The sequence below is a fragment of the Acidovorax sp. genome (assembly GCF_046291265.1).
GTDB lineage: Bacteria > Pseudomonadota > Gammaproteobacteria > Burkholderiales > Burkholderiaceae_C > Acidovorax.
Genome location: NZ_JBKBTV010000031.1, coordinates 1 through 54,791, shown reverse-complemented (window position 1 = coordinate 54,791; position 54,791 = coordinate 1). Strand labels below are relative to the sequence as shown.

Annotated in this window: 51 protein-coding genes; 31 read left to right on the top strand and 20 right to left on the bottom strand. The window is 62.8% G+C overall.

The window, feature by feature from the left end:
- Positions 1-169 precede the first annotated feature (169 nt).
- The 8 genes from ACK41V_RS13380 to ACK41V_RS13345 all read left to right on the top strand — a co-directional run bounded on the left by ACK41V_RS13380 (position 170) and on the right by ACK41V_RS13345 (position 7,730).
- The gene (locus ACK41V_RS13380; RefSeq protein WP_409783088.1) at positions 170-1,336 is read left to right on the top strand and encodes an acyl-CoA dehydrogenase family protein; all 1,167 of its coding nucleotides are present in this window, start codon (positions 170-172) and stop codon (positions 1,334-1,336) included.
- A gap of 71 nt (positions 1,337-1,407) precedes the next feature.
- On the top strand, positions 1,408-1,881 hold the full coding sequence (locus tag ACK41V_RS13375; RefSeq protein ID WP_409783087.1) for a TfoX/Sxy family protein: 474 nt from the start codon (positions 1,408-1,410) through the stop codon (positions 1,879-1,881).
- A 37-nt stretch (positions 1,882-1,918) separates the two neighbouring features.
- On the top strand, positions 1,919-2,308 hold the full coding sequence (locus tag ACK41V_RS13370) for a DUF488 domain-containing protein (RefSeq protein ID WP_409783086.1): 390 nt from the start codon (positions 1,919-1,921) through the stop codon (positions 2,306-2,308).
- Positions 2,309-2,408: 100 nt separating this feature from the next.
- Positions 2,409-3,314, top strand: coding sequence for a 3-hydroxyisobutyrate dehydrogenase (mmsB, locus tag ACK41V_RS13365; protein WP_409783089.1), 906 nt, complete (start codon positions 2,409-2,411; stop codon positions 3,312-3,314).
- A 199-nt stretch (positions 3,315-3,513) separates the two neighbouring features.
- Positions 3,514-4,104, top strand: coding sequence for a hypothetical protein (locus ACK41V_RS13360; protein ID WP_409783085.1), 591 nt, complete (start codon positions 3,514-3,516; stop codon positions 4,102-4,104).
- A gap of 92 nt (positions 4,105-4,196) precedes the next feature.
- Entirely contained in the window at positions 4,197-4,697 is a 501-nt protein-coding gene (locus tag ACK41V_RS13355) for a GIY-YIG nuclease family protein (protein ID WP_409783084.1), read from the top strand.
- Between the two features lie 128 nt (positions 4,698-4,825).
- Positions 4,826-6,817 (top strand): ATP-binding protein, encoded by a 1,992-nt coding sequence (locus tag ACK41V_RS13350; RefSeq protein WP_409783083.1) that lies wholly within the window; start codon positions 4,826-4,828, stop codon positions 6,815-6,817.
- Positions 6,818-6,983: 166 nt separating this feature from the next.
- A complete protein-coding gene (locus ACK41V_RS13345) occupies positions 6,984-7,730 on the top strand; it encodes a glutamine amidotransferase (RefSeq protein ID WP_409783082.1) in 747 nt (248 codons plus the stop codon).
- A gap of 317 nt (positions 7,731-8,047) precedes the next feature.
- Here ACK41V_RS13345 and ACK41V_RS13340 read toward each other — a convergent pair whose 3' ends face one another.
- From ACK41V_RS13340 to ACK41V_RS13325, 4 genes are all read right to left on the bottom strand, one after another.
- Positions 8,048-8,587: a TIGR02281 family clan AA aspartic protease gene (locus tag ACK41V_RS13340; protein WP_409783081.1), complete on the bottom strand. Its 540-nt coding sequence runs from the start codon at positions 8,585-8,587 to the stop codon at positions 8,048-8,050.
- 140 nt (positions 8,588-8,727) lie between these two features.
- Positions 8,728-12,366 (bottom strand): EAL domain-containing protein, encoded by a 3,639-nt coding sequence (locus tag ACK41V_RS13335; RefSeq protein ID WP_409783080.1) that lies wholly within the window; start codon positions 12,364-12,366, stop codon positions 8,728-8,730.
- A 39-nt stretch (positions 12,367-12,405) separates the two neighbouring features.
- Positions 12,406-12,804: a response regulator gene (locus ACK41V_RS13330; RefSeq protein WP_409783079.1), complete on the bottom strand. Its 399-nt coding sequence runs from the start codon at positions 12,802-12,804 to the stop codon at positions 12,406-12,408.
- On the bottom strand, positions 12,801-14,654 hold the full coding sequence (locus ACK41V_RS13325) for a PAS domain S-box protein (RefSeq protein WP_409783078.1): 1,854 nt from the start codon (positions 14,652-14,654) through the stop codon (positions 12,801-12,803). The genes ACK41V_RS13330 and ACK41V_RS13325 overlap by 4 nt, the downstream gene beginning before the upstream one ends.
- 623 nt (positions 14,655-15,277) lie before the next feature.
- Between ACK41V_RS13325 and ACK41V_RS13320 the strand changes: the two genes are divergently transcribed.
- Positions 15,278-16,081: an IPTL-CTERM sorting domain-containing protein gene (locus tag ACK41V_RS13320; RefSeq protein ID WP_409783077.1), complete on the top strand. Its 804-nt coding sequence runs from the start codon at positions 15,278-15,280 to the stop codon at positions 16,079-16,081.
- 189 nt (positions 16,082-16,270) lie between these two features.
- On the opposite strand, the gene icd is transcribed toward ACK41V_RS13320, so the two are convergent.
- Positions 16,271-17,530, bottom strand: a complete 1,260-nt coding sequence (gene icd / locus ACK41V_RS13315; RefSeq protein ID WP_409783076.1) for an NADP-dependent isocitrate dehydrogenase — start codon at positions 17,528-17,530, stop codon at positions 16,271-16,273.
- A gap of 250 nt (positions 17,531-17,780) precedes the next feature.
- Here icd and ACK41V_RS13310 point away from each other — a divergent pair, with 250 nt between their 5' ends.
- On the top strand, positions 17,781-18,305 hold the full coding sequence (locus ACK41V_RS13310) for a DUF192 domain-containing protein (RefSeq protein ID WP_409783075.1): 525 nt from the start codon (positions 17,781-17,783) through the stop codon (positions 18,303-18,305).
- A 326-nt stretch (positions 18,306-18,631) separates the two neighbouring features.
- Here the strand turns inward: ACK41V_RS13310 and ACK41V_RS13305 are convergent, their stop codons facing one another.
- Both ACK41V_RS13305 and xseA read right to left on the bottom strand, forming a co-directional pair.
- Positions 18,632-19,213: a superoxide dismutase gene (locus ACK41V_RS13305; RefSeq protein ID WP_409783074.1), complete on the bottom strand. Its 582-nt coding sequence runs from the start codon at positions 19,211-19,213 to the stop codon at positions 18,632-18,634.
- A gap of 234 nt (positions 19,214-19,447) precedes the next feature.
- Positions 19,448-20,773 carry an exodeoxyribonuclease VII large subunit gene (gene xseA / locus ACK41V_RS13300; RefSeq protein ID WP_409783073.1) on the bottom strand — a complete coding sequence of 442 codons (1,326 nt, stop codon included), beginning with the start codon at positions 20,771-20,773 and terminating at the stop codon, positions 19,448-19,450.
- A 77-nt stretch (positions 20,774-20,850) separates the two neighbouring features.
- Between xseA and ACK41V_RS13295 the strand changes: the two genes are divergently transcribed.
- The 7 genes from ACK41V_RS13295 (at position 20,851) to adk (ending at position 25,495) form a co-directional block, all read left to right on the top strand.
- Entirely contained in the window at positions 20,851-20,979 is a 129-nt protein-coding gene (locus tag ACK41V_RS13295) for a hypothetical protein (RefSeq protein ID WP_409783071.1), read from the top strand.
- A 146-nt stretch (positions 20,980-21,125) separates the two neighbouring features.
- Positions 21,126-21,773, top strand: coding sequence for a MotA/TolQ/ExbB proton channel family protein (locus ACK41V_RS13290; RefSeq protein ID WP_409783069.1), 648 nt, complete (start codon positions 21,126-21,128; stop codon positions 21,771-21,773).
- Positions 21,774-21,828: 55 nt separating this feature from the next.
- Entirely contained in the window at positions 21,829-22,263 is a 435-nt protein-coding gene (locus ACK41V_RS13285) for an ExbD/TolR family protein (RefSeq protein ID WP_409783067.1), read from the top strand.
- 5 nt (positions 22,264-22,268) lie between these two features.
- Positions 22,269-23,423: a tetraacyldisaccharide 4'-kinase gene (lpxK, locus tag ACK41V_RS13280; RefSeq protein WP_409783065.1), complete on the top strand. Its 1,155-nt coding sequence runs from the start codon at positions 22,269-22,271 to the stop codon at positions 23,421-23,423.
- A 27-nt stretch (positions 23,424-23,450) separates the two neighbouring features.
- Complete coding sequence (locus ACK41V_RS13275) at positions 23,451-23,633, top strand: Trm112 family protein (RefSeq protein ID WP_409783063.1); 183 nt, start codon at positions 23,451-23,453, stop codon at positions 23,631-23,633.
- Positions 23,630-24,463: a 3-deoxy-manno-octulosonate cytidylyltransferase gene (kdsB, locus tag ACK41V_RS13270; RefSeq protein WP_409783061.1), complete on the top strand. Its 834-nt coding sequence runs from the start codon at positions 23,630-23,632 to the stop codon at positions 24,461-24,463. The genes ACK41V_RS13275 and kdsB overlap by 4 nt, the downstream gene beginning before the upstream one ends.
- A 375-nt stretch (positions 24,464-24,838) precedes the next feature.
- Positions 24,839-25,495 (top strand): adenylate kinase, encoded by a 657-nt coding sequence (gene adk, locus ACK41V_RS13265; RefSeq protein ID WP_409783059.1) that lies wholly within the window; start codon positions 24,839-24,841, stop codon positions 25,493-25,495.
- 118 nt (positions 25,496-25,613) lie between these two features.
- Here adk and ACK41V_RS13260 read toward each other — a convergent pair whose 3' ends face one another.
- From ACK41V_RS13260 to ACK41V_RS13250, 3 genes are read right to left on the bottom strand one after another with little or no spacing between them, the layout of a single operon-like run.
- The gene (locus tag ACK41V_RS13260; RefSeq protein ID WP_409783057.1) at positions 25,614-26,084 is read right to left on the bottom strand and encodes a DUF6152 family protein; all 471 of its coding nucleotides are present in this window, start codon (positions 26,082-26,084) and stop codon (positions 25,614-25,616) included.
- Between the two features lie 21 nt (positions 26,085-26,105).
- Positions 26,106-26,525: a hypothetical protein gene (locus ACK41V_RS13255; protein ID WP_409783055.1), complete on the bottom strand. Its 420-nt coding sequence runs from the start codon at positions 26,523-26,525 to the stop codon at positions 26,106-26,108.
- A 15-nt stretch (positions 26,526-26,540) separates the two neighbouring features.
- On the bottom strand, positions 26,541-27,485 hold the full coding sequence (locus ACK41V_RS13250) for an asparaginase (RefSeq protein WP_409783053.1): 945 nt from the start codon (positions 27,483-27,485) through the stop codon (positions 26,541-26,543).
- Between the two features lie 89 nt (positions 27,486-27,574).
- On the opposite strand from ACK41V_RS13250, the gene lexA reads away from it, so the two are divergent.
- Together lexA and ACK41V_RS13240 are read left to right on the top strand one after the other, a co-directional pair.
- Complete coding sequence (gene lexA, locus ACK41V_RS13245) at positions 27,575-28,249, top strand: transcriptional repressor LexA (protein WP_409783051.1); 675 nt, start codon at positions 27,575-27,577, stop codon at positions 28,247-28,249.
- A 930-nt stretch (positions 28,250-29,179) separates the two neighbouring features.
- A complete protein-coding gene (locus ACK41V_RS13240) occupies positions 29,180-30,187 on the top strand; it encodes a D-2-hydroxyacid dehydrogenase family protein (protein WP_409783049.1) in 1,008 nt (335 codons plus the stop codon).
- Positions 30,188-30,353: 166 nt separating this feature from the next.
- Here ACK41V_RS13240 and ACK41V_RS13235 read toward each other — a convergent pair whose 3' ends face one another.
- From ACK41V_RS13235 to ACK41V_RS13220, 4 genes are all read right to left on the bottom strand, one after another.
- The gene (locus ACK41V_RS13235) at positions 30,354-31,481 is read right to left on the bottom strand and encodes a branched-chain amino acid ABC transporter substrate-binding protein (protein WP_409783047.1); all 1,128 of its coding nucleotides are present in this window, start codon (positions 31,479-31,481) and stop codon (positions 30,354-30,356) included.
- A gap of 130 nt (positions 31,482-31,611) precedes the next feature.
- Positions 31,612-32,310 (bottom strand): hypothetical protein, encoded by a 699-nt coding sequence (locus tag ACK41V_RS13230; protein WP_409783045.1) that lies wholly within the window; start codon positions 32,308-32,310, stop codon positions 31,612-31,614.
- The gene (locus tag ACK41V_RS13225; RefSeq protein ID WP_409783043.1) at positions 32,310-32,744 is read right to left on the bottom strand and encodes a DNA polymerase III subunit chi; all 435 of its coding nucleotides are present in this window, start codon (positions 32,742-32,744) and stop codon (positions 32,310-32,312) included. The genes ACK41V_RS13230 and ACK41V_RS13225 overlap by 1 nt, the downstream gene beginning before the upstream one ends.
- A 24-nt stretch (positions 32,745-32,768) precedes the next feature.
- Entirely contained in the window at positions 32,769-34,271 is a 1,503-nt protein-coding gene (locus ACK41V_RS13220) for a leucyl aminopeptidase (protein WP_409783041.1), read from the bottom strand.
- 74 nt (positions 34,272-34,345) lie between these two features.
- Between ACK41V_RS13220 and lptF the strand changes: the two genes are divergently transcribed.
- From lptF to ACK41V_RS13195, 5 genes are all read left to right on the top strand, one after another.
- A complete protein-coding gene (lptF, locus tag ACK41V_RS13215) occupies positions 34,346-35,458 on the top strand; it encodes an LPS export ABC transporter permease LptF (protein WP_409783039.1) in 1,113 nt (370 codons plus the stop codon).
- Positions 35,455-36,561 carry an LPS export ABC transporter permease LptG gene (gene lptG, locus ACK41V_RS13210; protein WP_409783037.1) on the top strand — a complete coding sequence of 369 codons (1,107 nt, stop codon included), beginning with the start codon at positions 35,455-35,457 and terminating at the stop codon, positions 36,559-36,561. The genes lptF and lptG overlap by 4 nt, the downstream gene beginning before the upstream one ends.
- Positions 36,562-36,593: 32 nt before the next feature.
- Positions 36,594-36,974: a sirohydrochlorin chelatase gene (locus ACK41V_RS13205; protein WP_409783035.1), complete on the top strand. Its 381-nt coding sequence runs from the start codon at positions 36,594-36,596 to the stop codon at positions 36,972-36,974.
- A 65-nt stretch (positions 36,975-37,039) separates the two neighbouring features.
- Positions 37,040-37,981 carry a CysB family HTH-type transcriptional regulator gene (locus ACK41V_RS13200; RefSeq protein WP_409783033.1) on the top strand — a complete coding sequence of 314 codons (942 nt, stop codon included), beginning with the start codon at positions 37,040-37,042 and terminating at the stop codon, positions 37,979-37,981.
- Between the two features lie 55 nt (positions 37,982-38,036).
- Positions 38,037-39,209: a pyridoxal phosphate-dependent aminotransferase gene (locus ACK41V_RS13195; RefSeq protein ID WP_409783031.1), complete on the top strand. Its 1,173-nt coding sequence runs from the start codon at positions 38,037-38,039 to the stop codon at positions 39,207-39,209.
- Positions 39,210-39,230: 21 nt separating this feature from the next.
- Here the strand turns inward: ACK41V_RS13195 and ACK41V_RS13190 are convergent, their stop codons facing one another.
- A complete protein-coding gene (locus ACK41V_RS13190; RefSeq protein ID WP_409783029.1) occupies positions 39,231-40,133 on the bottom strand; it encodes a DMT family transporter in 903 nt (300 codons plus the stop codon).
- A 504-nt stretch (positions 40,134-40,637) separates the two neighbouring features.
- Between ACK41V_RS13190 and kdpF the strand changes: the two genes are divergently transcribed.
- The 6 genes from kdpF (at position 40,638) to ACK41V_RS13160 (ending at position 49,265) form a co-directional block, all read left to right on the top strand.
- The gene (gene kdpF / locus ACK41V_RS13185; RefSeq protein ID WP_010458774.1) at positions 40,638-40,733 is read left to right on the top strand and encodes a K(+)-transporting ATPase subunit F; all 96 of its coding nucleotides are present in this window, start codon (positions 40,638-40,640) and stop codon (positions 40,731-40,733) included.
- Positions 40,730-42,526 carry a potassium-transporting ATPase subunit KdpA gene (gene kdpA, locus ACK41V_RS13180; protein ID WP_409783027.1) on the top strand — a complete coding sequence of 599 codons (1,797 nt, stop codon included), beginning with the start codon at positions 40,730-40,732 and terminating at the stop codon, positions 42,524-42,526. Before kdpF ends, kdpA begins: the two co-directional genes overlap by 4 nt.
- Positions 42,527-42,805: 279 nt before the next feature.
- The gene (gene kdpB, locus ACK41V_RS13175; protein ID WP_409783025.1) at positions 42,806-44,887 is read left to right on the top strand and encodes a potassium-transporting ATPase subunit KdpB; all 2,082 of its coding nucleotides are present in this window, start codon (positions 42,806-42,808) and stop codon (positions 44,885-44,887) included.
- Between the two features lie 240 nt (positions 44,888-45,127).
- Complete coding sequence (gene kdpC, locus ACK41V_RS13170) at positions 45,128-45,739, top strand: potassium-transporting ATPase subunit KdpC (RefSeq protein ID WP_409783023.1); 612 nt, start codon at positions 45,128-45,130, stop codon at positions 45,737-45,739.
- Positions 45,740-45,806: 67 nt separating this feature from the next.
- Entirely contained in the window at positions 45,807-48,536 is a 2,730-nt protein-coding gene (locus ACK41V_RS13165; protein ID WP_409783021.1) for a DUF4118 domain-containing protein, read from the top strand.
- An 18-nt stretch (positions 48,537-48,554) separates the two neighbouring features.
- Positions 48,555-49,265, top strand: coding sequence for a response regulator (locus ACK41V_RS13160; protein WP_409783019.1), 711 nt, complete (start codon positions 48,555-48,557; stop codon positions 49,263-49,265).
- A gap of 27 nt (positions 49,266-49,292) precedes the next feature.
- Here ACK41V_RS13160 and ACK41V_RS13155 read toward each other — a convergent pair whose 3' ends face one another.
- Positions 49,293-50,246 (bottom strand): helix-turn-helix transcriptional regulator, encoded by a 954-nt coding sequence (locus ACK41V_RS13155; protein ID WP_409783017.1) that lies wholly within the window; start codon positions 50,244-50,246, stop codon positions 49,293-49,295.
- A 93-nt stretch (positions 50,247-50,339) separates the two neighbouring features.
- On the opposite strand from ACK41V_RS13155, the gene ACK41V_RS13150 reads away from it, so the two are divergent.
- Positions 50,340-50,948: a glutathione S-transferase family protein gene (locus ACK41V_RS13150; RefSeq protein WP_409783015.1), complete on the top strand. Its 609-nt coding sequence runs from the start codon at positions 50,340-50,342 to the stop codon at positions 50,946-50,948.
- 38 nt (positions 50,949-50,986) lie between these two features.
- Here ACK41V_RS13150 and rng read toward each other — a convergent pair whose 3' ends face one another.
- From rng to rsfS, 4 genes are all read right to left on the bottom strand, one after another.
- Complete coding sequence (gene rng, locus ACK41V_RS13145; RefSeq protein WP_409783013.1) at positions 50,987-52,474, bottom strand: ribonuclease G; 1,488 nt, start codon at positions 52,472-52,474, stop codon at positions 50,987-50,989.
- Between the two features lie 30 nt (positions 52,475-52,504).
- Positions 52,505-53,119 (bottom strand): Maf family protein, encoded by a 615-nt coding sequence (locus ACK41V_RS13140; RefSeq protein WP_409783011.1) that lies wholly within the window; start codon positions 53,117-53,119, stop codon positions 52,505-52,507.
- A gap of 101 nt (positions 53,120-53,220) precedes the next feature.
- Positions 53,221-53,688, bottom strand: coding sequence for a 23S rRNA (pseudouridine(1915)-N(3))-methyltransferase RlmH (rlmH, locus tag ACK41V_RS13135; RefSeq protein ID WP_409783009.1), 468 nt, complete (start codon positions 53,686-53,688; stop codon positions 53,221-53,223).
- Positions 53,689-53,747: 59 nt separating this feature from the next.
- A complete protein-coding gene (gene rsfS, locus ACK41V_RS13130) occupies positions 53,748-54,635 on the bottom strand; it encodes a ribosome silencing factor (RefSeq protein WP_409783007.1) in 888 nt (295 codons plus the stop codon).
- Positions 54,636-54,791 lie beyond the last annotated feature (156 nt).

Sequence of the window (54,791 nt, the reverse complement as noted above, 5' to 3'; positions counted from 1 at the left end):
GTCGGGTTACGCTGCGCTAACCCGACCTACGCGACTTGAAATACCACATACCCGTTCGGGCTGAGCCTGTCGAAGCCTGGCGCAGCGCTTCGACAAGCTCTGCTTAAACGGTTCATTTGCATAAGCCCAGAAGAAAACGCAACAACAAGCGACACCGAGACAAAACACCATGGACTTTGAGCTCTCCGAAGAACAACGCGCCTTTGCCCAGACGGCCCGCGACTTTGCGCAAGCCGAGTTCGCGCCCCACGCGGCGTTGTGGGACGCAGAAGGCATCTTCCCCAAAGAGGCCATCGCCAAGGCGGGCGAACTGGGCTTTTGTGGCCTGTACGCGCCCGAGGCCGCCGGTGGCCTCGCCCTGCCCCGGCTGGACGCCACGCTCGTCTTCGAGGAAATGGCCGCCATCGACCCCAGCACCACCGCCTTCATCACCATCCACAACATGGCCACCTGGATGCTAGGCACCTGGGCCACACCCGCCGTGCGCGACCACTGGGGGCCGCTGCTGACCACGGGCGAAAAACTCGCGTCCTACTGCCTGACCGAACCCGGTGCAGGGTCGGACGCCGCCTCGCTCAAGACCCGCGCGGAGCTGGTGGGCCACGAATACGTCATCAACGGCAGCAAAGCCTTCATCAGCGGCGCAGGCGCCACCGATGTGCTGGTGCTGATGGCGCGCACCGGTGACGCGGCATCCGGCGCGGGTGGCATCAGTGCCTTTGCCGTACCCGCAGACGCCGCAGGCATCACCTACGGCAAGAAGGAGCACAAGATGGGCTGGAACAGCCAGCCCACGCGCACCATCAGCTTTGACAACGTGCGCATCCCTGCCGACCACCTGCTGGGCCAGGAGGGCGAAGGCTTCAAGATCGCCATGAAAGGCCTGGACGGCGGGCGCATCAACATCGCCACCTGCTCGGTGGGCGCGGCGCAAGGCGCGCTCAACGCCGCGCAGCAATACATGCAGGACCGCAAGCAGTTCGGCAAACCCATCGCCAGCTTTCAGGCCCTGCAGTTCAAGCTGGCCGACATGGCGACCGAGCTGGTCGCCGCCCGCCAGATGGTGCGCCTGGCTGCCAGCAAGCTGGATGCGGGCGCCCGCGATGCATCCACCTATTGCGCCATGGCCAAACGGTTTGCCACCGACGTGGGCTTTACCGTGTGCAACGAGGCCTTGCAGCTGCACGGCGGCTACGGCTACATCCGCGAATACCCGCTGGAGCGCCTGGTGCGTGACTCCCGCGTGCACCAGATCCTGGAAGGCACGAACGAAATCATGCGGGTGATCATTGCGCGGCGGATGCTGGATGGGGATGCCACGGAGGCCATTCGGTAGTAAATACTCCTGTTTTTATAGCTGCTAGCGCTTATCCATCAAGCGCTAGCGGCCAATTTTTCTCAAAACCCATGCCCGCCCGCCCCCTGTCCGATAAAACCCTGCACCTGATCGACGCCGTGCGCACTGCGCTCGCGCACCGCAGCGACGTGGAAGAGCGGACCATGTTCGGCTGCTACTGCTTTTTTGTGGACTGCAAGCTGTGCATTGGCATCAAAGGCGAAGAGCTGCTGGTACGCCTGCCACCCGACCGCCATGGCGAATTGCAGGAGATGCAGAACACGCGTGAGCTGTCGCCCGGCGGCGGCATGAAGGGCTACTTCTGGGTGGAGCCCAACGGCTACACCACGCGTGCGCAGTGGAGCTTCTGGCTGGAAGAAGCACTGGCCTACAACCCGCTGGCCAAGGCTTCGCCGCGCAAGAAGAAGACAACAAAAAACGCCCCGGCTGCGGCCAAGAAAGCGCCCGCCAGCACGAGCACCAGTGCCAAGCCGAAGAAAAAAGCCACCGCCAAAAAGCACAGCATCTTCGAAGCCGACGACTGATCTGCCCTTTCCATCGCCCTCCCCGGAGCCCACCACCATGCCCCTTCGCATCGTCCGCCTTGGCACCCCGCGCGCCGCCGGGGAAGGCACCCGCATCGGCACCGTGCGCCGCCCGCCGCGTGGCGTGCCCAAGGCAGAGTTCGCCAGCCGCGACTACTACGACGTGTGGTACCCACTGCTTGCGCCCACGCAGGAGCTGATGGCCCAAGGCCAGCAGGCCCAGACAGAGAAAGAGTGGGAGTCGTTCGTCAAGCAGTTCCGCAAAGAACTGGCCCAGCCCGAGGCCAGCCGCACGCTGGACCTGCTGGCCGCACTATCGCACCACAGCGCCATGTCGCTCGGCTGCTACTGCGAAGACGAATCGCGCTGTCACCGCTCGGTGCTGCGCGCCGAGCTGGCCAGCCGTGGAGCAGACATCCGCCCCTAGATTTCAAGCCTTTTTGGCCTCTAGCGCTTGATGGATAAGCGCTACCAGCTATCAAATTCATATCAAACCCACACACCTTCCCTTTCACCATCACAACGTCATCCAGGAGCAACACAGCATGAAAATCGCATTCATCGGCCTCGGCAACATGGGCGGCCCCATGGCACACAACCTGCACAAGGCAGGCCACGAAGTGCGCGCGTTCGACCTCTCGCAGCCCGCCCGCGACAAGCTGGCCGCAGACGGCGTGCCCATCGCCACCGACGCCAAGGCGGCCGTGGCAGGCGCCGAAGTCGTCATCAGCATGCTGCCCGCCAGCCAGCATGTGGAAAGCCTGTTTTTGGGCGCGGGCGACCTGCTGGCCCAGCTGCCTGCGGGCACGCTGGTCATCGACTGCTCCACCATCGCAGCCGCCACCTCCCGCAAGGTGGCCGACGCCGCCAAAGCCAAGGGCGTGGCCTTTATCGACGCACCCGTCTCGGGCGGCACCGGTGGCGCCATTGCAGGCACCCTCACCTTCATGGTGGGCGCCGACGCAGCCGACCTGGAACGCGCCCGCCCCGTGCTCGAAAAGATGGGCGCCAACATCTTCCACGCTGGCAGCGTGGGCGCGGGCCAGACGGCCAAGATCTGCAACAACATGCTGCTGGGCATCTTGATGGCAGGCACCAGCGAAGCCATTGCACTGGGCGTAGCCAACGGCCTAGACCCCAAGGTGCTGAGCGAAATCATGCGCCGCAGCTCGGGCGGCAACTGGGCGCTGGAGAAGTACAACCCCTACCCCGGCGTGATGGAAACCGCGCCCGCCAGCAAGGGTTATGCGGGGGGCTTTGGCACCGACTTGATGCTGAAAGACCTGGGCCTGGCGCAAGAAAATGCGGCGGCTGTGAAGGCATCGACTCCCCTGGGCGGCTTGGCCCGCAACCTGTATGCGGCGCACAGCATTGCAGGGCATGGCGCGGAGGATTTCTCCAGCGTGATCAAGATGGTGCAGAAAAAGGCTTGATAGGTAGGGCTACGCCCTTTGCGGATGAGAACGGGCGCTGTAGCATGTCGTTACAGCGCCCGTGTGGTTTTTCATCCGGGGTTTTTAGGTTTGACTAATCGGAGGGTTGGATGAATTTGTCTGGGGGAAGCGATGTCAGAATTTTTTATCCGACCCACGCTGCGGTTGCGGTGTCGTCCATTTCTAGTTAGATCACTCAATGACTATCAATAGCTCAGAGATCGGTATCCGGTTTGCAGCAATCGCGACAGATGCATTCAATTTTTCATTTTCCGACTACTCAAAAAGTAATAATGGCCGAGTTCTTTATGGGTTGCTCATCGATATCGAGCGCAATCGACTAGAGGACCTGTTCGGCAATCCCCCCTTGGCACTCATTGACGCTGTTAATAGCAAACCAATCCTTGATTGCAAGGCTGGCTATAGAGTGGATGTCGGCAAGGTCTTCCCTCAAGCGAACGTCAACGCTGATGTGCTTTTGCTATCTAAAGACGCATTGGCATATCCTGACCGGACGCTAGAAGCTCTGATGTTTCACGAGTGTTGTCATCTGATCATTGATTCAAACAGCATTGGAAAACTAGAACATTTTGACCCTAAGGCGTCTTATCACGGTGAAAAGCTCTACAAGAGAACAGATACTGAAAACGAGCACATCACCAAGCACTCACCTGAGTTTTGCCGTCTGCTGGCTGGCGGCGCAGAACGGTTGTGTTTAGCTCGTCCGGATACTTTCCGTGATCGCTGGGATGTAATCAATGAGGCAATGCGTTTTGATCTGCGCACATGACCTAACAATCGGTTGCAGCCGACAGCCCGCCGTCGGCGGGTCTGCGGCTGAACCTAGGCGTTAGGGTCGTTAGGGCTCTCAGGAACGCCGCCATGCCTGTCTACTTCATCGCCGAAAATGAGAACGACGATCACAGTTCATTGCGCGTAAAGATTGGGCGCACCAAAGATATACAGGTTCGGCTACGCGCCTTGCGAACAGGTAGCCCATACCAGCTCAAGCTAATGGGCTGGATTGAAAGCGACGACGACAAAGAATTAGAGTTCGCACTTCATGGGCGATATGCCGATCAAAGTATTCACCTCGAATGGTTCTATCTCCAGCCTGAAGACGTACTTACCGAACTGAAGTCGCATGGCGTTTGCGCATATATCTCTACCGAAGAAAACACCTTCGAGATCATGTCTCGCGACAAAGATGGAGTACCGGAATACTACGGCCCATGGAAGTGGGCGGATGTCGACGATTCAGAGTTTTGCCCCAAATGCGGATGTAGCTGCGGACTTCAATATAACGAGAACTACGGAACTGAGCGCTGTTTGAAATGCGGGATCATTTATGAATACGAAGAAGAACCGAGAGAAGAGCCCTAACCCTGCGGTCAACACGGCCCTTGCGCATAAGGCCGCGCAATCCCGGTTACCTTCACGTTGGGAGGCTGGGAGACGCACAGCGGCGCACCTCGGATCCGTCCTTAAGATTTATCTTTTCTGATAACCCAATGAGCAACGTCAATATCCGGCGAGCAATCGAGAACATTCGGTCGAGCACCACCGTCTACACGCCAATCGTAGAGACCGTGGTCAACGCCATTGAGGCGATCGAAGCCAAAGATGAGGCAAACGGCACAGTCGAAATCAGAGTCCGGCGCTCACCGCAGTCCGAGGTCGACGATGGCGAGTCTAAGATCCTCGACGTATCAGTGACGGACAACGGCGTCGGATTCACTGACGAGAATCGAAACAGCTTTGACACGCTTTACAGCGACCTCAAAATCAAGCAAGGGGGCAAGGGATTCGGTCGATTTACATGCCTAAAGTACTTTGATGACTTGACAGTTGAAAGCTGCTATTTTGATGAAGCCTTCAAGAAGAGAACCTTTTCTATGGGGAAGGGCCAGGAGATCATCGTCAATGAAAAGGTGGTTGAGAGCGGAACTACGACTACGGGCACAACTGTTACTCTTACTTCAGAGAAGTCTGGCTCTCTTCATCGAAAGTTGTCCACGATGGCGCGTGGACTTGTGGAGATACTGCTTCCGTACTTTATAACCAACGGCTACAAGTGTCCGACGATTTCTTTGTCCGAGGCCGATGGAAGTGAGTCGATTATTCTGAATCAATATCTTGAAAGTGCAGGGGCTGTTATCCAAGAACTCGCGCTTGCAGACAATAATTTTAGCCTTCAAAGCAATGCGGGGCCGCAAACCTTCATTGTCCGAGTATTCAAGTTGCTCTACCCTAGAAATAAAATTAGCAAGGTTAGCCTTGTCGCCCATAAACGAGAGGTGACGGAGACTTCCCTGCAAAGTTACGTGCCGGAGTTTGCGGATGAGTTCGTGGAGAACCGAGATGACGCCGAAGAAAAACGTCGAAACTACATCTTGAAGGCATACGTTTTTAGTGTCTACCTTGATGCGAATGTCTCGCTGGAGCGAGGCGCCTTCGAATTCCAAAAGGAAAACGATCTCAACTACGGGATATCGCAGACAGATATCGAAGCCAAGGCCGCTGAAGTTACGAAGAGCGCAGTTGCAGATCAAGTGATGTCGCGCCAAGAGAAGAAGAAGCAGCGCATTCAGTCCTACGTTGAGGATCAAGCACCTTGGCACAAGTCACTGGTCCGTACTCTAGATGTGACAGCATTCCCCACCAACCCTTCCGACGCTGAACTCGAAGCGTTACTCCAAAAAGAGAAGTTCAAGCAAGAGATAAAAGTCCGAGGTGAGGTGACTGCACTTCTGAGTTCGGCCACCGCAAGCGAACTCTCTGTAAATGTGGCGGCAGTCGCAAGCAAAATATCTGAGTCAAGCAAAAATGATCTTGTGCACTACGTCGCACTTCGAAAGCAAGTCCTCGATATCTTCAAGCGTAGCCTCGAACTAGACATAGAAGGTAAATACTCTTCCGAAACCGCCGTTCACGACATTATTTTTCCCACGAAATCCGATGATCTGCTGACTACATACGAAAATCACAATCTCTGGATACTTGACGAACGTCTTACCTTCACAAGCTACGTAGCGTCCGATCTGCCTCTAAATGGGGGCGTGAGCGAGAGACCTGATCTCCTGGTATTTGACCGGCGCATTGCGTTCCGAGTCGAAAACGAGACAAGCAATCCGGTGATCGTTTTTGAGTTCAAGAAGCCAAACCGAGACGACTTTGTCAACCCTTCTTCAAAAGAAGATCCCGTTGCTCAGATCGTCAGGTACGTGAATAGCATTCGCGAGGGCCGCTACCGCACTCCGCTTGGACGAAAGATCAACGTCGAGACCAATACGCCGTTCTATGGTTATGTGGTGTGCGATTTATCTGCGAAGGTAGAAAAGTGGCTCTTGACGGAAAAGAACTTCACTCCGATGCCAGACAAGCGCGGCTGGTTCAGTTGGATCGGGAACATCAACCTCTATATCGAGGTACTCAGCTGGGACAAGGTCCTGCGTGATGCAGACATGCGCAATCGGGTCTTCTTCCACAAGCTGGGCATTTAGCGGTCGGCGCGCAGACGCGCAAACCCTCCTTCAAGCGTACGCCTGACGACGCCGCTTAAGTTAAACGCTAGTCCGCACCTCTACCAAAGCGCGTTCGGGTCCATGGTCATATTGGCATCTGACGACTACGCCCGATAGAACCTTGGCGCGGATGTACTCTCGCGCCATGCCCCTCTCTCCCACTCCCACGCTCTGGATTCTCAAAACCGGCGATGCCCTGCCGTCGCTGCGGGCCGTGCACGGTGACTTTGAAGACTGGATTGCACACGGGCTGGCTCTGCACAGTAACCTCCCGGCGCTGCCCGTGCGCACCCTGGATGCGCGCACCGACACACCGTGGCCTGCCATGGAGACCGTGGCGGGTGTTGTGGTCACAGGATCGCCCGCCATGGTGACGGACCGCGAACCCTGGAGCGAGCGCGCCGCCGCGTGGCTGGCGCAACTGGTGGCCGCACAGGTGCCGGTGCTGGGCCTCTGCTATGGCCACCAATTGCTGGCCCACGCGCTGGGCGGCGAGGTGGCGCGGCACCCGGGTGGGCTGGAGATTGGCACCGTGGCCATCCGTCAGTTGCCAGCAGCCGCAGGAGATGCCTTGTTTGGCGGCCTGCCTATTGAATTTGCAGCCCATGTGGTGCACGAACAATCGGTGCGCCGCCTGCCGCCCGGGGCGGTGGCCCTGGCGGCCAACGCCCACGAAGCCCACCATGCGTTTCGCGTGGGCCCCAACGCGTGGGGCGTGCAGTTTCATCCGGAATTCAGTGATGCCGTCATGCGCGACTTTGTGCAATGTTTTGCGCCATCACTGCAGAGCGCTGGTGTGGATGTCGACGCCTTGCAGCAGCAAGTGCAGGCCACGCCCCACGCTGCCAGCCTGCTCGCACGCTTTGCGCAGCTGGTGGCGGCAGAGCATTGAAAATATGAGTGAAAAGTGGCTCTAGCGCTTATACATCAAGCGCTAGTAGCTATCAAAACAATAGTTTTGAGTTGGCGAGTTTGAACTTCAAAAACACCCGTTCGGGCTGAGCTTGTCGAAGCCTGGTGGAGCGCTTCGACGGGCTCAGGGTGAACGGCTTCAAGTGGGTTGCCCGAAGTGGATTGCCCACTCAATCACTAAGAGCGGCTAACAAAACTCAGCGAAGCGGTTCTGGCTAGGCGCTGCGTCGCAGGCAGTACGGGCAGTACGACAAGACGCTGCAACGACGCCAGAAGAGTTTTGTTAGCCGCTCTAAATCAGCCACCACGGGGCCGCAGCACCATGCGGTCACGGCCCATTTCCACGTCAAAGTGGCGCAAAAAATTCTGCCCCAGCAGGGCATCGTCGTCGCTGCGGCCCGTGTAGCCGGTGCCCACCCGCAGGCCCGATACCGCGAGCGAGCGCACCGTGACGGAATCTGACGCAATCACCCGCCCCTCGCGCGGGCCGTTGGCGGTCTGGAAGGTGATGGGGTCACCCCCTTGCAAACCGGCCTCGCGGGCCAGCGCCTCGGTCACGCCCACCAGGCTGGCGCCGGTGTCCACCAAAAACATCACGGGCACGCCGTTGACACTGCCCGCCACCCGAAAGTGGCCGTCGTGGTGGCGGGGGATCACCACCGCGCCATCGGCCGTCACGGTGACGCCTTTGGGTTTCATCGCGTACTGCATCGCAAAGTACAGCGCGGCCATGACCACCAGCCAGAACGCCAGAATGCCCAGCGTGCCCATTCGCATCAAGCGGCGCGTGGGCTGGTCGTTGTTGGCGGGCGGTACGGGGTGGGGTTGGTTGCCCATGCGGAGGATGGTGGGTGAAGAAGGGAGAAAGGGCAGAAAAATCGCGGGCGCTCAGCCTGCGGCGAACACGGATGCGCCCAAAGATTACCCAGCCGTGGATCATAGGAGGCGCGCCGGAACACCCTGGCAGGCTGTGGTCTTCACCAGCCTTGGGTGGCGACCAGGCTGTGCAGAAACTGCGCCTCAAACACCGCAGCGGGCACCGGTTTGCTGAGCAAATAGCCCTGGATTTCGTCACACCCGAGCAAAGCCAGCATGCGGGATTGGTCCTCGGTCTCCACCCCTTCGGCCACCACCTTGAGGCCCAGAGAGTGCCCCAGGTTGATGATGGTGGACACCAGCGCCAGCCCCTGTGGCCCGGACGACAGGCCGGTGATGAAGGACCGGTCGATCTTGAGTGTGTCCACCGGCAGCCGTGCCAAGTAGCTCAGTGATGAGAAACCGGTGCCGAAGTCGTCAATGGCAATGGTGATGCCCATGTCGCGCAGCGCATGCAGGCTGAGCGTGCTTTGCTCTACGTCGTCCATCACCATGCTTTCAGTGATCTCCAGCTCCAGCCCCGCGGCCGCGTAGGCATCAGCGGCAATCGCATTGCGCACCTCGGCGATGAAGCCACGGTGCCGCAACTGCAAAAACGACACGTTGACCGCCACGCGCACCGCCAGCAGTCCGGCCTGTCGCCAGCGCTGGTTGTCGGCCAGCGCCTGCCGCAGTGCCCAGCGGCCCACGTCGTAGATCAGCCCCGTTTCTTCGAGGATGGGGATGAACTGGCCTGGTGGCACCAGGCCGCGCTGGGGGTCGTTCCAGCGGATCAGCGCCTCGGCGCCTGCAATGGCGCCGCTGGCCAGATGCTGCTTGGGCTGGTAGTGCAGCACAAACTGGCCTTGCTCCAGCGCCTCACGCAGGCGGCCCTCCAGGCTCAGCGCCTCGGCCACCCGCGTGTTCATCTCGGAGGTGTAGAACAGCAGGCTGTCGGCCGACGCCTTGGCCTTGTACGTGGCCGCCTCTGCATTGCGCAGCAGGGCCTCCGCGTCCATCCCATCCATGGGGTACAGGGCTACACCCGCCTTCGCAGCCATGCGCAACTCGGTGTCGCCCAGTGCAAAAGGCGCGTCAAAGCACATCCGCATCAGGTGGTCCACCGCTAACGCCACCGCACCCGCATCACGGGGGTCGGGCACGGCAATGCCAAAACTGTTAATGCCAATGCGCGCCACGTCGTACGCATCGCCTGCGGCCTGCTGCAGCCGCTGCGCTACCTGCTTGAGCAACTCGTCGCCCATCTGGCGGCCCAGCGTGTCATTGACGATGCGAAACCGGCTGATGTCCATCAACGCAATGCCCAGCACCGCCTTGGCACCCTCGCGCGGCCGCAGGTGCTGGCCACACCGCTCCAGAAACAAGGTGCGGTTGGGCAGGCCGGTAATGTCGTCGTAATAGGCCAGGTAACTGAGCCGCTCTTCCTTGTCGAGGTGGTCCATGGCAAAACCGATGTCGCCCGCCAGCTCAGTCAGCAGCCGCATCTCGGCGTCGTCAAAAAAACCGATCTCGTCGGCAAACAACGCCAGCACACCCACCACCTCGTGGGCCACCAGCAGCGGCAGCACGGCCATCGAGGCTACGCCACGTTCTGACAGCGTCTCGGGCAGCCGGATGCGCGGGTCGCGCAGGATGTCATCGCACACCACAGCCCGCCGCGTGCGCACCACCCCAGCGCTCAGGCTCTCGCCGGGTGTGGGCTCGGGGTGCAGCCCAAGACGGTTCTCCATGTGCGCAAGGAAATCAGCCTGCGCGCCCGCCAGCGCCACGGGCACCACCTTGTTCAACGCGTGGTCCACCCGGCCAATCCAGGCAATCTGAAACTGCCCATGCTCCACCGCCACACGGCAGGACTCGCGGAACAGTTCAGCGCGTTCGTGCACCCGAACAATCAGCGTGTTGATCGCGCTGAGCATGGCGTACACGCGGTTCAGGCGTTTGATCTTGCGCTCGGCCTCGCGGCGCTCGGTAATGTCCTCGCCCAGGCTGGCCACACCGGTCACCTCGCCCCCCACCGAACGCAACACCGTGTTGTTCCAGTGAACCAGACGCCGCTCTCCCGTGCGGGTCAAAATTTCGTTGTCGTAGTGCCAGGCCGAAGGCCGGTCCGCCAGAACATCGGCAAATACGTCGTGTACGTCGGTCACGTCGGGCGGCAGAAACAGCGAAAACCAGTTGTGCCCAAACACTTCGTCGCGTTGCCAGCCGGTCAACCGCAAGAGGTAGTCGTTGCAATAAATGATGCGACCTTCACTGTCCAGCATCAGCGAGATCATCTCGACCTTGTCGAGCATGTCGTTAAAGCGGCGGTCGCTTTCGTGCAGCTCTTGCTCGGCCTGCTTTTGCTGGGTGATGTCCTGAATGGTGTTGAACCAGCGGTGCGGTTCGCCCTGCCCGACCTCGCCCTCCAGGGGCTCCATCACCTGCCGCAGGTGCAAGAGCTGCCCATCCGCACGCAGCAGCCGGTAGGTGAAGTCCAGGCGCGCGCCTTGGTGGGAGGCTTCCAGCGCATGGTGCCGAAACATCGCACGGTCGTCCGGGTGCACCAAGGCCAGCCAGTCACGCGCAGATTGCGGCATGTCTTGGTCAGACAGCCCCAGCATGTCGGGCAGGGTGTCGAGCCAGCTTTCAAACGCTCCATCGGGGCCGCTGATGACGTGGGCAATTTTGGCCAGCGCCTGGGCCCGGCGCAGGCTGGCTTTGCTGGCGCGCAGGGCATCCATGGCGCGTTGCCTCTCCTGCACCTCGACCTGCAACTGCTCGGCGTGGCGTTGCACCTCCTGGTAAAGGCTGCCGTTTTCATAGATACGTCCCACCTGGGCGCCCAGGATGGACAGGATTTTTTCGTCTTCAGCGCTGAAACCGTCGGCTCCGAGCTTGTTGGCCAGGCAGATCCAGCCGTACGAAAAAGACAGCGAGGTGACCGGCACCATCAACGCGGTGAAAAGCGGCGGGTAGCCCTGGGGCAGGCCTATCGCCTCGGGTCGACCGCTGGCGTCTGCCCAGCGCTGGGAGCGTCGCTCGGCCCGCAAGGTGCCCAGCAGGCCGTGTGACACCACAGGGGTTGCCAGCCGCTGGGTGCGCTCTGCGTCCAGCCCGCTGGTGCACACAATGGGGTCGGCGCTGTGTTTGCGCGCAATGCACAGCACCGCATACTGCGCGCCCACCAAGTCACGCGCACCCCGGCACACATTGGCCAGCAACACCTGCGGGTCGCGTTCGGAGGCCAGTTGCAGGTTCAGGTCGGTCAGCGCAGCCAACCGGAAGTTCATGGCCTCCAGTTGCGCCACGTTGCCCGTGAGCTTGTCGGTCATCAAACGCAGGTGCTGCGTCTGAAAACTGTGCTCCAGCACCAGGGGTGACGGCGCAGGTGCCTGTGCCAGCGCCTGGTCGATGGCGTCCAGAATGTCCTGTGGCTCGCAGGGTTTGATCAGCACCTGTGTCACCCCGCAGGCCAGCGCCAGATTGCGCGCCTCCAGCTCGCGGTAGTGGGCGCTGTAGAAAACCACCTGGGTCTGCGCGATGGTGGCATCGGCGCGCAACTGGCGCACAAACTCGTAGCCGTCCATGGTGGGCATCAGGATGTCGGAGATGACCAACTGCGGGCGCTCTGCACGCACCAGCGCCAGCGCCTCGGCGCCGTCAGACGCCTCCAACGCCTGGTGGCCACCGTGACCGATGAGCGTGACCACCAGCGCCCGGTTGGCGGCGAGATCATCTACGACCAGGATCTTTGCCATGCTGTCTTGTGTTACGCCGTTCGGCCACCGCTTGGCCCGTCAACCGACGTGAGGCGTCGGCGCGTAGCCGGTGCCCAGAAACACTTCAATCTGTTGCACAAACGTTTCGGGGGTAATCGGTTTGGACAGGTGATCATCAAAGCCCATTTCCAGCGCCTTCTCCCGGTCGCCGGGCATGGAGAACGCCGTGACCGCGACCAGCGGAACCCGGTGCCACTTGGGGTGAGAGCGCAGGGTTTGTGCCACCTGGTAGCCGTTCATGATGGGCATCTGCAGATCGCACAGGATGAGGTCGTGGGGCTGGGACAGGGCCAGCTCCAGCCCCACGGCCCCGTTTTCGGCAGCACGCACCGTATACCCTGCCGCTTCGAGCAGGTAGGTGACCAGCAGGCGGCTGGCCTCGTCGTCTTCAATCACCAGAATGTTGGCGGCTATCATTCGCGGGGCTCCGGCAGTTCGAGGGTGAAGGTGCTGCCCTGCCCCTCGGTGCTTTCAAAGTGAATGCGCCCACCCAGGGCTTCGGCCAGTTTGCGGCTCAGGTGCAGGCCCAGGCCCGTGCCCTCGTGGTGGCGCCGGTCGGCACTTTCGACGCGCGAGAAGGCTTCAAACAGTCGGGTCTGGTCGTCGCCTGGGATACCCGGCCCCGTGTCTTGCACACACAAAACAACCGTGCGGCCACCGGCACGCACAACATCGTCCTGCAGCGTCAGATGAACGCTGCCCTGTTGCGTGAACTTGATGGCATTGCCCACCAGGTTGATGAGAATCTGACTCATCGCACGCCGGTCGGTCTGCAGCAGCACAGGCACTGGCGGAAGATCTGATGTGAACCCCAGCGCCTTGCGCGTGGCGTCGGGGCTCAGCGTTGCAACCACCTCCTCCACCACCGCGCGGCAGTCCACCATTTCAAGATTCAACGCCACCTTGTTGGCGCCCAGCTTGGCCACGTCCAGCAGATCGTTGATGAGCGACAGCAAATGGCGCGCACCCGTCTGCACGATGCGAAGCTGCTTTTCCTGCTCGGTGTTCAAAGGCCCGGGCAGCTTCATCAACAAGGTGCCTGTAAAGCCGATGATGGCGTTGAGCGGGGTGCGCAGTTCGTGCGACATGCTGGCCAGGAAACGGTCTTTGACGAGGGCCGCGTTCTCCAGCTCCAGGTTTTTTTCGCGCAGCGCCTGCTCGATGCGTTTGCGCTCGGTCACATCGCGGATGGCGCTGGACACAAACAGCCCTTCCTCAGTCTCCAGCGGGCTCAGGCTGATCTCCACCGGAAACTCGCTGCCATCCTTGCGCAGACCATGCAGCTCCAGCCCGGCGCCCATGGACCGGCTGCGGGGTTGAGCAAAAAAACTGCCGCGGTGCGCCGGGTGCGACCCACTGAACCGCGCGGGCACCAGCAGTTCGATCTGCTGGCCCAGCAGCTCGTCACGGCTCCAGCCAAACAGCTTCACGGCCTGGGAGTTGACGAGCACAATGCGCCCCTCGCGGTTGACGATGACCATCGCGTCCGGCGCGGCCTCCAGCAAGTCCTTGAATTTTTGGTCCGCCTTTTTGCGGTCGGTGATGTCGCGGATCGCGCTCATCACCATGGTGCCCTCTTCGGTCTCGATGGGGCTCAGGCTGATCTCCACCGGAAACTCCACGCCGTCCTGGCGCAGGCCGTACAACTCCAGCCCCGCACCCATGGTGCGGGTGCGAGGCTGAGAAAAAAAGCCGCTGCGCCGCCCGACGTGCGCACCGCGGTACCGCTGGGGCAGCAGCACCTCCACCGGCTGCCCCAGCAGGTCCGCCCGCTGGTAGCCAAAGACGCGCTCGGCCTGCGAGTTCACCAGCACAATGCGACCGGTGACGTTGACCATCACGGTGGCGTCTGGCGTGGATTCAAGCAAGTCCCGGAACCGCGCTTCCAGCAGCTTGGCGTCGCGCAGCACTTTGAGCTGGGTGACATCTTTTTTGCTCGACAGGAAGTACAGCACCTGCCCGTCGGCATCGCGCACCGCCTTGGTGGAGACGTTGACATGCACCAGGGACCCGTCTTTGCGGCGGCGCACCGATTCATGCACAGCGGTCCCCAAGCGCATCGCCTCGGCGCGAATGGCCGCTTCTTCATGCGCACGGTCGGTGGGAACAATGAGGTGAAGGATCGAGCGCCCCTTGGCTTCGGCCTGAGCGTAGCCAAAGATTCGCTCAGCCGCGGGGTTCCACTCCAGCACCACACCTTGCGGAGACAGCACCAGCAGGGCATCGGGGTTTTGGTCCCAATACGCCGCAGAAAAGTCAGACGCCATTCAGTTCTCTCCGTGTGAGCCCCACCCAAGGCGCGGACATGGATCAATGCACCCGTTCAGCAGGCCCGGACTCCGCTCGCGTGGCGGCGACGGAGTGGCATCGCAACTTGCACGCCACTGCACTCAGGTCCAGATTCAACGCGTACAGCCCCGGTCGTATCGCTCGCAGGCGCAAAGCAGAGCGAGCCCAACCGCCCTCTAGTGCAAACCATCTTAGGCGGTAAGAGCAAAAAACATCAAGCGGCAAATGGCAGCAGTCATCCGTCACGCTGGTGGACGCCTCGCCACGGCCAACTCACCAAACGAGCAAAGCGCAATGACGGTGGGAATGGGAGGGCGCAGTACACGGTGGCAGCCATTTGATGAGTGCCCTGGTTCAACGCTGTTGCGATGGGCCGCCTTTGGCCACCGTGCCTTTGAACTTTTCAGTTGGCCATGGCGCAGGCCCCCCAATGTGGTTGCGACGGCATCGCTTTGCTTTGTATATAAAAGCCTTCCGACGCAGACATTGATTTCCCTACAATCGCAACCGACCAAAGCCTGGCGTCAGATATTTTCAGCCCTGATTTCGGTGCAATGGGAGCCATACCAAAGCCACCATGAAAACAACCACGGGTTGATCTATGAATTTCATAACCAAGACGCTTCGTTTCTGCTCTTACCCAGTCACTGCCCTCATCTTGGCTGGCAATGCCCACGCCCAGGTTGAGTTACTCACCAATCGTGACTTTTCTGGAGGACTGACCAACTGGACGTTAGCGCCAAGTACCAGTGGCAGTGCGGCCGGCACCTGCAGCTACAACGCAGACGCTGCGCCTGGCACCGAAACATTGACGGGCGTCGCGGGGTTTACGCCGTTAACGGGCACCCAGATTGCGCTGGGGAGCATGAGCCTGACTGGTATTGGTCGCAGGAGCTGCGTTTTGTACCAAGACGTTGCGATTCCAGCAGGGGCAACAACGGCAACATTTGCAGGCGATTTAGGTATCAAAAGTGTGAATGGCCTTGCACCCGGAGATCAAGCTATTTTTATCGGTATGTATTCAACAGCCGATGTTCCAAATCTTAATGTGTCAACAGCCCTCGCTGGCACCGCACGGCTGGTTGTTGGTGGTGCCTCTACCAGCCCAAATTTGGCAACATTTACATCAGCTACTTGGAACGTGTCCACCTTAGCCGGAACGACTGTGCGGCTGGCAATCATCAACGGCATGCAATCTACCGTCGGCGGTACAGGCGCGTTTGTGCCGGGGGCGAACAGCGTCATTGGCGGCAACAACCTAAGTTTTCGCGTGGTGGTACCGGTTGCCCCCGCAACTGTTGCCAATATCCCAACCCTTTCACAATGGGGCTTGATCATCCTTTCCGCCATGTTGGCGTTATTGGGCATTGCTTTTAAACACCGCCGCTCGCCAAAACTGCGCTGAACCACTGCACACAAGAGCACCAACTACTGCTTACCCGAATGCGCACACTGTGCGCCTCGGTCGGCATCGCTTGGCGGCACAAGCTGCTGCGGATGCTCGACGGGTTAACGGAACCTTACGAACTTCTTCGAAGCCGCATAGCCCTTCATAGCGGGCGACCGCATCCGCAGCTTGATGATCGAAACGCGTTCACATGTTGTCGATCATCACCTGCCCAAAGCCCGAGCAGCTCACCTGCGTGGCGCCGTCCATCAGGCGTGCGAAGTCGTAGGTCACCTTTTTGGAGGCTATCGACTTTTCGAGCGAGCTGATGATCAGGTCGGCGGCGGCGGTCCAACCCATGTGGCGCAGCATCATCTCGGCCGACAGGATTTCGGAGCCCGGGTTCACATAGTCCTTGCCCGCGTACTTCGGGGCCGTGCCGTGTGTGGCTTCAAAACAGGCCACCGAATCGGACATGTTGGCGCCCGGCGCGATGCCGATGCCGCCGACCTGCGCAGCCAGCGCGTCCGAGATGTAGTCGCCGTTGAGGTTGAGTGTGGCCACCACCGAGTATTCGGCCGGGCGCAGCAAGATCTGCTGCAGGAACGCATCGGCAATGCTGTCCTTGATGGTGATCTCTTTGCCCGTCTTGGGGTTCTTGAGACGGCACCAGGGGCCGCCATCGATCAACTGCGCACCGAACTCCTTCTGCGCCAGGGCGTAGGCCCAGTCACGGAAGCCACCTTCGGTGTACTTCATGATATTGCCCTTGTGCACGATGGTCACGCTGGGCTTGTCGTTGTCGATGGCGTATTGAATGGCCTTGCGCACCAGGCGCTCGGTGCCTTCGATGGACACCGGCTTGACACCCAGGCCGGACGTGTTGGGAAAGCGGATCTTCTTGACGCCCATTTCTTCCTGCAGGAACTTGATGAGCTTCTTGGCCTTGTCGGACTCGGCTTCAAACTCAATGCCTGCGTAGATGTCTTCCGAGTTCTCGCGGAAGATCACCATGTTGGTCTTTTCGGGCTCCTTCAGCGGCGAAGGCACACCCTTGAAATACTGCACGGGGCGCAGGCAGACATATAGGTCCAGCTCCTGGCGCAGCGCCACGTTGAGCGAGCGGATACCGCCGCCCACGGGCGTGGTCAGCGGGCCCTTGATGGACACCACGTACTCGCGCAACACCTGCAGGGTTTCTTCCGGCAGCCACACGTCAGGGCCGTACACCTTGGTGGATTTTTCACCGGCGTAGACCTCCATCCAGTGGATCTTCTTCTTGCCGCCGTACGCCTTGGCCACCGCGGCATTCACCACCTTGATCATCACGGGCGTGATGTCGAGACCCGTGCCGTCACCTTCGATGAAAGGGATGATGGGCTGGTCCGGCACATTCAGGGACATGTCGGCGTTGACGGTGATCTTCTGGCCTTCGGCGGGCACCGTGATGTGCAGGTAGCTGGTCATGGGGTTGTCTCCGGGGAATCTGAAACGGGCAGCAGATGGGCCAAGCGGCCCAAAGCCGAACCATTCTAATGAGAAAAAATCGCAGCTCCGACCCTGTCGGCCACCGCCTCCGCACTTGCTGCGACCCCTCAGATGACACTTGGCGGAATGCATCAGAATCGCTTTTACCCGCGGGTGATCTGATGAACTTGTCGCCCGATCTGCACTCCCTTCTTTGTTCCTCGTCTTCCTACCCCCGAAAACCATGGCCATGACCGCATCTTGCCCCGCCACAGCCGCACTGGCGCCCATGCCCTCCACCCGCATGGCGCGTCGCACCAGCACCCTGTCAGTGGCCGCGGTGCTGACCGTGGCGGGTTTTCTATCCGCAGGCAGCGCCGCCGCGCAGGAAGGCCCGCAGCTGAACCTGCAGCGTGTGGAGTTGACCGCTGGCATGCACCGCATCGACGCGCAAGTCGCACAGGCCCCGCAAGAGCGCCAGACCGGGCTGATGCACCGCAAGGAAATGCCCCAGCACGAGGGCATGTTGTTTGTCTTCGAGCAACCCGCGCAGCAGTGCTTCTGGATGAAAAACACCCTGCTGCCGCTGACGGCAGCGTTTGTGGACGACGACGGCACCATCGTGAACCTGGCCGACATGAAGCCGCAGACGCTGGATTCACATTGTTCGACCAAGCCGGTGCGTTATGTGCTGGAGATGAACCAGGGCTGGTTTGCCAAGAAGGGCATCAAGGCAGGCGCCAAGCTGGGGGGCGCGCTGTTCAGTCGCAAATGAGAGCAGGCCTTTCACTATCATTTGAATAGCTACTAGCGCTTTATCCATAAGCGCTAGAGGCCAAAAAGACTTGATTTTTCGTAGGCCTCAGACTTGCCTCAAAACCGTTCGGACTGAGCTTGTCGAAGTCAGGGCGCTTTCTGCGAACAGCCCTTCGACAGGCTCAGGGCGAACGGTCTATCTGAGGCAGCGACCTCATCAGGCAAAACGGTTTCAGATCCACAAAAAAAACGGCCCATGGGCCGTTTTTTGTTTTGCCGGTTCCACCCAGTGGCACCAATGGCACCAGTCACACGAGCGGGTTTCGCTCATGCCTGGAAGACCGATCAGGCGAAGTTGCTTTCAGCAAACTTCCAGTTCACCAGGCTCGAGAGGAAGGTCTCGACGAACTTCGGGCGCATGTTGCGGTAGTCGATGTAGTACGCGTGTTCCCACACGTCCACGGTCAGCAGTGCCTTGTCGGCGGTGGTCAGCGGGGTGCCTGCGGCGCCGGTGTTGACGATGTCGACGCTGCCGTCGGCTTTCTTCACCAACCAGGTCCAGCCGGAGCCAAAGTTGCCCACGGCGGACTTCACAAACGCTTCCTTGAAGGCTGCGTAGCTGCCCCACTTGGCGTTGATAGCATCAGCCAGCGCGCCGGATGGCTCACCGCCACCTTGGGGGGCCATGCAGTTCCAGAAGAACGTGTGGTTCCAGATCTGGGCTGCGTTGTTGTAGATGCCGCCGCTCGACTTCTTGATGATCTCTTCGAGCGTCATCGCTTCGAACTCGGTGCCCTTTTGCAGGTTGTTGAGGTTGACCACATAGGCGTTGTGGTGCTTGCCGTGGTGGTACTCCAGGGTTTCCTGGCTGTAGTTCGGCGCCAGGGCGTCGATGGCATAAGGCAGCGGGGGAAGGGTGTGTTCCATGTGGTGTTTCCTCGTGGTTTGAAATTCTGGGATGCCATCCGCAAAACCCTGGGGGAGCAATGCAGCCGGGCACAGCGCGAGGAGGCATTGTAGAAAGATCGGGTGACCTGTGCAGGATCGGGGCGGCACTCGCTGACGAAAGTCGCAGAAAGCCCCAGAACACGCCGCTGTCCTACAGCAAGGCCGCGGGGGCGACCCGCACCCGCTCAGCTACAAGCCCCAGCGCCCCTGGCGTCAGAGCAGCCGCGGTTGTCCCACCGTCACATCCACCGTGCCGTCTGCCAGGGTGGCACGCAAGGCATCACCGGGCTGGGCCTGTCGGACGCTGGTCACCGCCTGGCCCCCGGGGTCGGTCAACAGGGCATAGCCCCGCTGCAACACCAGGCGCGGGTCCAGCAGCTCCAGTCGCAGCGCAGCGCGGTCAAGTCGGTCTGCCTGGTCCACCAGGTGCCGCTGCAATTTTTGAGGCAAATTGGCCTCCAGCGCTTGCTGTGATTGGGCTAGTCGCTGCAATTTCAATAGCACACCATGGTGCATGCGCTGCGCCAGGCGGGCCAGTTGCATTTGCTGGCGCGCCACCAGACCCGAGGGGCGGCCCAGGCGAGCTGCGGCCTGGTCCAGCCGTTGGTGGCGTGCATCCAGCTGGCGCTGCACCCCGTCGCTGATGCGGCCAGCCACCAGCGCGAGCGCCCCCAGCCACACATCGCGTGGCTGCGCCACCAGTTCGGCCGCAGCCGTGGGCGTGGGCGCGCGCAGGTCAGCGCAAAAGTCAGCAATGGTGAAGTCGGTTTCGTGCCCGACCCCGCTGATCAGCGGCACCGGGCTTTGCACGATGGTGCGCGCCAAGCGCTCGTCGTTGAAGGCCCACAGGTCTTCGATGGAGCCACCACCACGCACCAGCAGAATGACGTCGATGGCTGGTTTTTGAGTCAAATCGGCCCCTGGCGCTTGTCCTGCCTGGGCCAGTAGATACAGTTTTGATAGCGCCGCAATGATGGAAGCCGGTGCGACCGCGCCCTGCACCTGGGCGGGCACCAGCACCACCGGGATGTGTGGCACGCGGCGGCGCAGCGCCGTCACCACGTCGTGCAGCGCGGCCGCCCCGGTGGAGGTCACCAGGCCAATCCCGCGCGGCTGCAGCGGCAGCGGGCGTTTGCGGGCGGTGTCGAACAGGCCCTCGGTTTCCAGCTGCGCCTTGAGCCGCAAGAACTGCTCAAACAACGCGCCCTGCCCCGCCCGCTGCATGCTTTCGACGATGAACTGCAGATCGCCGCGTGCCTCGTACACCCCCAGGCAGCCCCGCACTTCCACCAATTCGCCATCGCGCGGCGAAAAGTCAAGCAGGGTGGCGGCGCGGCGGAACATGGCACAGCGCAACTGGCCGTTCGCGTCCTTGATCGAAAAATAACAATGCCCGCTGGATGCGCGCGAGAAGCCCGTTATCTCGCCGCGCACCGCGACAGGATTGAATCTCGCCTCCAGGGCATCAGCAATGGCGCGGCACAGCGCCCCAACTTCCCACACGCGGGGCGCCACAGCGTGGCCTGGGCGCTCAAGCATGAGGCGCGGCGCGCCTTTGCGCGGTGTGAGAAAGGCGAGTACTCCACAGAAGCGACCGAGCGGACGCAGGGCTGAGCGTGGATACCAAAACCGGCTGCAAAACACCAGAGCACGTGCAAGTCATTGATTTATATGCGTTTTTCATTGCTCAATTTTTCATCAATCTGTTGCAAGCACGGCGTGGCGCCACTTTGGGACGTTGTTGACGTGGGTTGCCCACAAAGTTATCCACAGTTTTTGTGGGTGAGCAGCCCCGCGCATCGGGCGCACAGCAACGTAACGGTTTGTGACGAAGTGGCACCCAGAAGCTGGGCCATAATCGCCGATTGCTTTCATCTGCGCGGAGAGAGATTTGCTGTCCATCATACAAGCCGCAGGCTGGCCGATCTGGCCCCTGATTGCGTGTTCCATCCTGGGAATGGCGCTGATTTTCGAACGTTTTGTGGCCCTCAAAACGGCCCGCGTCGCCCCCCCCAAACTGCTCGACGAAGCCATCACGGTGTCGTCCAAGTCGTTGCCCACGCCAGACGTGGTGAACCAGCTGGCCCAGAACTCGGCGCTGGGCGAGGTGCTGGCCACCGGCCTGCGCACCCTCAACAGCAACCCCCAGTGCAGCGAGACCGACTTGCGCTCGGCCATGGAAGGCGCCGGTCGCGCCGTGGCCCACCGTCTCGAAAAATACCTGGCTGCCTTAGCCACCATCGCATCGGCAGCGCCACTGCTGGGCCTGCTGGGCACGGTGATCGGGATGATCGAGATTTTTGGCTCGCAAGCGGGCACGGGTGGCATGGGTCAGGCCATGGGCGGTGGCAACCCCGGCCAGTTGGCGCACGGTATTTCGATTGCGCTGTACAACACCGCGTTTGGCCTGATCGTGGCCATCCCGGCGCTGATTTTCTGGCGCTACTTCCGCGCCCGGGTGGATGCCTATCTGCTGACGCTGGAACTGGCCTCCGAGCAATTCGTGCGCCACATCCTGCGCCTGCGCAAGGTGAAGTGAGGCGAGCCTTTCGCCTTCCGCATCATTCGGCCCCTGCTCTACCGAAACTTTGTCCATGAACTTCAGCCCCCGGCCCAAGGATGAGCCCGAGATCAATCTGATCCCGTTCATCGACGTGTTGCTGGTGATCCTCATCTTTTTGATGCTGACCACCACCTACAGCAAGTTCACCGAACTGCAGCTGACCTTGCCCGTGGCCGACGCTGAGCAACAGCGCGATCACCCCAAAGAGGTAATCGTCTCCGTGGCCGCTGACGGCCGCTACGCCGTCAACAAAACCGGCGTGGACGGCAAAAGCGTGGACGCCATCGCCCAGGCCTTGCGCACGGCTGCCAGCGCGGGCCGCGACAGCGTGGTGATCATCAGCGCAGACGCCATGTCGCCCCACCAGTCGGTGGTAACCGTGATGGAAGCCGCGCGCCGCGTGGGTCTGACGCAGATCACCTTCGCCACGCAGTCGTCGGCAGCGGGCCGCGCCGCCAGCCGCTGACGCACATGGCTGCCTCCGGGCCGCAGCCGCCCTCTGCGCCGTCGTCTTCGGCACCGCCTTCCTCCTCGGCCCCCCCTGCCCCGGCACCTTCTGCGTCGCGCGGCCTGCAACGGGTCTGGCAGACGCGTGGATGGGCCGCCTGGGCGCTGTGGCCCGTTTCGCTGGTGTACGGTGCCCTGGTACGGACACGCCAAGGCTTGTACCGGGCCGGATGGCTGCAGTCAGAACACCCAGGCCGCCCCGTCGTGGTGGTGGGCAACGTGATCGCCGGGGGCGCTGGTAAAACCCCTGTGGTGATTGCGCTGGTGCGGCACCTGCAAGCCCGAGGGCTGCGCGCCGGCGTGATCTCCCGCGGGTATGGGCGCAGCACCACCGACTGCAGAGCCGTCACGCCCGACAGCCCCGCCAGCGAGGTGGGCGATGAGCCCGCTTTGATTGCGCAAAGTTTTGCCACGGGGCCATCAGGCGTTGGTGTCCCGGTGTTTGTGGCCCCCCAACGCATCACCGCCGCACGCGCCTTGCTTGCGGCCCATCCCGACACCGATGTGATCGTGTGCGACGACGGCTTGCAGCACCTCGCCTTCAAACGCGATCTCGAAATCTGCATCTTTAACGACCAGGGCATCGGCAACGGATTTTTGCTGCCTGCCGGACCACTGCGTGAGCCTTGGCCACGCACGGTGGATTGGGTGTTGCACGCGGGCGGTAACGTGCCTGCCCCAACAAAGAACCAAGCTCCTGCGTTTGGCATGCAGCGCGATCTGGCGTACTTCGCCCTTCGGTCCGACGGAACCCAGGTGCCGCTGTCCCAACTCCACGACCAACCGCTGCACGCCGTCGCGGCGGTGGCGCGGCCCGAAGACTTCTTTGCCATGCTGCAGGCCAAGGGTTTGACGCTGGCACAGACAGAGCCCCTGCCAGACCACTATGATTTTTATAGCTGGAAGCGCTTATCAGATAAGCGCTACACCCTGATTTGCACCGAAAAAGATGCCGTGAAGCTGTGGGCGCAGCACCCCGACGCGCTGGCCGTGCCTCTGCAGGTGCTGATCGACCCCGCGTTCTTTGTGGCCTTGGACGCGCGCCTGGACAGATGCCTTGCCGCGGCGCCAATGCCGCCAACGCCGCCAACGCCGCCGCTATCATCCCCTTCTGCCTGAACGACCCCTCCCGGAAAGCCTGCCACCATGGACCCCAAACTGCTCGAACTGCTGGTCTGCCCCGTCACCAAGGGCCCGCTGACCTTTGACCGCGATGCACAAGAACTTGTCTCCCGCAGCGCCCGGCTGGCTTACCCGGTGCGCGATGGCATTCCGGTGCTGCTCGAAAACGAGGCCCGCACACTGACCGACGAGGAACTGGAGCAGTGACCCACGCGGCCCACAGCGGTACAGCCGGAGCCACCCCCGCCCCCCTGTTTACCGTGCTGATCCCGGCACGCATGGCGTCCAGCCGCCTGCCGGACAAACCCCTGGCAGACATCGCCGGCCAGCCCATGGTGGTGCGAGTCGCCCGGCGCGCTGCCCAGAGCGCAGCGGCCCGCGTGGTGGTTGCCGCCGACGACGCCCGCATTCTGCAGGCCTGCGCCGATCATGGTGTCGAGGCGATCCTGACCCGTGCAGACCATGCCAGCGGCAGCGACCGCCTGGCCCAGGCGTGCACCGATCTGGGGCTGGATGGCGACGACATCGTTGTCAACGTGCAGGGCGATGAGCCACTGATGGACCCTGCCCTCATCAATGCCGTGGCCGCCCTGTTGCCCGCCAGGCCCGAAGCCAGCATGGGCACCGCAGCGCACACCATCGCGTCCCTGGCGGACTACACCAACCCGAATGTGGTGAAAGTGGTGCTGGACGCGCGGGGCTTGGCCCACTACTTCAGCCGCGCGCCGATCCCGTTTGCGCGCGACCTGCCGGACACCGCATGGTGGCAAGGTGCCGCCCAGGCCGCTGCGCCCGGTGTGGCCAGCCTGGCAGGGTTCACGCCGCTGCGCCATGTTGGCATCTACAGCTATCGCGCGCGCTTCTTGCGGCAATTTCCGTCGCTTGCGCCTGCCCCAACCGAAGCGGTCGAGGCGCTGGAGCAATTGAGGGCACTGTGGCATGGCCATCCGATTGCCGTGCACCTGGCCGCCGCAGCCCCGGGGCCCGGCGTGGACACGCCCGAAGACCTGGAGCGGGTGCGCCGTCTTTTTGGCTGAACGCGGAAGGGCTGCGCCGCGCATCGGCCAGCGTCGTCACACAGGCGTGTTTCAGTGGTCCTAGCGGTGCGCGCGTGTAAGTGAACGCAAGGTGTCACATGCTATCCTCGCCCGCAACGAGAGCACCGCATCCCGGGCGCACAGAACGGCCTAGTGCAGTGTTTTACGCTGGATGGCACGTACAAAAAGGATGGATTTTTGATCGTGGCAAGGCGCAAACCACAGCGATACCGGGCGGTATCGCGAGGATTTTGCAACGCAGCCATGGTCGAAAAGACGCTTTTTTGTGGCCAGACCGCGTGAAAGACTGCACTGTTTGCCCTTCGAGCGTCCCCGCCAGCGGCGCCAACCGATTTCTAACCTTCGAGGACATCCATGAGACTGATTCTGTTGGGCGCGCCTGGCGCCGGAAAGGGCACGCAAGCCACGTTCATCTGCCAGAAATACGGCATCCCGCAAATCTCCACCGGCGACATGCTGCGCGCAGCGGTCAAAGCGGGCACGCCCCTGGGCCTGCAGGCCAAGGCCGTGATGGATTCGGGTGCGCTGGTCAGCGATGACATCATCATCGGCTTGGTCAAGGAACGCATCACCCAGCCCGATTGCGCTCACGGATTTCTGTTTGACGGTTTCCCCCGCACCATTCCCCAGGCCGATGCGATGAAAGCTGCGGGCGTCAAGCTCGACTACGTGCTCGAAATCGATGTGCCCTTCGACGCGATCATCGAACGCATGAGCGGCCGCCGCTCACACCCTGCCAGCGGCCGCACCTACCACGTCAAGTTCAACCCACCCAAAGTGGATGGCAAAGATGACGTGACGGGCGAAGAACTAATCCAGCGCGAGGACGACAAGGAAGAAACCGTGCAAAAGCGCCTGCAGGTCTACAGCGACCAGACGCGCCCCCTGGTGGACTACTACAGCAGCTGGGCCAAGGCCGAACCTGCAACCGCCCCCAAGTACCGAGCCATCAGCGGCACGGGCACAGTGGACGAAATCACTGCACGCGCCTTCGAGGCACTGGCCGGCTGATCCAAAGCTGGCAACCAGCGGCACGCCCGCACTCAACAAAAGCGACGCACTTCAGAGGTGCGTCGCTTTTTTGTTTGCAAGGGACATGAAGAAACCCACTGCTCGTCGAAAGATCACATCAAGCGGGACCAGAGCGGAGTGCGTAGGCCTTGCCATCCACAAACAGGTATTCAGCGCGCAGCACTGCGTCGCCTTTTTCCTCACGCAGGGTAAAACCCACCACCGACACTGCTGTGCCGGGCTTGATCTCTTGCACCTGCCAGGCCTGCATGCGAGTGAGCGGTGCCAATTCGATCTCCCACGTCCGGTCTTTGCGTGTGGGCAAGACGGTTTTGGCCAGCAGGGCTTTGCCGTCCACGGGTGATGTCTGGGCGGGGACCGCCCGCTGCGCCAGATCGGCAGGCAGCTTCAGGCCCGCGGGCAACTCCAGTTCCAGCTCGGCATGCGGGTTCTGCCAGCGCACCTTGCGCACCGTGCCTTCCAGATAAATAGGGCGCTCAGGGTCAAAGCTGCTCCAGCCATGGTGGGCGCGGGCGCCCAGCGGCAGGGCTGCTGCGAACACAAGCAGGTGACGACGTTGCAGGCTCATAGCGGTTCTCTCCTTGCTTAGCTAAACATAGGCAATCCAGCGGCCACACACCACCACGGCCAACCAGACCACGGTAGATGCCAGCATCTGCGCACGGGCCAGACCGTCCAGACGCGCCAATGACCCGCGCCCATGGAACCACGCAGCGTTGCAGCCTGCAAGCATTAACAACAGCATCTTCAAGGTGAATACGCGGTTGCTGAGCAGCTCGGCAGGCTGCGTGGCAAACATCAACAAGCCAGACGCCGCCACCAGCCCAAAACCACACAGCGCGACCGAAAGGCTCAGCCGGGCCAGGTCTTTGACCGGCAGCGCCGCACCGCGGCCAAACACCCGCAGCTCCAGCAACACCAGGTTCCCCAGCAGCAGCGCAATGCCCACAATGTGCACCACCTCCAGCGCCGGGTAGGCCCAAACATGTGTCTTGAGAGAGGCAAACATGCGAAGCGCCGGTTTCTAGCGAAGGAGGTTCAACATGAGGGTGATGCGCGCCTTGACGGGAGACAGGCCCTGCGAGTCCCGCAACAGATCACCCGGCTTGGGCAACACCTGCCCCTCGGGGCAGCGCGTGGCCCGAACCACAGCCACACCCGCGGCCTGGGCATGCACCAGCGCTGCTTCAAGACGCTGGTGGATCGTGCCGTTGCCCGTGCAGGCCACCACCAGACCCTGCACCCCATCGCCCACCAGCGCATCGACCAGAGAGCCGGTGGCTCCCGCATGGCTGACCACTATTTCCACGCGGGGCCAAGAATCGATATTTGCTATATTTTCAATAGCTATTAGCGCTTTACCATCAAGCGCTAGAGGCCAATTTTGCGTAAAACGCACTTGGCCTTCCTCCACAAACCCCAGAGGACCCACGTCCGCCGACGTGAACGCGTGCACGCGGTACGGATGCACCTTTTGCACGTGCCGCGCACCGTGCACCTCACCCGCCGCCACTGCGAGCACGCCCGCGGCGCCAAGCGTCATCGCTACAGCAACGGCATCGAGCAGGTTCTGCGGGCCGTCGGGCGTCAACGCGGTGGCCGGGCGCATGGCACAGGTCAACACCACAGGTTTGCGGGCATCGAGCACTTCGTGGAGAAACCAGGCCGTTTCTTCCAGCGTATCGGTGCCATGGGTGATGACAATGCCCCGCACCTCGGGGTCTTTCAAGTGGTGGGCACAGCGCAGAGCCAAGGCCCGCCATACCTCGATGTCCATGTCCTTGCTGTCGATCTGCGCCACTTGCTCAACCAGCAATTCGCCCGCCATCGTTTGCAAGCCTGGGACCGCGTCCAGCAATTGGGCCACCCCCACCTGGCCCGCGGTGTAGCCGATATTGTCTCCCGCCTGCGCAGAGGTGCCCGCAATCGTGCCACCTGTGCCCAAAACCACAATTTTTTGCCCACTCACTTGCGCACTCCGAAAAACTGGTGAAAAATACAGTTACTGGATTAAAAAACAGTTGTTCGCCACTGTAACCGCCTCCACCGGAAACCACCATGCTCGACAACCCCAAACTCACCGCCCGCCAGCAACAGATTCTGGATCTCATCCAGACCGCCATTGCCCGCACCGGTGCTCCCCCCACCCGCGCTGAAATCGCAGCCGAACTGGGGTTCAAGTCGGCCAATGCCGCCGAAGAGCATTTACAGGCCCTGGCCCGCAAGGGCGTGATCGAACTGGTCAGCGGCACTTCGCGTGGGATCCGCCTGCGCAGCGACACTGTTCGCTCCATCAATGCGGCACGTGGCAACCAGTTCCACCTCCCCATTCCGGGCTTGTCGCAGTTGGTGCTGCCCTTGGTGGGGCGCGTGGCGGCGGGCTCGCCCATTCTCGCGCAGGAACATGTCGACCAAACCTACAGCGTGGAAAACAGCCTGTTCCAGCACCGGCCTGATTACCTGCTGAAGGTGCGTGGCATGTCCATGCGCGATGCGGGCATCATGGATGGCGACCTGCTCGCCGTGCAATCCACCCGCGAGGCCCGCAATGGCCAGATCATCGTGGCCCGCTTGGGAGACGACGTCACTGTCAAACGCCTGCGCCGCACCGCAACCGCCATCGAGTTGTTGCCTGAGAACCCCGACTACCCGGTGATCGTGGTCCAGCCCGGGGAGCCTTTTGAAATTGAAGGCCTCGCCGTCGGACTGATCCGCAACACCATGCTGATGTAGTCCATCCCTTTTTGTTTGCTGCACCGCAGGTGGCGGGCGTTTGGCGTGTCTATGGTCTATTGCCGTTCATACGCCAGCCCTGCGGTGTTGCTTCGCCTTGCAATCCTGCCTATGTCCAACCCCCGACCTTCGGAGTTTTCACATGGGAATTGCTTTGTCCACCCTCACCCTCTCTACTTTGCCCGCCCCGCTGCGTACTTTGACCCGCTGGTTGCAGCAGGCACTGCGCCTGGAGACAACAGGTTCTCCCCATCGCAACGCTTCCGCAACAACGTCTTGCGCCGATTCATTGCGCGATCACGCCACGCCCCACCGCCATGCGACCGGGGGTGATGCCACAGCGGCTGCGAATCATCGTCCTGCTTTGCCCGCAGGCCATCGCCCATTGCGGGGAAACTGGCCGTTCAATGTCCGCCCTCCGGTCACCGCAGCCGATGCGCCGACCCGGCCGCACACAGTGGCGACAAGGTCGTTTCTCCCGGCTTCGTCGCCCGCAAGCCGCAGAGACACCTTTTTTGCATCGCTCGCCACAGAGGGACATGCACACCGGCCTGCCAGAGTGTTCCGCGGGGTGTCCGACGCGGGCGCTGGCCGACTTGTCATCGCAGGCCGCATGGCCGATGTGTGCGCAGAGCTGGACCGGATGGCGGCGTCCGAGGGGCTGCGAACCCAGTAAGAGGGCGGAAGGCCGGTTGCCAACGCCCGGAACGTTTGCGTCAAGCGCCGCATTGCGCGCAAATTGAGCCTGCCTTGCGGAGAGTTCTCTTTGCACAGTTCCGCTTTTGATCTTTCTGTGTGGGGACATGTGTTGGGCGTGGCAAGTCCGCATCGAGCGCAAATCAACACTCCGTCACCAAAAGCGAGACGTTTTGCGGGGGTGCAGCACCATCCGGGGCGGTGCGGCTTTCGTCGCCAAGGCACAATGTCGGGATGAATATTGTGATCCTCGACGACTACCAGGATGCAGTGCGAAAACTCCACTGCGCCTCCCGGCTCGACGCATATACCGCCAAGGTTTACACCAACACCGTCAAAGGATTGGGCCAGCTCTCTGTGCGGCTCAAAGACGCGGACATCATTGTGTTGGTCAGGGAGCGCACGCAGATCACCCGCCAATTGGTAGAGAAGTTGCCTCGCCTGAAGCTCATTGCCCAGACCGGCAAGATTGGTAGCCACATCGATGTAGCCGCTTGCACCGAGCGCGGTATTGCGGTGGCGGAAGGGGTCGGCTCCCCCGTGGCGCCCGCTGAGCTGACCTGGGCGCTGGTCATGGCAGCCACGCGCAGGTTGCCGCAATACATCTCCAATCTCAAACATGGCGCCTGGCAACAGTCAGGATTGAAGACCGCCTCCATGCCACCCAACTTCGGACTGGGCAGCGTATTGCGCGGCAAAACGCTGGGTATCTGGGGGTATGGCCGCATCGGGCAACTGGTAGCGGGCTACGGACGAGCGTTTGGCATGAATGTACGGGTGTGGGGCCGCGAGGCTTCTCGCGCGCAAGCACTCACCGATGGCTACCAGGCGGCCACGACGCGCGAGGAATTCTTTGCGCAGTGCGATGTGATTTCGCTGCACCTTCGGCTCAATGATGAAACCCGTGGAATCATCTCGCTGGAAGACTTGTCGTGCATGAAGCCCACATCGTTACTGGTCAATACCTCCCGTGCGGAATTGATTGAACCCGATGCACTGATTGCAGCCCTCAACCGCGGTCGCCCCGGCATGGCAGCGGTGGATGTGTTTGAGAGTGAACCCATCTTGCAAGGCCATGCCCTTTTGCGGCTCGAGAACTGCATTTGCACGCCCCACATTGGGTACGTTGAACAAGACAGCTATGAGCTGTACTTTGGCGCCGCCTTTGACAACGTCATCAACTTCATCAAGGGCACTCCGACCAATATCGTGAACCCCGGCTCGCTGCAGGTACGACGGTAGGATTTTTCACCACAGGCTTTGCTCTTTTGACTCGCGCTGTGCCGCAGTTCTGAGAGGAAGTGATATCTGCGCACGGTCGATGCACCAATAAAAAAGGCTTCCCGAAGGAAGCCTTTTTTGCAGCTGCAACAGGGCACTGGAGTGCTCTGTTGAGTGAAGCGCTCTATTACAGAGGCGTCTTCTTGCCATCCTTGTAGTTATACAAGGTGATGGAAGGATTCTTCATTTCGCCGTTGGGTTCGAAGGCGATGGCAGAAGTCACGCCCTTGAAGTTCGACTTGGCCAGCTCGTTCACATACACCTTGGGGTCCACCGAGTTGGCACGCTTCATGGCGTCAACCAGCAGGAACGTGGCGTCGTAGGTGTAAGGGCTGTAAACCTGGAACTGGTTAGGGTACTTGGCATCGTACTTGGCCTTCCAGGCCGTACCGCCAGGCATCTTGGCCAGCGAAGAACCGCCTTCAGCGCAGATCACGTTGCCCAGGGTCTTGGCACCGGCAGCCAGCTTGGCGATTTCCGATGTGCAGACGCCGTCACCACCGAAGTACTTGACGTTGCCCATGCCCAGCTGTTCCATCTGGCGCAGCATAGGGCCGGCCTGTGGGTCCATACCGCCGTAGAACACAGCGTCAGGGTTCTTGGACTTGATGGCGGTCAGGATGGCCATGAAGTCGGTGGCCTTGTCGGTCGTGAACTGCTCGTCCACCACCTTCATGCCCTTGGCAACTGCTGTCTTCTTGAACACGTCTGCCACACCTTGGCCGTACGCAGTACGGTCATCGATGATGGCAACGGTCTTGAGCTTCAGCGTGTCCACAGCGTAGAACGCCAAACCAGCGCCCAGGGCGTTGTCGTTGGCAATGATACGGAACGTGGTCTTGTAGCCAGGCTTGGTCAGGTTGGGGTTGGTCGCAGCGCCCGTCACCATCGGAATACCGCAGTCGTTGTAGACCTTGGATGCAGGAATGGTGGTCCCGGAGTTGAGGTGACCTACAACGCCAGCAACTTTGGAGTCGCACAGCTTTTGTGCAGCGGCCGTGCCCTGCTTTGGATCGGCGGCGTCGTCTTCGGCTTGAAGTTCAAATTTGATCTTCTTGCCACCGATGGTGACGCCTTGAGCGTTCAACTCTTCAATGGCCATGCGGGCGCCATTTTCGTTGTCCTTGCCGTAGTGGGCTTGGGCGCCGGAAACCGGAGCCACGTGGCCGATCTTGACCACCTGCTCTTGTGCAGAGGCCACACCAGCAGCAGCCGCGATAGCAGCAACCACGGTCAGTTTCAACTTCAATTGCATATCAATCTCCAGTAAAGATAAACGCTGAGAATGTTCTTGTGTCTCAACGCAGGCGAACATATCGCAATTTACGGGCCAGATCATTAGGGAACACGATTAAATGCGAGGGAAACCACAGGGGAATACCCTGTCATCCCTTTGACGCAGGGGGCGCACCACTCGCCAATTCGTCTGCAACGGCCTCGTAAACCGCATGCCGAACCACCGATTCGATCTCTTCTCGCAGGCGCGGAAGCACTGATCGGGTTTGTTCTTGCACCACTGTGGCGATCGCTTCGCGCAAGCGCTGGTCCAGCACCACATCCACACGCTGCATCACCCTGTGCACCATGTACTCCTCCATGCCTTCGGGCATGGGTCGGGCCGCCACAGGCGCCGCAGTCATTGGAGCGCTACTGCTTGCACTTACGCCAAAGGTTGATCCGGACCTCGGGGGGAGTGGGGGCCGAGGCGCCTGCGCGGGTGGCATTACCGGCGAAGGTGCGGCCGCCAAAGGCCTTGGGGCAACCGCAGCAGCCATCACCGGAGACGCGGCCACGGCTGGCCGCGCGACCAGTGGCGGCGGCGACGACAGTGTTGGCCGAGGCGACACAGGCGTCGCCGCAGGAATCTGCCGCGCCAATGGCGGCGTTGAAGGTTGCGCCGCGGGCGTGGCAGGTGCAGCAGGTGTCACCGGCAGCGAAGACACCCGCGCAGCCGCTGGTGGCGACATCACCGTCGTACGCAGCGTCTCTGTGGCGGCGGGATTTACGGGAACGGTATTCGGCGTCTGCACCACTTCGGTGAGAGTGGGTACAAAACGCGGGGGGGTTCGAGGAGGCTGCGACATCAGTTCGCTTTCAGCACCAGATCGTGGCGGGTGATGGCATAGCCGCGGGATGCATAGTGTTTCCACCGCGCTCGTGCCGCACTGCGATCCGCTTCATCCTGTGCGCTCACCACTTCGACCAATCGGTCAAACCGGCCAAACCCCTCAGGAACCTCCGCATTCAAATTCAACAACACCTCGTGGTGCGGGGAACGACGCGCGTCTACCGCCAGCAACACCGGAGAGACATGGATCATTTCCTCGTCCGCGTCGTCACGGCAATGGGCCACAAAATCTAGCGGCGCCAAAGTCCAGAGCATTCGGTCCAAGGCCTCCAGCATCTCTGCAGGTCCAGCAATCACCAGCCGAGCGCCACTGCGCTGCACTTTGCGAGCAAAGCGACACGCGTAGGCTAGCTTGTCTGGCGCGTTGAAGTGGAAAGCGACCTCAGTCATGGTGTGGCCCCGGCCCCATAGCGGTCAAACAGCCTTGGCCCGAGCGGGGCGTTTTGCTGCTGGCTTGGCCGCAGCGCGCGGTGTCGGCACTTTGGATTGGTTCAGGAGGTACTGCACCAGGAGCCCCACAGGGCGGCCGGTAGAGCCCTTGGCGGCTCCGCCCTTCCATGCCGTGCCCGCTATGTCCAGATGGGCCCATGGCATGTCACCCACAAACTTCTGTAAAAACTTGGCTGCCGTGATCGAGCCGCCCGCACGCCCCGCCACGTTACCCATGTCCGCAAAATTGCTCTTGAGGCCGTCGGCATAGTCATCGTCCAGCGGCATGCGCCAGCAGAGGTCCTGTGCTTCGTTGCCAGCGTTTTGCAGTGCAGAAGCCAGTGCATCGTTGTTGGCAAACAGCCCGCTGCGCACGCCGCCAAGGGCGATCACGCAGGCGCCAGTCAGTGTGGCAATGTCCACCACCGCGGCAGGCTTGAAGCGGGCCGCGTACGTCAACGCGTCGCACAGAACCAGGCGCCCTTCTGCATCGGTGTTGAGAATTTCAATGGTCTGGCCGCTCATGCTGGTCACGACGTCACCCGGCTTCACCGCGCGACCATCGGGCATGTTTTCGCATGCGGGGATCAGTCCCACCACATTGATGGCAGGCTGCAGTTCACCCAGCGCGCGGAACACGCCCAGCACGCTGGCGGCGCCACACATGTCGAACTTCATTTCGTCCATTTCGGACGCAGGCTTGATGGAGATTCCGCCCGTATCGAACGTGATGCCCTTGCCCACCAGCACCACGGGCGCCTTGTCCTTGGTCGCGCCGTTGTAGCGCAGTTCGATAAAACGCAGGGGCTCCTCCGAGCCACGCGCCACGGCCAAAAATGCGCCCATTTTCAGCCGCCCCACTTCGGCGGGGCCCAGCACCTTGCACTGGATTCGCGGCAGCTTGGCCAGCGTCTTGGCCGCATCGGCCAGCAAGGTGGGTGTCGCGTGGTTGGCTGGGCGATTGCCCCATTCGCGTGCAAACTCGACCCCAGCGACCAGCGCCACCCCGTTGTCAAAACCTTCGCGCGCATCGGTCGCATTGGGCACCCCGACCACACAGCGGTTCAGGCTGCGGGCTTCCACCTTCGACTTGGTGCTGGTGTACACATAACTGGCTTCCGCCACCGCCTGCACCAGCGCACACACGGAACCTGGTTTGACGGCTCCGGCAAAACACACCACCACGCGCTTGGTCTGGGGCGCCCGGATCGCAGCGCCCACGGCCAACACCGCTTGCCGCGCTGCGCGTGCAGAACCGTCACCAGCACCCACCAGGACCACCCGGCGGGCCGCTACCGCGGGCGCTTGGTACATCTGCAGATGTTTGCCCGCCTTGACAGAAAGATCTCCATTCTTGAGCGCCAACGCGGCCAATGCCGACAACGCATCCTGCCCGGGCTTGAAGCCCTCCGGAATCAGCACGACCAAAAGGTCGCATTTTTCGGAGGCAGCCGCTGCCAGTTCAAGGGTCTTGAGATCAAAGTTCATAATCGGTGTTTTCCTTTTGAGCGTGCTATGCACTTTCACAGTGCACTCAAAAGTGCATAGCAAGCTCTTAGCCAATGTTATTCGATTCATCCATCCGCAAAGAGCTGGCCCGCAGCTTCGGCGCGACGCTCGTGGTGCTGGTGACTGTGGTCATGACCATGATGCTCATCCGCACCCTGGGTCAGGCATCCAAAGGCAGTGTCAGCCCTTCTGACGTCATGCTGGTCATGGGTTTCACCGTGCTCGGGCAGTTGCCCACCATTCTCAGTCTGAGCCTCTTCATCGCCGTGGTCGGCACCCTGTCGCGCATGTACCGCGACAGCGAGATGGTCATCTGGTTCGCCAGCGGGCGCGGCCTCATCAGCCTGCTCAAGCCCCTGGTGCGTTTTGCCTGGCCCGTGATGGCGGTCATCGCCGTGCTGTCGCTGTTGGTGTGGCCCTGGGCCAATTCGCAGATTCAGGAACTCAAAACCCAGTACGAGCAGCGCAGCGACATCGACCGCATTGCGCCGGGAGAGTTTCAGGAGTCCAGCAACGGCAGCCGTGTGTTCTTCATCGACAAGGACACACCTGACACCCAGGCTGGCAACAACATCTTCATTGCCGCCACCGACGGTGTGCGCGAATCCGTCACCTCCGCACGCAGTGCCCGGCTGGAGACACAGAACGGCGAGCGCATGGCTTTGCTGAGCGATGGTCAGCGGCTGGAAACCTCGCGCGACAAACCCGGCGTCAAGATCAGCGAATTCGTCGAATACGGCACCCGGATCGGATCGGCCCCCACAGGCTCGGCGGAAGAACTCTCCGTCAAGACCCGGGCCACCCACGAACTTCTGATGCAACCCCTCCCTGCCTACCGTGCAGAACTGGGCTGGCGCCTGGGGCTGGCGTTCGCCGCCCTCAACTTTGTGGTGCTGGGCTTGGCCGTGGCCAGCGTCAACCCACGTGCCGCGCGCAGCACCGGGCTGGTGTTTGCGCTTTTCGGCTTCATCGTCTACTACAACCTCATGACCCTGGGGCAAAGCTGGGTCGGCGCGGGTCGGCTGGGGCTTGTCAGCTTCATGGTGATGCTGCACGGCGGCATGCTGTTGATGTCGCTGCTGGTGCTGGCGGCACGGCACAACCAATGGACGGTGGCCAGCCTCTGGCGCGCCAAGGCACCGCGGCCGCCCAGGAGCCCCGCATGAAAACCATCCGCCGCCTGATCCACCGCGAAGCCCTGTTCGCCGTGACCTTTGTCACCGCGGGCTTCCTAGCCCTGTTCTTCTTCTTTGACCTGGTGGATGAGCTGCGCTGGGTGGGACGCACCGGTGCCGACGGCTACCAGCTGTCGCACGCCTTTTTGTTTGTGGTGCTCAGCATTCCGAGCCACCTTTACGAGCTGCTCCCCATCACGGTGCTCATTGGCACCATCTTTGTGATGGCGCGCCTGGCCCAAAGCTCGGAATTCACCATCATGCGGACCAGTGGCATGGGGCCATGGCGGGCGCTGCGCACGCTGCTCACGCTGGGCGGGTTCTTTGTGTTGCTGACCTTTGCCATCGGTGACTATGTTGCGCCCTGGACGGACCGCGCCGCCCAACTCGTCAAAGTGCGATACCTTGGCAGTCTGACCACCGGCGCCACGGGGGCCTGGCTCAAAGAGCGGCAAGAAGACCGCTCCTATGCGGTCAACGTGCGCGCGTTGACCACTGACGGTGGCATGCTCGGCGTGCGCATTTTCGAGTTTGACGCCAAAGGTCGCCTCGCCTCTCAGACCCGCGCAGTATCGGGTCAGTTTGGATCCGACGGCGCGTGGGAGCTTGAAACCGTGCAGCGCAGTCGTTTCGAACAACGCGGCAACGACGAGGCGCGGGTGGAACACCTCGACGCCCCCACCCTGCAATGGCCCACCCGCATCAGTGCGGACATGGTGGCCGCATCGCTGCTCAAGCCAGACCGCATGGCCACCATTGACTTGTTCCAATACATCATGCATCTGGGCGCCAATGGCCAGTCGTCTCAGCGCTACGAGATCGAGTTCTGGCGCAAGGTGTTTTACCCGCTGAGCTGTCTGGTGATGGTGGTGCTGGCCCTGCCCTTTGCCTACCTGCATTTCCGCTCGGGCGGCATTGCGGGCTATGTGTTTGGCGGCGTCATGGCGGGCATCAGCTTCTTCCTGCTGAACAACGTGTTCGGCTACGCAGGCAATCTGCAGAACTGGTCGCCCTGGCTCACTGCCGCTGCGCCGGGGCTCATCTATTCCGTGCTGTCGCTAGCGGCCTTTGGCTGGCTGGTGCTTCGCCGGTAAAAATTTTTAAGCCTTTTTGGCCTCTACCGCTTATGCAGCAAGCGCAAGTAGCTATCATTTTGTTCGCACACGGCTCTCGTGATCCACTCTGGCGCGTGCCGCTGGAGGCGGTTGCCGCGCGCATCGCCGCGCAGCAGCCTGGCCGGCCGGTCCTTTGCGCCTACCTGGAACTGTGCACTCCCTCGCTGGCAGATGCCGCCCGGCAACTCGCCGCACAGGGCGCCACGCAGGCCACCGTGGTGCCCATGTTCCTGGGCACGGGCAAACATGCGCGTGAAGACCTACCCTTGCTGGTGCAGGACCTGCGCGCCGCCCACCCCGGCGTTCAATTCCATGTGCAAACCGCCATTGGCGAAGACCCGCGCATGACCGCATTGATGGCAGAAATCGCCTGCGAGGCGCCCCAAAGCTGACGGTTCCGCTGAAATCTCTTAGACACTTGCAGCATAATGATGCAACTCTTTAGGCGATATCAGATATGAACCTGCATCAGTTCCGCTTCGTTCAAGAGGCCGCCCGCCGCAACCTCAACCTGACCGAAGCCGCCAAGGCCCTGCACACCTCCCAGCCGGGCGTGTCCAAGGCCATCATTGAGTTGGAAGAAGAACTGGGCGTGGACATCTTTGCCCGCCACGGCAAACGCCTCAAGCGCATCACCGAGCCCGGCCAGCACGTGCTCAAAAGCATCGAAGTCATCATGCGCGAGGTGGGTAACCTGAAGCGCATTGGCGAGCAGTTCAGCGCACAAGACAGCGGCACCCTCAGCATCGCCACCACCCACACCCAGGCCCGTTACGTGCTGCCCGTGCCCGTGGCCCGCCTGCGCGAGGCCTACCCCAAGGTCAACATCAGCCTGCACCAAGCCACGCCGCACGAAGTGGCGCGCATGGTGATTGATGAAGTGGCCGAAATCGGCATGGCCACCGAGTCGCTGGCCGACTACCCCGAACTCGTCACCCTGCCCTGCTACGAATGGCAGCATGTGCTGGTGGTGCCCAACGACCACCCGCTGACGCAAAAGGAACGCATCGGCCTGGACGACTTGGCCCACGAAGCGCTCATCACCTACCACCCCTCCTTCACCGGCCGGGGCAAGATCGACCAGGCCTTTGCGGCCCGCAAGCTGCAGCCGCGCATCGTGCTCGAAGCCATCGATTCGGACGTGATCAAGACCTATGTGCGCCTGGGCCTGGGCATCGGCATCGTGGCCGAAATGGCCATGCGCGACGACCCCGTGGGCGATCTGGCCGTGCGCCCCGTGGGGCACCTCTTCGGCCAGAGCGTGGCCCGCGTTGCCTTCAAGCGCAGCGCCTATCTGCGCAACTTCGTCTACAAGTTTGCCGAACTGCTGAGCGACCGCCTGAGCCGCGACCTCATCGCCCGCGCCATGACGGGCCACGTCAACGATTACGAACTGTGACTGCGCCGTAAACCGCCTGCCCCTGAAACACCTTTGACTTTTACGTTGTTGCGCCATGACCCAAGCAAATGCCACCGCACGCACCCCTGCCTTCCCCAGCAAGCTCCCCAAAGTCGGCACCACCATCTTCACCGTGATGTCGGCCCTGGCCACCGAGCACAAGGCCGTCAACCTGGGCCAGGGCTTCCCGGACTTTGAATGCGCCCCCGAGCTGGTGAATGCCGTCACCCAGGCCATGCAAGCTGGCCACAACCAGTACCCCCCCATGCCCGGCATCCCCGCGCTGCGCGAGGCCGTGGCCCACAAGATCGAAGCGCTGCACGATCGGGCCTACAACCCCCACACCGAAATCACCATCACGGCCGGTGCCACGCAGGCCATCATCACCGCCATCCTGGCCATCGTGCACCCGGGCGATGAGGTGATCGTGCTCGACCCTTGCTACGACAGCTACGTACCCAACATCGACCTGGCCGGTGGCAAGGCCGTGCGCGTGCCACTCACGCCCGGCACCTTCCGCCCCGACTTCGGCAAGATCAGCGCCGCCATCACCCGGCGCACCCGAGCGATCCTCATCAACAGCCCGCACAACCCCAGCGCCACCATCTGGACGGCCGAGGAAATGCGCCAGCTCGAAGACCTGCTCGCCCCCACCGACATCCTGCTCATCAGCGACGAGGTGTACGAGCACATGGTGTTCGACGGCGCCGATCACCAGAGTGCCGCGCGCTTTCCGGGCCTGGCCGCACGCGCCTTCATCGTGTCGAGCTTTGGCAAAACCTTCCACGTCACCGGCTGGAAGGTCGGCACCGTGGCCGCCCCCGCAGCGCTGACGGCCGAGTTCCGCAAGGTGCACCAGTTCAACGTGTTCACCGTGAACACGCCGGTGCAGCACGGCCTGGCCGCCTACCTGCAAGACCCCACGCCCTACCTGCAACTGCCCGCCTTCTACCAGGCCAAGCGCGATTTGTTCCGCCAAGGTTTGGAGGGCTCGCGCTTCAAGCTGCTGCCCAGCACCGGCAGCTACTTCCAGTGTGTGGACATCTCAGCCATCAGCGATTTGAACGAGGCCGACTTCTGCCAATGGCTCACCCGCGAGGTGGGCGTGGCGGCCATTCCGCTGTCGGCGTTTTATGGCGACGGGTTTGACCAGCGCGTGGTGCGGTTCTGCTTCGCCAAGAAAGACGAGACCCTGCGCGCGGCGCTGGAGCGGCTGCGCAAGCTGTGATCCGCAGGGCCTTTTGAGGTCCTACCGGGTCTGCCGCGCCAACCACACCCCGGCAACCGCCAGCGCCATGCCCACCAGCGCCCAGCCGCTGAGCGTTTCACCAAACATGGCCCAGGCGATCAACGCGGTGGTGGGCGGGGTCAGATAGAACAGGCTGGCCACGTTCACTGCGCCGCCCCGGCGGATGAGCAGGTTCAGCAGGCTCACCGCACCCAGGGACAACACCAGCACCAGCCAACCCAGCGCAAAAACGAATTCACCTGTCCATGACACGGCCATGGATTCGGTTGCGTACGCCAACACGGCCATGGCAACGGCGCACGGCAGGTACTGGATGACTGAGCCCGTGCGCAAGTCGAACGAGGGGCAAAACCGCTTCTGGTACAGCGTGCCCGCCGTGATGCCCAGCAGCGCGATCACAGCGGGCAGCAGCATTCCCCACAAAGCGCCAGCAGGGACCGTCGCCACCTTGCCCGCCACCACCAGTGCCACGCCGGTAAAGCCCAGTGCCAATCCCACCCACTGCGCAGGTCGCACTTTCTCTCCCAGCAAGGCGCCCGCAACCAGCGCGGTCAGCAGTGGTTGCAGCCCCACCACCAGCGCCGTGATGCCCGACGGCAGTCCATGCCCAATGGCCACAAACACCCCGCCCAGGTACACGCCGTGCACCAGCAGGCCCGACACCCCAATGTGCAACCAGGCACGGCCTGCCGGTGGCCAGGGCGCGCGCGCCACAGCGACCACGGCCAGCATGAGCACGATGACGATGGCAAATCGCAGGGCAAGAAAGGTCAGGGGCTCCACATACGGCAGCCCCAGCTTGGCCCCGATAAAGCCCGTGCTCCAAAGCGCCACAAAAAGCAGAGGGATGAACGAATCGAGCGGACTGGAAGCGCTGGGACGGGGCGGCGTTGCCTGAGTCATGGAGGATTGAAGCGAAATATCGGATAAGGATGATCGCACCTTGCGAGCACCGTTGCTCCAGGCCAGCACGCTCGCCCTACAGCGGCCCACGATGGGTGCCAGCAGGCCCGAGCAGGTAGCACGCTACGCACGGCGTTCAGCCGCAGAAACGCAAAGCGCCAGAGCACAAGTCGACAAGTCAGTGGTCCGCTCAGAAAATATTTCAGTGAAATATGCCTCTAGCGCTTATTCATTAAGCGCTGATAGCTACTCTATTTGTAGCAATTAGCAGACTACTTCAACGCCCGGCCCAGCCCCTGCCCTCCGGAACTTGATACGTTCTTGATACCCCGACCCGCACTCTTGCACCCATCTTGATACGGTCGTTCCTAGCATCGGTCCATGTCTCAAGGAGGACGATATGGACTGGATATTTTTGGCGGTGGGAGGCCTGCTCTGGCTGGCCGTCTATGGGCTGGCAAAGGGCTGCACGCTGTTGCAACGGCAGGCACAAGGGGGGCGGTCATGACCAGCGGCTGGATGATTCTGGCGGCCGTTTTGGCTGCCGCCCTCTTGGTGTACCTGGTCGCCGTGCTGCTGCGGCCGGAGGACTTTTCATGAGCACCGGTGCATGGCTGCAATTGGCAGGGTTCATGGCCCTGCTGCTGGCGCTGGCCTGGCCGCTGGCGCGCACTATCGACGCCGTGATGGCGGGCCGTTTTGCCCTGGGGCGGCGGCTGGAAGGGCCGCTGTTCAAGCTGGCCGGTGTGCGGCCCGATGAGGAAACCGGCTGGCTGCGCTACGCGCTCGGGCTGCTGGTGTTCAATGGCCTGGGCGTGCTGGCGGTGGTTGCGCTGCAGCGCTGGCAGGCCGTGCTGCCGCTCAACCCACAAGGCATGGCGGCGGTGTCGGCCGATTCGGCCTTCAACACGGCGATCAGCTTTGTCACCAACACCAACTGGCAGGGCTATGGCGGCGAAAGCAGCATGAGCTACCTCACGCAGATGCTGGCGCTGACGGTGCAGAACTTTCTCTCAGCCGCCACGGGCATGGTGGTGGTGGTGGCTCTGGTGCGCGGGTTTGCGCGCCACGCTTCGCAAAGCATTGGCAATGTGTGGGTGGATTTGACCCGCGCCACGCTGTGGGTGCTGCTGCCGCTGTCGCTGGTGCTGGCTGTGGTGTTTGCGGGCCAGGGCGTCATCCAGAACCTGTCGCCTTACACCGAAGTGCAGACGCTGGAGGCCGTGCAGTATGAAACGCCCCAGCTGGATACCGCAGGCCCGCCCGTGCTGGATGCGCAAGGTGCCCCGGTGATGGTGCCCACCACCCAAGCCACCCAGACGCTGGCCATGGGCCCGGTAGCTTCGCAACTGGCGATCAAGATGCTGGGCACCAATGGGGGCGGCTTTTTCAACGCCAACTCGGCCCATCCGTTCGAGAACCCTTCGGCTGCCAGCAACCTGCTGCAGATGCTGGCGATCTTCCTGGTCCCCGCCGCGCTGTGCCTGGTGTTTGGCCGCATGGTGGGCGACGAGCGCCAGGGCTGGACGATTCTGGCCACCATGAGTCTGCTGTTTGTGGTGGCGGTGGTGGCGGCAACCACTTTTGAGCAGCAGGGCAACCCGCTGCTGGCCTCGCTGGGGGTGGACCAGGCCGCCAGCGCCCTGCAGGCCGGTGGCAACATGGAAGGCAAGGAGACGCGCTTTGGCATCGCCACCTCTGCCCTGTTCGCCGTCATCACCACGGCGGCCAGCTGCGGTGCGGTGATTGCCATGCACGACAGCTTTACCCCGTTGGGCGGCATGGTGCCGATGGTGCTGATGCAGATGGGCGAAGTGGTGTTTGGCGGCGTCGGCTCTGGCCTGTACGGCATGCTGGTGTTCGCCATCATGGCCGTGTTCATTGCCGGGCTGATGATTGGCCGCACGCCCGAATACCTGGGCAAGAAGATCGAGACGCACGAGATGAAGCTCGTGTCCATCGCCATCCTCATCACCCCGCTGCTGGTGCTGCTGGGCACGGCCGTGGCGGTGATGAGCGAGGCGGGCCGCGCTGGCCTGGCCAACCCGGGCGCGCATGGGTTCAGCGAGGTGCTGTATGCGCTGTCTTCTGCCGCCAACAACAACGGCAGCGCCTTTGCGGGCCTGTCGACCAACACCCCGTTCTACAACACGCTGCTGGCCGTGGCCATGTGGTTGGGGCGCTTTGGCGTGATCGTGCCTGTGCTGGCCATGGCCGGTGCCCTGGCCGCCAAGAAGCGCGCCACCGCTACCGACGGCACCTTGCCCACGCACGGCCCGCTGTTTGTCGCGCTGCTCGCTGGTGTGGTGCTGCTGGTGGGCTTGCTGAACTATGTGCCAGCGCTGGCGCTGGGCCCGGTGGTCGAGCACCTGGTGCTTTGGCCACGAAGCTGAAGACTTCATCCAGCGCTCCACCCACCGTTCGGGCTGAGCCTGTCGAAGCCAGGGCACGCGCTGTGCAGCCCTTCGACAAGCTCAGGGCGAACGGTTCAGTGGTGCATTCAAAAAAGTACGTCCGTCTAGCCACAGCACTGAAGACCGCAGTGTTCTCCCACCCAGCCGTTCGGGCTGAGCCTGTCGATGCCGGGGCACGCGCTGTGCAGGCCCTTCGACACGCTCAGGGCGAACGGTTCGGGAAAGCATTCAAAGAAGAAGCCCCATGAGGAAATTGCCATGAGTCGCAAAACATTGACCCTGTTCGACCCCGCCCTGGTGCGCCCCGCGCTGCTGGAGGCTTTCAAGAAGCTGGACCCGCGCGTGCAGTGGCGCAACCCGGTGATGTTTGTGGTGTACGTAGGCAGCGCCTTCACCACCGCACTGGCCGCCAGCAAGCCCGAGGGCTTCACGGCAGCAGTCGCCCTGTGGCTGTGGTTCACGGTGCTGTTTGCCAACTTTGCCGAGGCCATGGCCGAGGGCCGCAGCAAGGCGCAGGCCGCATCGCTGCGTGGTCTGAAAAAGCAGACCTGGGCCAAGAAGCTCGATGGCCAGTTTGACCGCAACACCCCACGCACCGCCATGACCTGGCTGCCAATGGAAGCCAGCAACCTGCGCAAGGGTGATGTGGTGCTCATTGAAGCAGGCGACGTTATACCGGCCGACGGCGAGGTGATCGACGGCGTGGCCTCGGTGGACGAGAGCGCCATCACGGGCGAATCGGCCCCGGTGATCCGCGAATCGGGCGGCGACTTCTCGGCCGTGACCGGTGGCACCCGCGTGTTGTCGGACTGGATGGTGGTGCGCGTGGCCGTGAACCCCGGCGAGACCTTTGTGGACCGCATGATCGCCATGGTCGAGAACGCCAAGCGCCACAAGACGCCCAACGAGATCGCGCTGACCATCCTGCTGGTGGCGCTGACCATCGTGTTCCTGGGCGTCGTCGTCACGCTGCTGCCGTTCTCCATGTTCAGCGTGCAGGCCAGCGGTGCGGGCGAACCCGTGAGCCTGGTGGTGCTGGTCGCCCTGCTGGTGTGCCTCATCCCCACCACCATCGCTGGCCTGCTCAGCGCCATCGGCGTGGCGGGCATGAGCCGCATGATGCAAGCCAATGTGATCGCCACCTCGGGCCGCGCGGTAGAAGCCGCAGGCGACGTGGATGTGCTGCTGCTGGACAAGACCGGCACCATCACCCTGGGCAACCGCCAGGCCAGCCAGTTCATTTCGGCCCCGGGTGTCACTGACGCTGCCCTGGCCGATGCCGCGCAGCTCGCCTCGCTGGCCGACGAAACGCCCGAGGGCCGCAGCATCGTGGTGCTGGCCAAGCAGAAGTTCAACCTGCGCGAACGCGACATCGAGGCCATGGGCGCGCAGTTTGTGCACTTCACCGCCCAGACCCGCATGAGCGGGGTGGACCTGCAAGGCACGGGCAGCCAAGCGCCGCGCCTGCTGCGCAAGGGCGCGGCCGACGCCATCCGCAAGCATGTGGAGGCCCTGGGCGGGCGCTTCCCCACCGCCGTGCAGACTGCGGTGGACGACGTATCGCGCCGCGGAAGCACCCCGCTCGTGGTGGCCGATAGCGCCCATGTGCTGGGCGTGGTGGAGCTCAAAGACGTGGTCAAGGGCGGCATCAAGGAGCGCTTTGCCGAACTGCGCCGCATGGGCATCAAGACCGTGATGGTGACGGGCGACAACCGCCTGACAGCCGCTGCCATAGCCGCCGAGGCGGGTGTGGACGACTTTCTGGCAGAGGCCACACCCGAGGCCAAGCTGCAACTCATCCGCAGCTACCAGGCCGCAGGCCAGCTGGTGGCCATGACCGGCGACGGCACCAACGACGCCCCCGCATTGGCCCAGGCCGATGTGGCCGTGGCCATGAACACCGGCACCCAAGCCGCCAAAGAGGCGGGCAACATGGTGGACCTGGACAGCAACCCCACCAAGCTCATCGAGATTGTTGAAACCGGCAAGCAGATGCTGATGACACGCGGCTCGCTCACCACGTTCAGCATTGCCAACGACATCGCCAAGTATTTCGCCATCATCCCGGCGGCCTTCGTCACCACCTATCCGCAGCTGTCGGCGCTGAACTTCATGCACCTGACCAGCCCTTCGTCGGCCATTCTGTCGGCGGTGGTCTTTAACGCCCTGATCATCATCTTCCTGATCCCGCTGGCCCTCAAGGGCGTGGCCTACCGCGCCGTGGGCGCTGCCGCGCTGCTGCGCCGCAACCTGGCCATCTACGGGCTGGGCGGCATGGTGGTGCCGTTCATCGGCATCAAGCTGATTGACATGGTGCTGGCGGCTGCTGGGCTGGCGTGATGGCTCTCACTCTCGCCCCGCCCGTTCGGGCTGAGCCTGTCGAAGCCAGGCCACGACGCGAACAGGCCCTTCGACAAGCTCAGGGCGAACGGGGTTGCATGACCAGCCTGCCCCGAATATCAACACCCACACCACCCGTTCGGGCTGAGCCTGTCGAAGCCAGGGCACCGTGCAAACAAGCCCTTCGACAAACTCAGGTCGAACGGTCAATCAACCCATGAATCTGGAGAACCAATCACCATGACGCAATCCTCACTCCCTGCCACCACTAGCCAAGGCAGCATCCTGCGCCCTGCCCTCACGCTATTCGCCGTGCTGTCTCTCATCACCGGCCTGCTCTACCCGCTGGTCGTCACCGGCGTGGCACAAACCGCGTTTTCGCACCAAGCCAACGGCAGCCTCATCACCCAGGGCGGCAAGACGGTGGGCTCCGAACTCATCGGGCAGTCCTTCACCCAACCCGGCCACTTCTGGGGCCGCCCTTCGGCCACTGCGCCTATGCCCTACAACGCAGCGGCATCGGGCGGATCGAACCAGGGCCCCACCAACCCGGCGCTGGCCGAGGCCGCGAAAGCCCGCATCGAGGCCCTGCGCGCTGCCGACCCCGGCAACACCCGCCCCGTGCCTGTGGACCTGGTCACCGCCTCGGCCAGCGGACTGGACCCGCAGATCAGCCCCGCCGCGGCCGACTACCAGTCAGCCCGCGTGGCAAAAGCCCGTGGCCTGCCGCTGGCGCAGGTGCAGGCCCTGGTGCAGCAGCACACCGAAAGCCCCTGGCTGGGCCTGCTGGGCGAGCCGCGTGTGAACGTGCTGGCCTTGAACCTCGCACTCGATTCGCTACCAAAACAATAGCTGCTTGCGCTTGATGAACAAGCGCCAGAGGCCAATTTGACTAAAAATTGACGGATACACTGTCCCCATGCAGGATCGCCCCGACCCCGACGCGCTGCTCCAGCGCATCCAGCTTGAGCAGGCCCAGCAGCAGCGCGGGCGGCTCAAGGTGTTCTTTGGTGCCTGCGCGGGCGTGGGCAAGACCTTTGCCATGCTGTCGGCCGCGCGGGCGGCGCAGGCGCAGAGCCTGCCCGTCACCATCGGCGTGGTCGAGACGCATGGCCGCAGCGACACCGAGGCGCTGACCGCGCACCTGCCCCGCCTGCCGCTGCGCGCCCTGCCCTACAAAGACCGCACGCTGCCCGAGTTTGACCTGGACGCCGCCCTGGCCTGGGGCGCAGAGCACCCCGAGGGCCTGGTGCTGCTGGACGAACTGGCCCACAGCAACGTGGCCGGTTCGCGCCACCCCAAGCGCTGGCAAGACGCCGAAGAGCTGCTGGCCGCAGGCATCGACGTGTGGTCCACGATGAACGTGCAGCACCTGGAGAGCCTGAACGACATCGTGAGCGGCATCACCGGCATCCGCGTGTGGGAGACCGTGCCCGACCAGTTTTTTGACGCCGCCGACGAAGTGGTGGTGGTCGATCTGCCGCCCGATGAGTTGCTGGCACGCCTCAAAGCTGGCAAGGTCTACCTGCCCCAGCAGGCCGAGCGCGCCGCCGCCAACTTTTTTCGCAAAGGCAACCTGCTGGCCCTGCGCGAACTGGCCCTGCGCCGCACCGCTGACCGCGTGGACGACGAAATGCGCGCCTACCGCCGCGCCAGCACCACCACCGCCGAAGCCGTGTGGCCCAACCGTGAAGCCCTGCTGGCCTGCGTGGGCACCGGCGACAACGCCGAAAAAGTGGTGCGCAGCTGCGCCCGCCTGGCCGCCCAGCTCGACCTGCCCTGGCACGCCGTGCATGTCGAGACACCCGAGCAACAAGCCCGGTCAGCCACGCTCCATCCTCCCGTGGAGCGCACGCTGAAGCTGGCGCAGCAGTTGGGCGCCACCGCCTGCACGGTGCTGCCCGCCGCCCAGGCCGCCCCTGCACTCGTGCGCTACGCACGCGAACACAACCTGGTGCGCGTGGTGCTGGGCCGCAGCACGCGCCGCTGGCCCTGGCAGTCCACGCTGGCGGATCAGGTGGGCCAGCTTGCAAGCGACCTCGACCTTCTGCAGGTGGGCACGCTAGCGGGCCGAACGGGCAGCACCACCCGCACCGACCGCGCCAAGCCCACCGCCAGCGCAACCCCGGCCGCCACACGCCCGCCCTTCTGGCCCGGCTACATCGCGGCAGCCCTGGCCTGCTGTATCGCCGCCGTGGTGGCCACACCGCTGGCCGATGTGCTGGAGCTGACTAACATCGTCATGCTGTTTTTGCTGGTGGTGGTGGGGGTGGCGCTCCGATTCGGGCGCGGCCCGGCCATCATGGCGGCGTTTCTGGGTGTGGGATTTTTCGACTTTTTCTTTGTGCCGCCCCGCTTCAACTTTGCGGTGAGCGACGCGCAATACATCGTCACCTTTGCCGTGATGCTGGTCGTGGCCCTGGTGGTGGGCCAGCTCACCGCCGGGCTCAAGGTGCAGGCCGAGGCCGCCACCGAGCGCGAGCACCGCGTACGCAGCCTGTACGACATGGCGCGTGATCTGTCTGCCGCGCTGCTGCCCGAGCAGGTAGCCGAGATTGGCGCACGCTTCATGACCGGCGAGTTCAGCGCAGGCAGCACGCTGGTGGTGGCCGACGACAACAACCGCCTGCAGATACTGCCCGGTGGCACCGCCCCGGTGGACCTGGCGGTGGCGCAATGGGCGTTTGAGCGCGGCGAACCTGCGGGCCGGGGCACGGACACCTTGCACTCCAGCCCCACGCTGGTGCTGCCCCTGAAGGCACCCATGCGCATCCGTGGCGTGCTGGTGGTGGCCATGCCGCAGGGCCAGGTCCCGGGCGTGGAGCAGCGGCGTCTTCTCCAAACCTGCGCATCGCTGCTGGCCATCTCGCTCGAACGCATCCACTACATCGACGTAGCGCAGAAAAGCACGGTGCAGATCGAGTCCGAACGCCTGCGCAACTCGCTGCTGTCGGCCATCTCGCACGATTTGCGCACGCCACTGGCCTCGCTGGTGGGCTTGGCCGAATCGCTGGCCATGGTGCAACCGCCCCTGCCCCCGCAGCAGCAGGGGCTGACCGAGGCCATCCAGCAATCGGCCCAGCGCATGAGCGCGCTGGTCAACAACCTGCTGGACATGGCCCGCCTCGAAGCGGGGGCCGTTCAACTGAACATGGCCTGGCAGCCGCTCGAAGAAGTGGTGGGCAGCGCGCTGGCGGCCAGTGCCTCGGCCATCGCAACGCACAAGGTGGACGTGCACCTGCCCGACGACCTGCCGCTGCTGCAGATCGACGCGGTGCTGATGGAGCGCGTGCTGGTCAACCTGCTGGAAAACGCCGCCAAGTACACGCCTGTCGGCACCGCCATCCACATCAGGGCTCAGGCCCAAAGCGATGCGGTGGCATTGACCCTCACCGACGAAGGCCCCGGCCTGCCCAAAGGGCGGGAAGAGCTGCTGTTTGAAAAGTTCGAGCGCGGCGCCCGCGAAAGCGCCACGCCCGGGGTGGGCCTGGGGCTGGCAATTTGCCGCGCCATCGTGCAGGCGCATGGCGGCAGCATCCGGGGCGATACGATCATCAACGCCCGAGGCCAGGCCACCGGCGCGCGCTTTACGCTGCTGCTGCCACGCGGCACACCGCCCACCGACCTGGGCGGCGACGCCTCTGTTTGACCCCTTCGCCTCTACACCATGACCGACCTGCCCACGCACATCCTCATCGTTGAAGACGAAGCCGATATCCGCCGCTTTGTGCGCCTGACGCTGGAAACCGAAGGCCACACCGTGCACGAGGCCGCTACGCTACAGCGCGGCCTGATCGAGGCCGGTACCCGCCGCCCCGACCTGGTGGTGCTGGACCTGGGCCTGCCCGATGGCGATGGCGTGGATTTGATCCGTGACCTGCGCACCTGGTCGGCCATGCCGATCATCGTGCTCTCGGCCCGCAGCGCCGAGGCCAGCAAGATCGCCGCACTGGATGCGGGAGCGGACGATTACCTCGTCAAGCCCTTTGGTTCTGGTGAGCTGATGGCCCGCGTGCGCGCCCAACTGCGCCGCAGCCAGCGGCCGTCCGGAGCCGATGCGACGCCCGTCATCCAGTTCGGCGACATCACCGTGGACCTGACCCGCCGCAGCGTGGAGCGCCGCACGGGGGAGCAAGGCAGCGAGGCCTTGCACCTCACGCCCATCGAATACAAACTGCTCACGCACCTGGCCTCGCAGCCCGACCGCGTGATCACCCACCAGCAACTGCTCAAGGCCGTGTGGGGGCCGGGCCATGCCGAAGACACGCACTACGTGCGCGTGCACATGGCCAACCTGCGCAAGAAGGTGGAACTCAACGCCTCCATGCCCCGGCATTTGGTAACGGAGGCGGGAATTGGGTATCGGTTTGTGCCGTAGACCACCGACCTACCGAATGTCACGCCTTCAGGCTGTGCACCGCAACGCCCGCTCGCCCGCCACGCGCAGCCGCTCCTTCAGCGATGCGGGCGCGAGCACCTCGAATTCGACATCGAGCGCCATCAGCCAGTAGACCAGCGAGTCGTTGGCTGCGCACACCAGCTGGCACCGCAGGCCCTTGTCCAGCGTGGACACCACGCCCGCAGACTTCGGGATGCGGCGCGACATCACCGCATACGGCGCATGCAGCACGACGCGCGCCTGCTCGGCATGGGGTGGCGCCGAGATGGAGCGTGACACATAGCCCTTGAGATCGCCCCCGTCGGGCGAGGTGCGGGGCGTGAAATGCGCACCCACCTCGGGGTCGCCCACGATGCGGTCGATGCGGAAGGTGCGCCAGTCGCTGCGCACCCGGTCCCACGCCACCAAGTACCAGCGCTCGCCGGTGTGCACCACGCCCTGCGGCTCAACCGAGCGCTGCGCGCTGCGGCCCCGGGCGTCCTCGTAGCTGAACTCGGTACGCAGCTGGTCCCGGCAGGCCCCTGCCAGCGTGGCCAGTACCGAGGCCTCTACCACGGGCCCGGTGCGGTCGAGCGGCAGGATGGCAGATCGCAGCGCGTCCACCCGCTTGCGCAGGCGTGCGGGCATGGCCTGCTCCAACTTGACCAGCGCGCGCAAGGCCGGTTCTTCAATACCGCCCACCGCGCCCGCTGTGGCGGTGCGCAGCGCAATCGACACCGCCAGCGCCTCGTCATCGTCCAGCAGCAGCGGCGGCAAGGCCTGCCCGGCCCGGAAGGCATATCCACCCGCCACGCCGCTGCTGGCATGCACGGGGTAGCCCAGCTGGCGGAGGCGGTCGATGTCGCGCCGCAGGGTGCGCGGGTGCACTTCCAGACGCTCGGCCAGTTCCGGCCCCATCCAGTGGTTGCGCGTCTGCAGCAAGGAGAGCAGCCGCAACAGGCGGGTAGATGACGTGAGCATGGTGCGACTGTACTGTGCATTGAGGGCCGAAACTGTCCGCAATGGTTCTTACAGTGGCACCACCTTCTCTTCCCCAACCCCAAGGAGCTTTTTATGTCCATCGTCCTCTACTGGCACCCCATGTCCAGCGCCAGCCCCATCGCCTGCGCCCTTGTCGAACTGGGTGTGCCCCACGAACGCGTGAAGGTCGACATCCGCACCGGCGAACAGCGCCGCCCGGAATACCTGGCCCTGAACCCCAATGGCAAGGTCCCTACCCTCACCGTGGAAGGCGCCCCCATGTTTGAGGCCCTGGCCATCCACCTGTGGCTCGGCCACCGCTTCGGCATTGAGCGTGGGCTTTGGCCCGCTGCGGGCACGCCCGAGGCGCTGCAGGCCCTGTCGTGGTGTGCTTGGGGCTATGTGACCTATGGCGCGCTGGTGGGCCGCCTGCATGTGGCGACACAGGGCGAGGAAGTTTGGCGAAGTGCCGCCCAAGCCGAAGCCACCATGCGCGGACTGAGCGAACTGCTGGCGGTGCTAGACGCGCGGCTGGCTGCGCAGCCCTGGATGCTGGGCGCCGACTATTCGCTCGTGGACCTGGTGGTGGGGTCGGTGCTGGGCTACAGCGTGTACCTGGGCGCCCCGGTGAATGACCACCCGCACGTGAAGGACTGGCTGGCGCGGGTGCAGGCGCGCCCGGCGATGCAGATCGAGAGCTGAAACGCGCCCCACCGCCAAGGCGATGGGGCGCTGGGGCGCTACAGCAGCACGATGTCGTACTGCTCTTGTCCCATCGCGCTCTCGGATTGCAGCGAGATCGGCTTCTTGATGAAATCCGAGAGGCCTGCCAGATGCTGGCTTTCTTCATCTAGAAACAGCTCCACCACCCGCGGCGAGGCCACCACGCGGAACTCGCGGGGGTTGAACTGGCGGGCTTCGCGCAAGATCTCGCGCAGGACGTCGTAGCACACGCTGCGCGCGGTTTTCACGCTGCCCTTACCCTGGCAGGCTTCGCAGGGCTCGCACAGCATGTGGGCGAGCGACTCGCGGGTGCGCTTGCGCGTCATCTCCACCAGCCCCAGTTGCGAGAAGCCGCCCGCCATGGTCTTCACCCGGTCGCGGGCCAGCTGTTTTTTGAACTCCGCCAGCACGGCCTGCTGGTGGTCGTCACGCACCATGTCGATGAAGTCCACGATGATGATGCCGCCCAGGTTGCGCAGGCGCAGCTGGCGCGCAATCGCCTGCGTGGCCTCCAGGTTGGTCTTGAAGATGGTGTCGTCGAAATTGCGCGCACCCACATAACCGCCGGTGTTCACGTCGATGGTGGTGAGTGCCTCGGTCTGGTCCACGATGAGGTAGCCGCCGGATTTGAGATCGACCCGGCGACCCAGCGCCTTGGCCACTTCTTCGTCGATGGAGTACAGGTCGAAAATCGGGCGCTCGCCCTTGTAGTGCTGCAGCTTGCCCACGGCAGCGGGCATGAACTCTTGGCCAAACGCGCGCAGGCGCTGAAACTGCTCCATCGAATCGATGCGAATGGTCTGCGTGTGGTCGCCCACCAGGTCGCGCAGCACGCGCTGCAGCAAATCCAGGTCCTGGTGCAGCAGCGACATGGCGGGCAGCTTGAGCGATGCCTCCTTGATGCGCGCCCAGGTCTTGCGCAGGTAGGCGATGTCTTCGGCCAACTCTTCGTCGGTGGAGTCTTCGCCATTGGTACGCAGGATGAAGCCACCACCGCCTCCAGTCGATTTGTCGCCCACCAGCGCCTGCAGCCGCGCACGCAGCGCATCGCGCTCGGCAGGTGGAATCTTCTGCGACACGCCCACGTGGTCGTCCTGCGGCAAAAACACCAGCAGGCGCCCGGCCACGCTGATCTGAGTGGACAGGCGTGCGCCTTTGGTGCCAATGGGGTCCTTGATGACCTGCACCATGAGCGACTGGCCCTCGAACACCTGCTTTTCAATCGGCACCTGCGGCTCGTTCTTGCGGGCGAACGCGGGCGGCTCGCCATCGGGCTGACGCTGCCACACATCGGCCACGTGCAAAAAGGCCGCACGCTCCAGGCCGATGTCGATGAAGGCCGACTGCATGCCCGGCAGCACGCGTGAGACCTTGCCCAGATAGACGTTGCCGACCAAACCCCGCTCCAGCGTGCGCTCCACGTGCAGCTCTTGCACTGCGCCATGCTCCACCACGGCCACGCGGGTTTCCTGGGGGGACCAGTTGATCAGGATGTCTTGTTGCATGGCGTTGTTGTTGTCTTTTGTTGTTGTCGCCTAGATGGCGAAACCTGCCGCGCGCAATAGCTGGGCCGTCTCGTACATCGGCAGCCCCATGATGCCCGAATAGCTGCCTGCCAGGTGCTCCACGTACGCCGCCGCCCGGCCCTGAATGCCATACGCCCCCGCCTTGCCCAAGGGTTCGCCGGTGGCCACGTAGGCGTCGATCTGCGCGGGCGTCATCGCGGCAAAGGTGACGCGCGACACGGACAGCGCCGACAGACGCTTGGGGCCCACCTGCAGCGCCACGGCCGTGAGCACGCGGTGCTCATGCCCCGCCAGTTCGCCCAGCATGCGCGCGGCATGCGGCGAGTCGTCGGGCTTGCCGTAGATGGTGCGGCCCAGCGCCACAGTGGTGTCGGAACACAGGATGGGCGCATCCGGCAACCCCCGGCGGGCACGCCGCGCCACGGCGGCGTCAAGCTTCAGGCCGGTGACACGCTCCACATAGGCGGTGGGCGCTTCGCCGGACAAAACCACCTCGATGGCTTCAGCGTCTTCGGGCTCGTCACCGTCCACGTTGGGCAGCAGCAGCTCGTGCCGCACGCCCAGTTGTTCGAGCAGTTGGCGACGGCGCGGGCTTTGGGAGGCGAGGTAGATGAAGTCAGGCATGAACAGATTTATAGTCAAAATCGGCTCCAGCGCTTATCCATCATGCGCCAGTAGCTATCAATAAAATAGTAACGCATGCAGCACGCCCGCTTGTCAGCACCTCACTCGCGGTGGTAGGGGTGCCCGGCATTCACCGACCAGGCGCGGTACAGCTGCTCGATGAGCAGCACGCGCACCATGGCGTGCGGCAAGGTCAGGTCAGACAGGCGAATGCGTTCGTGTGCACCCTGGCGAAAGGCCGGGTCAAGCCCATCAGGGCCGCCGATGACAAGTGCCACATCGTCGCCGCCCAGCTGCCAGCCCTTCAGGCGCTCGGCCAGTGCCTTGGTGGTGAGGTTGGTGCCACGTTCGTCCAACGCCACCACGCGCGTGCCACGCGGGATGGCCGCTTCAATGCGCTCGCGCTCGGCCGCAAACAGCGTTTCCAAAGTCTTGGAGCCGCGCGGTTCGGTCTTGACGGCTTTGAGCTCGACCTTCAACTCCGGAGGAAACCGCTTGGCGTAGTCGTCGTACGCCGTCTGGGCCCAGTCGGGCACGCGCTGGCCCACGGCCACGATCAGCAGTCTCATGGCAGATCAGGCGCGGTGAGCGGGTACGGTGGGTCGTCGATGGGCCGAGGAAGCACCGATCACTTGCGGCCTGGTGCCCTCTTCGCTGCAGGCTTGGCAGCTGCGCCGCCACGTGTGGAGGTGGGCTTGGCACCGGTCTTGGCAGCGGCAGCGGCTTTGCTGCGGGGTGCCGAGGGCTTGACCACCACGGTCTTGATCGGTGCCTTGGTGGCTGCGGGCTTCTTGGCTGCAGTTGTTGGCTTTGTAGTCGTTTTGGCCGGTGCGGCCTTGGCAGTGCTGCTGCTTTTTGCGGGGGCCTTGGTTGGGGCTTTCGCAGATGTTTTGGCAGGTGCTTTTGCTGTCGTCTTGGAAGCAGGTTTTGCAGCAGATTTGGCAGGAGCGGCTGCGGGCTTGGCGGCTGTTCTGGCGACGGCCTTGACTGTTGCCTTGCCCGACCGGGCGGCTACGGTAGGAGCCGCCGTCTTTTTGGCAGGCGCCTTGCCAGCAGCCTTGGCGTCCGACTTGGCAGCCTTCTGGGCCGACTTCTTCTCGGCCAGTTCGGTGGCGGCGCTGGACACAGGCTTGGCTGCACCCAGCTTCAGGCGCACCGGCGTATCGCCCCACAGTTCTTCCAGGCGGTAATACTGGCGGATGGCGGGCTGCATGATGTGCGCCACGGCGGCGCCGCAGTCCACGATGATCCATTCGCCGTTGTCTTCACCTTCGATGCGTGGCTTGGTGAAGCCGGCTTCTTTCACCGCGTCGCGCACGCTGGCGGCCAGGGCCTTGGTCTGGCGGTTGGAGGTGCCCGATGCCACGATCACCCGTTCAAACAGCGGCGAGAGATGCTCGGTGTTGAAGACCTGGATGTCTTGCGCCTTGACGTCCTCCAGGCCATCAACGATGGCGCGCTGGAGTTTGGAGACGTCTTTTTTGGCGGCGGTTTCCGATTTGGTGGAGGTGGTCATCAGGCGGTGAATAGAAAGAGAATGGAATCAATATAGCGTGCAACGCAGCGCGCAACCAGTAGGGCTGCGCCTTGGGTGTTGCGCCGGTGTTGCGCTTTGGCGCTGCGGCAGTTTGAGGTGTTTTTGGCCTCTTGCGCTTGTGTGAAAAGCGCGGGC

What these genes read in the sequence shown, in the direction of transcription:
- ACK41V_RS13380 (WP_409783088.1), top strand. Translation starts at nt 170, where the DNA reads ATGGACTTTGAGCTCTCCGAAGAACAACGCGCCTTTGCCCAGACGGCC.
- ACK41V_RS13375 (WP_409783087.1), top strand. Translation starts at nt 1,408, where the DNA reads ATGCCCGCCCGCCCCCTGTCCGATAAAACCCTGCACCTGATCGACGCC.
- ACK41V_RS13370 (WP_409783086.1), top strand. Translation starts at nt 1,919, where the DNA reads ATGCCCCTTCGCATCGTCCGCCTTGGCACCCCGCGCGCCGCCGGGGAA.
- ACK41V_RS13360 (WP_409783085.1), top strand. Translation starts at nt 3,514, where the DNA reads ATGACTATCAATAGCTCAGAGATCGGTATCCGGTTTGCAGCAATCGCG.
- ACK41V_RS13355 (WP_409783084.1), top strand. Translation starts at nt 4,197, where the DNA reads ATGCCTGTCTACTTCATCGCCGAAAATGAGAACGACGATCACAGTTCA.
- ACK41V_RS13350 (WP_409783083.1), top strand. Translation starts at nt 4,826, where the DNA reads ATGAGCAACGTCAATATCCGGCGAGCAATCGAGAACATTCGGTCGAGC.
- ACK41V_RS13345 (WP_409783082.1), top strand. Translation starts at nt 6,984, where the DNA reads ATGCCCCTCTCTCCCACTCCCACGCTCTGGATTCTCAAAACCGGCGAT.
- ACK41V_RS13340 (WP_409783081.1), bottom strand. Translation starts at nt 8,587, where the DNA reads ATGGGCAACCAACCCCACCCCGTACCGCCCGCCAACAACGACCAGCCC.
- ACK41V_RS13335 (WP_409783080.1), bottom strand. Translation starts at nt 12,366, where the DNA reads ATGGCAAAGATCCTGGTCGTAGATGATCTCGCCGCCAACCGGGCGCTG.
- ACK41V_RS13330 (WP_409783079.1), bottom strand. Translation starts at nt 12,804, where the DNA reads ATGATAGCCGCCAACATTCTGGTGATTGAAGACGACGAGGCCAGCCGC.
- ACK41V_RS13325 (WP_409783078.1), bottom strand. Translation starts at nt 14,654, where the DNA reads ATGGCGTCTGACTTTTCTGCGGCGTATTGGGACCAAAACCCCGATGCC.
- ACK41V_RS13320 (WP_409783077.1), top strand. Translation starts at nt 15,278, where the DNA reads ATGAATTTCATAACCAAGACGCTTCGTTTCTGCTCTTACCCAGTCACT.
- icd (WP_409783076.1), bottom strand. Translation starts at nt 17,530, where the DNA reads ATGACCAGCTACCTGCACATCACGGTGCCCGCCGAAGGCCAGAAGATC.
- ACK41V_RS13310 (WP_409783075.1), top strand. Translation starts at nt 17,781, where the DNA reads ATGACCGCATCTTGCCCCGCCACAGCCGCACTGGCGCCCATGCCCTCC.
- ACK41V_RS13305 (WP_409783074.1), bottom strand. Translation starts at nt 19,213, where the DNA reads ATGGAACACACCCTTCCCCCGCTGCCTTATGCCATCGACGCCCTGGCG.
- xseA (WP_409783073.1), bottom strand. Translation starts at nt 20,773, where the DNA reads ATGCTTGAGCGCCCAGGCCACGCTGTGGCGCCCCGCGTGTGGGAAGTT.
- ACK41V_RS13285 (WP_409783067.1), top strand. Translation starts at nt 21,829, where the DNA reads ATGAACTTCAGCCCCCGGCCCAAGGATGAGCCCGAGATCAATCTGATC.
- lpxK (WP_409783065.1), top strand. Translation starts at nt 22,269, where the DNA reads ATGGCTGCCTCCGGGCCGCAGCCGCCCTCTGCGCCGTCGTCTTCGGCA.
- ACK41V_RS13275 (WP_409783063.1), top strand. Translation starts at nt 23,451, where the DNA reads ATGGACCCCAAACTGCTCGAACTGCTGGTCTGCCCCGTCACCAAGGGC.
- adk (WP_409783059.1), top strand. Translation starts at nt 24,839, where the DNA reads ATGAGACTGATTCTGTTGGGCGCGCCTGGCGCCGGAAAGGGCACGCAA.
- ACK41V_RS13260 (WP_409783057.1), bottom strand. Translation starts at nt 26,084, where the DNA reads ATGAGCCTGCAACGTCGTCACCTGCTTGTGTTCGCAGCAGCCCTGCCG.
- ACK41V_RS13255 (WP_409783055.1), bottom strand. Translation starts at nt 26,525, where the DNA reads ATGTTTGCCTCTCTCAAGACACATGTTTGGGCCTACCCGGCGCTGGAG.
- lexA (WP_409783051.1), top strand. Translation starts at nt 27,575, where the DNA reads ATGCTCGACAACCCCAAACTCACCGCCCGCCAGCAACAGATTCTGGAT.
- ACK41V_RS13240 (WP_409783049.1), top strand. Translation starts at nt 29,180, where the DNA reads ATGAATATTGTGATCCTCGACGACTACCAGGATGCAGTGCGAAAACTC.
- ACK41V_RS13235 (WP_409783047.1), bottom strand. Translation starts at nt 31,481, where the DNA reads ATGCAATTGAAGTTGAAACTGACCGTGGTTGCTGCTATCGCGGCTGCT.
- ACK41V_RS13230 (WP_409783045.1), bottom strand. Translation starts at nt 32,310, where the DNA reads ATGTCGCAGCCTCCTCGAACCCCCCCGCGTTTTGTACCCACTCTCACC.
- ACK41V_RS13225 (WP_409783043.1), bottom strand. Translation starts at nt 32,744, where the DNA reads ATGACTGAGGTCGCTTTCCACTTCAACGCGCCAGACAAGCTAGCCTAC.
- ACK41V_RS13220 (WP_409783041.1), bottom strand. Translation starts at nt 34,271, where the DNA reads ATGAACTTTGATCTCAAGACCCTTGAACTGGCAGCGGCTGCCTCCGAA.
- lptF (WP_409783039.1), top strand. Translation starts at nt 34,346, where the DNA reads ATGTTATTCGATTCATCCATCCGCAAAGAGCTGGCCCGCAGCTTCGGC.
- lptG (WP_409783037.1), top strand. Translation starts at nt 35,455, where the DNA reads ATGAAAACCATCCGCCGCCTGATCCACCGCGAAGCCCTGTTCGCCGTG.
- ACK41V_RS13205 (WP_409783035.1), top strand. Translation starts at nt 36,594, where the DNA reads ATGCAGCAAGCGCAAGTAGCTATCATTTTGTTCGCACACGGCTCTCGT.
- ACK41V_RS13200 (WP_409783033.1), top strand. Translation starts at nt 37,040, where the DNA reads ATGAACCTGCATCAGTTCCGCTTCGTTCAAGAGGCCGCCCGCCGCAAC.
- ACK41V_RS13195 (WP_409783031.1), top strand. Translation starts at nt 38,037, where the DNA reads ATGACCCAAGCAAATGCCACCGCACGCACCCCTGCCTTCCCCAGCAAG.
- ACK41V_RS13190 (WP_409783029.1), bottom strand. Translation starts at nt 40,133, where the DNA reads ATGACTCAGGCAACGCCGCCCCGTCCCAGCGCTTCCAGTCCGCTCGAT.
- kdpF (WP_010458774.1), top strand. Translation starts at nt 40,638, where the DNA reads ATGACCAGCGGCTGGATGATTCTGGCGGCCGTTTTGGCTGCCGCCCTC.
- kdpA (WP_409783027.1), top strand. Translation starts at nt 40,730, where the DNA reads ATGAGCACCGGTGCATGGCTGCAATTGGCAGGGTTCATGGCCCTGCTG.
- kdpB (WP_409783025.1), top strand. Translation starts at nt 42,806, where the DNA reads ATGAGTCGCAAAACATTGACCCTGTTCGACCCCGCCCTGGTGCGCCCC.
- kdpC (WP_409783023.1), top strand. Translation starts at nt 45,128, where the DNA reads ATGACGCAATCCTCACTCCCTGCCACCACTAGCCAAGGCAGCATCCTG.
- ACK41V_RS13165 (WP_409783021.1), top strand. Translation starts at nt 45,807, where the DNA reads ATGCAGGATCGCCCCGACCCCGACGCGCTGCTCCAGCGCATCCAGCTT.
- ACK41V_RS13160 (WP_409783019.1), top strand. Translation starts at nt 48,555, where the DNA reads ATGACCGACCTGCCCACGCACATCCTCATCGTTGAAGACGAAGCCGAT.
- ACK41V_RS13155 (WP_409783017.1), bottom strand. Translation starts at nt 50,246, where the DNA reads ATGCTCACGTCATCTACCCGCCTGTTGCGGCTGCTCTCCTTGCTGCAG.
- ACK41V_RS13150 (WP_409783015.1), top strand. Translation starts at nt 50,340, where the DNA reads ATGTCCATCGTCCTCTACTGGCACCCCATGTCCAGCGCCAGCCCCATC.
- rng (WP_409783013.1), bottom strand. Translation starts at nt 52,474, where the DNA reads ATGCAACAAGACATCCTGATCAACTGGTCCCCCCAGGAAACCCGCGTG.
- ACK41V_RS13140 (WP_409783011.1), bottom strand. Translation starts at nt 53,119, where the DNA reads ATGCCTGACTTCATCTACCTCGCCTCCCAAAGCCCGCGCCGTCGCCAA.
- rlmH (WP_409783009.1), bottom strand. Translation starts at nt 53,688, where the DNA reads ATGAGACTGCTGATCGTGGCCGTGGGCCAGCGCGTGCCCGACTGGGCC.
- rsfS (WP_409783007.1), bottom strand. Translation starts at nt 54,635, where the DNA reads ATGACCACCTCCACCAAATCGGAAACCGCCGCCAAAAAAGACGTCTCC.